Source organism: Pelosinus sp. IPA-1, assembly GCF_030269905.1.
Taxonomy (GTDB): Bacteria; Bacillota; Negativicutes; order DSM-13327; family DSM-13327; genus Pelosinus.
On sequence record NZ_BSVC01000011.1, the window covers coordinates 115,344 to 159,046 of the forward strand.

The window sequence follows — 43,703 nt, forward strand, 5'->3', positions numbered from 1 at the left end:
TTGTTGATTTTCTCGTACCCAATTATATTAAAGAAGGCAAGAGCCAATTAATTATTGCGATTGGTTGTACTGGTGGCTTGCATCGCTCTGTATTTGTGGCAAGAAAAATTTATGAGGGCTTACGAAATAAAGGTTACAAGGTAAACCTAGATCATAGGGATATTGTTAAGAATAATATTATTCCTACTGCTATAGAAGCTCCTCCTGAGTGCTAACACTTTTGAAATGGGTAAGGTACAGGAAACATATGGTTTGATAAAAAGTAGAGGTGTAATGTATGCACTTTTTAAAATGGATGTACCCAGGCATTAAGGTAAAACGCTGGCTGCTATTATTTTCTTTAGGTGTTTTGGTTGCCAGTATGGGGCTTGCTATTGTGCTGAATTATAAATATGCAGGTAATTTGGAAGAAACCATTTTTAGAATGGTGTATCTAACAACTGGAAAGTATTACTATACAGTAACCACTGTAGTAGGAATTTTTATCATTGCTGGTGGTCTCATTGTTATGACACTAGCTACTCGGCAGATTATTGCTTCTGTGATTAGCGTATTGATCCCGGACGGTTCTGATCGACTAATTGAATTGATTTTTCAAAAACGCAAACTCAATCGCGGACCTGCTGTTACTGTTATTGGCGGAGGGACTGGATTATCGGTATTATTACGCGGGATTAAAGGCGTGACCAGCAATATTACAGCCATTGTAACCGTAGCTGATGATGGTGGGTCTTCTGGAAGGATTCGTCAGGATTTAGATATGATTCCCCCAGGAGATTTACGTAACTGTTTAGTAGCCTTAGCGGATACAGAGCCTTTAATGGAAAAGTTATTTCAGCATCGATTTGGTGGTGCTGGAGGATTAGCAGGCCATAATTTTGGTAATTTATTCATTGCGGCCATGACAGAAGTGCTTGGAGATGTGGAGCAAGCCTTAAAAGAGTCTAGTAAAGTTTTGGCAGTTCGAGGTAAGGTATTGCCAGCATCCACCCAGAAGGTAAGGCTCTGGGCCAAAATGGTAGATGGCAGCGTTGTAGAAGGGGAGTCTCAAATTCCTCTTGCTAATAAAAGAATTGAGAGTGTGTATCTACAGCCAGAAGAAACCATGCCTGTAGAAAGTTCTCTAGAGGCCATACGGGATGCAGATGCTATTATTTTAGGGCCTGGCAGTCTATATACTAGTATACTTCCTAATCTTTTAGTAAGAGGTATTGCCGATACCTTACGTAAAAGCCAAGCTGTAAAAATATATATATGTAATGTTATGACCCAGCCAGGGGAGACAGATGGATATAGTGCTTCAGAGCATGTGAAAGCAATATTGGATCATGTGGGCCCTGGAGTGATTGATTATGTTGTCATTAACGGACAAAATGTAGCCGTTGAGTTACAGGAAAAGTATGCGGATCAAGGGGCATATCCTGTAGAACCTGATCTAAAAGTAATTGAGGCGATGGGGATTAAAGCTGTCGTGGCAGACGTCATTAGCGAAACAAATTGGGTACGCCATGATCCTCTTAAGTTATCCCGGACGATTGTGTCGATGATTTATAAACTAAAAGCCAATTCGGAACGTATGAGATTATTGGATTATTATTTAATAGCCGAAAGCATAAAAGACTTAAAGAAAACGGAACGCTGAATTTTGCGGCGAATAGCAAGGCGGCTTGACTGGAGTGAATGAAATATGTCTTCTTATTCTGCTGAAGTGAGAAATGAATTGGCTCGTATTGTGGGAGAGCAGGAATGTTGCAATGTAGCAGAACTAGCTTCCCTTATTCGTATGGGTGGTACCATGTTAATTGGTGGGAATAGTAGTCTGGGCATTAATTTTACTACCGAAAATGCGGCTGTAGCGCGTAAAGCCCTAACTTTAATTAAGAGTGGCTTTCATTTAAAAACAGAAGTAGTTGTCACCCGTGGCCGTCGCTTGAAAAAAAATAATTCTTATTTAATTAAAGTAGTGCCATCCCCAGTAGTAACAGAATTACTGTCTGTACTTGGGATTATGCGTGGCGATAATTTGAATGTAAAAAGTGATAGTGGTATTTTACGCAAGGCCTGCTGTCGCCGGGCCTATTTACGTGGTTCCTTTTTGGGTGGCGGTTCAGTGAACAAACCGGAAGGGGACTATCATCTAGAGTTGGTTACAGGAAATTTAGATTTTGCTAAAACTTTGGTAAGGTTAATGAAATATTTTTCTCTGCCTGTTCGTATGACAGAACGAAAGAATGATTATATTGTTTATTTAAAAGATGGTGATGCCATAACCAGCTTTTTACGGATTATTGGCGCGCATAATGCACTTATGACCTTTGAAAATGTGCGTGTGGTAAAAGAAATGCGCAATCAGGTGAATCGCCTAGTGAACTGTGAAACGGCCAATTTGCAAAAGACCGTGAATGCGGCGGTTAGACAGGTAAAGTGCATTCAATTAATTGCTCTACGGATTGGCCTAAATAAACTCCCCCATTCTTTAAGAGAGGTTGCAGATTTAAGGTTAGCTCATCCAGAAGCCACTTTGCAGGAATTGGTAGATGCTATGGATGGCCGAGTCGGAAGATCAGGCATGAATCACCGATTGCGCAAAATAGAGCAGATTGCGATGGAGTTGGAACATGAATAAATATATGGCACTAGGTGCCCTTTTCATTGTAGTTGTCTTTAGTTGGATTGTTTGGCCAACAGCTGGGGTGCCTATTTTGGCTTATCATCAGGTAAGTGAAGAGGATGATATCTATAGCGTAACAGCGAGTCAGTTTGAGGATCAAATGAAATATTTGCAGGAAAATGGTTATCATGCTATTTCCTTAGAGGACTTATTTAAATCTTATCAAGGACAAGGTAATTTGCCGGAGAAACCAGTGGTGATTACCTTTGATGATGGTTATGAAGATAATTATCTTACGGCTTTGCCTATTATGGAAAAGTACGGTATGAGGGCTACCGTTTTTGTTGTACCTAGCTTAGTGGGAACAACAGAGTATTTGTCATGGCAGCAAGTAAGTGCATTAGAGGAGAGACATACGGAGATCGGGTCCCACACAATGTCTCATATTGCATTAAATGAAATTAGTCCAGAGGAGCAACGCCACGAAATAGAAGATTCAAAAACAGTTTTAGAGCAACATATTGGTAAGCCTGTTGTCTTTTTTGCCTATCCTTACGGGCAATTTACGGGAACTACGGAGCAAATTCTGCGGGAGGCAGGATACCAAGGAGCTTGTTCAGGGGTTGCTGGACTGAATCGAAGCAGTACAGATGTATTTGCCTTGAAACGGGTTAATGTGCCTCATCCAAAGTACGGCTTATGGGAATTTCGTTTGCGTCTATTCAGGGCTCATCTCTATAGTAAGCTAGGGCTATAACAAAAAAATAAGCTTAAACCATATCAACTTATGGTTTAAGCTTATTTTTTTTACGTATTGTGGAATACTATTTTCATTCGAGTCAACCACAAGCAAAAAAGAGGTGAGGCGTATTATGGCTGAAAAAGATGTTGCCCTACAAGGGGAAGCTCATAAACAAGGTAAGTTATTTTTAAAAGCAATGAAAGCTTGTAGCTCTATAAAGGTAGGCATGGTGCTGTTATTACTATTAATTGGGGCATCCATGGCTGGTACAATCATTTCGGTAAAAGGCTACGATGTGTATCATAGTCTAGTTTTTAGGATATTACTACTCTTAGTATGTAGTGCCATTTTTCTCCGCAGTGTGTGGCAGTTTTCTATCCTTTACTCTTCAAAGTATAGGACAAGGCTTTCTTCTTGGGGAAGTTTGCTTGTACATGTAGCAATTCTACTCATTGTAATGGGGGCATTATATGGTAATCAATATGGTTTTAGTGAGGAAATTAATCTGCCTGTAGGTAGTAGTTATGAGATTAACAATAGTAAGTACGGGATTGATGAACCTTTTTCCTTGCAGCTCCAAAAATTTGAAACGAGATATAATCCAGATCACTCTGTGTCTGACTGGGTGAGTTATATTATTATTCTAGGTGAGGGGGAAGAAGCAGCGGCACAGGAGATAAAAGTCAATCATCCCTATACGTATCATGGAGTTAGTGTCTATCAATCATCTTTTGGTATGGCCATGAAAACTCAGTATTTGAGTAATGAGGGGAATGTGCTCCAGGAGGCTAGTTTAGAAGAAGGTAACGCAATGGTGCTTGAGGAACAGCCTGGTGTGATGATTCGATTTATGCGGTATATACCTAGCCCTACTCCTCAGGTTTTATACATCGTATATAAAGATGGGCGGGAATATGATTGGGGGGCATTGCCTCTAGGTAGCAGTAAGTCCATTGGCAATGCTATAGGTATGGTAAGTTTCAAAGAAGCCCAGCCCTTTTCTGGTTTACTGATAAAACGAGATCCAGGGATTTCCTTTGTGTGGACGGGGTTTGTCTTATTGGCTTTTGGCTTTTTTTTAAGCTTATATAAAAAAGATAATACGGTTTTTGAACCACAAAGGCACAATACCACTAACGTGGTACATAAAGGAGAAAAAATAATTTAACCGCAGAGTGCGCTGAGAGGATTTTTATAACCTTAGCTTTTCTCTGTGTCCTCTGTGTCTCTGCGGTTAAAAAATATCAGTGTTTTTTATAGTAGTAGAAAAAATAGTAAGGAAGAGTGAAAATAGTTGGGAAACTGGGAAAAAGAGTTTTTTAGTATTGCTTTTATTAGTTATTTTGTAGCCAGTTGTTTGTATATTGGACATTTAATTTGGTTGAAAGAAAAATTGGGGAGCTGGGCAAGAATTTTCACTATTCTTGGGTTTCTTGTTAATACATTAGCCATGGCAGCTCGCACCATAAATGCTGGGCACATTCCTTTTGCTAATATGTACGAGTTTGGCATGGCTTTTGTTTGGGGGATTACCCTACTCTATATTTACATAGAGTATCGTCATAAAAATTATTCCCTGGGGGCCTTTATATTGCCAGTGGCTTTTGTGCTTACGGGCATATTTTCTAATTTTTATCAAGAAGCCCATCCTCTGATGCCTGCTCTCAAAAGCAATTGGCTACTAGTACATGTCATAACAGCTGTTATTGCCTATGGAGCATTGGCTATTTCTTTTGCCTTAGCTCTCATGTATTTATGGAAGCAGCGTATTGAGGAAACGGGAGAGCAGGGCCCCATTATGAGTAAGTTACCGCCTTTAGTTACATTAAGTGCTTTGGTGAATCAATGTATTGATTTGGCGGTGCCTTTTTTAACTCTGCTCATAATAACAGGTGCTGTTTGGGCAGAATATGCTTGGGGATCATATTGGCGATGGGATCCTAAAGAAACCTGGTCTTTAATTACCTGGTTAATCTATGCAATTTATCTTCACGGACGTGTTTCTTTAGGTTGGCGAGGAAAAAAGGCCATGAATTGGGCAGTTGTTGGCTTTATCACCGTTCTATTTACCTTTATCGGTGTAAATGTGTTATTGCCAGGTTTACATAGTTATGCGTTGCTTTAGAATACGGACAACATCGTGCTGTAAGTCTTTACTGGAAGGTATTGAAAGGGGTGGGATGATTGGATCTAGGAGAGTTGTTATCCCGTAGTTCGCTGAAATTAATTTTGCTAGGCATTATTGTCGCTGTAGTGGGAATGTTGTTATCCGGGGCTAGTTTTGTCTATTCTAGCGGTCCCGATTTTTGTGGAAGCTGCCATTCTATGGAGCATGTATATTACACATGGCAGGCATCCAATCATAAACAATTTACCTGTAGTGATTGTCATGTTCCTCATGATAATATTGTAGAAACCATGTACGTTAAGGGGGAAAATGGTATGCGGGACGTATACCATGAATTTTTACGAGATTACCCTGATACTCTATATTTCACATCAAAGGGTAAAGAAATTGCGAATGGAAACTGCTTGCGTTGTCATGCCTCCGTTGTGGAAAACACTCACTTAGCACAGGGGAAACTAAATTGCATCACGTGTCATAGGGGTGTTGCTCACGGGCAAAAAATGGTTCCAGGAGGGGTTAGAGTTGAGTAGAGCACAGAGATTTTTAGCAGTATTTTTAGGTATGATGGTGCTTTTTTTTGGTTTTGTAGTAGTGCGCGTTTGGGCTTTAAAACCATCTTCTACAATTAAATTATCTCCCATAGCCGCTGGGGAGTATGATCCGGCAGTATGGGGCAAAGCATATCCTCTTGAATATGCAAGTTATCAAAAGAATCTAGAACAAGCACCATCACCAACAGGGTATGGGGGCAGCGTAAAAGTGCAGAAAGCTGATATGCAACCTGAAATATATGTTAATTTTAAGGGCAATCCTTTTAGTAAAGATTATACTGAAGAGCGAGGACATCTATACTCCTTGGATGATCTTAGAGAATCTAAGCGTATTGGGCCTACAAGCAAAGGTGCCTGTATTACTTGCAAAACCCCCTATATAGAAGAGTTCTACAAGCAATCGGGTTGGGGCTTTGCTAACCAGCCGCTTTCGGGGCTCATAGAACAGTCCAAGCATCCTGTAAGCTGCGCTAATTGTCACGATCCAGAGACAATGAACCTTAGGGTGATAAATCCTGCCTTTATTGAAGCGATGGGGCGAAAAGGAGTGGATGTAACAAAAGCCAGCCGGGAAGAAATGCGTAGCTATGTCTGTGGACAGTGTCATGCAGAATACTATTTTGAACCTGAAACAACAAGAGTTGTGTTTCCTTGGGATAAAGGTGTAACACCGCAAGAGATGTATCAGTATTATGAAACGAAACCCAATGGATTTGCCCAAGACTTCATTCACCCTGATTCCAAAACTCCAGTGCTCAAAGCGCAGCACCCTGATTTTGAAGAATGGCAGAATGGTGTACATGGTAAATTCGGCGTGTCTTGTGCTGACTGTCATATGCCCTATATTCGTGAGAATGGGAAAAAGTATAGTTCCCATTGGATGACAAGTCCTTTAAAAAACTTAGATGCTTCCTGTATGCCTTGTCATAAAGAGGGCACGGATCAACTCTACAATCAAGTGAAGGCAGAGCAGGATAATGTTTGGCAATTGCAACATACAGCGGGCATGAACGTGGCAAAGGCTCATGAAACTATAACAAAAGCTGGGAATAACCCGAATGCCAATCAAGCAGAACTTGGTAATGCTCGGGAATTATTGCGTCGGGCTCAGTGGTACTGGGATTATGTCGCTGCTGCAAATAGTATGGGCTTTCATAATTCAGTGCAGGAATTACACACTCTAGGCCAGTCTATTGATCTATCTCACCAAGCTATTGATGCGGCAAATCGAGCAATTGGTAATCAATTGTAAAATACAGATAAGACCCTTTGGCTATAGTTGTTTACAAATAACTGCCAAATGGGTCTTATTTTGTCATTTTACATACTATACAGGTGTTGGTATAATGATGCTATGTCCAAAAAGGGGGTAGCATAATGAATTGGTTTAAAACTGGCGTATTAGCGCTTATCATGCCTGTAATGTTACATAGTACAGCACTGGCATCTACTGTATATTCTACGGTGAAATTGGATGGTTTGAAATTACCAGAGTGGTCAACAACTGTATCGCCTTATGGCGGCAAACTATTATTATCAGATAGCCCAGAGACGGTGCCTGATGATGGAATTATGTATCAGGATACTGTAGACGGTGATATTCGCTTATTTTTTCACCACGTAAACGGCACTCAAGTAAACAAAAAAATTATTGTTTTATTAGAAAATGCTGATGAGGTGTACCCGGCTCATGTTACTGTAACAAAGTTTGGATTAGGTGGACCAAGTTTGGATTATCTAGAGGTTGGTAAAAAGGTACAAAAAGATTATTTGCAGGATGAGAACTTATATCTGTTAGAGGTTCCTGAAAAGGGCTCCAGAAGTTTAATTTCCTTTCTTGATACAAGTATTGTAGAGCCTAATATGCTTGTAAACGGCATGTACGATTTCAAAACAGATCGTCCTATTACTGTAAAAGTAATGATGATGCCTGTGGACGCGGATATTCAGGAGTTTGCGAGAGCAGCAAAAGTATTGCCAGCGGATCAGTATCGATTACGTGGAACATTTGAAGGCAAAGATCGTTTAGTTGTAGGAAAAGAAGTCTACGATAGCAAGCAAAGTGGGGCAGTTGCTCTTACCTTAGCAGATAATCACATTGACCCTTATGTCACAGGGATTGATGCTACAGATGGTACATCTACCTTAAATTATGGCAATTACGGTATTGTATATAAGGTATTCTTGCCCTCCATGTCAGGCGGAAAAGCATCTTATTACTTAAATCCACGGGGTGGAGAATATGCAGGGTGGTTGGGTTTAGAATATCGACATCAAGATGAACACTCCATACCGACACCTGCTGATGTTATGTCTTTTGGTTCTAAAAAAATCAGTGAGAGTGCTTTTCTTGGTACCTATGAAACAGGAAAAGCAGTATGGTTAACCTTCAGCCCACCAGGCGCTTCCAATCTACCTATAAAATTAATTATTGCTCCAGCAAAATAAAGACTAGAGTCAAGGACGGTTCGAAGCCACTGAAAAAATCGAATATCCAGTATGATCCCGGTAATAGCCGTCCAGCTAAAGAGCCGGAAATGATGGCTAAACTATTGATATTGCAGTATCTATATAATTTATCTGATGTAAAAAATAATTGAAGAAGTCTCATTGAACTTAGCATATATGTGGTTTATTGGCATTAATCCTGATGAAGAGTTGACGGATGCAAGTTTACTTGCCAAATTTAGAACACAAAGACTTAAAGGTACTAGTATTGATGATATTATTCAGGAAGTAGTTCATCAATGTATAGAAAAGGGTATTATTAAAAGCAATGGGCTTAGCATAGATGCTACTCATACAACGGCTAATACAATTAAGAAAGTACCGGAACGAATCATGAAACATTTGGCGAAAAAATATTTAAAAGTTTAGAAAAAGAGTACGGAGAAATACCTTTAAGTGCTTCAGTATACAAAATTGATGATACTAAGTTTAGTTATAATAAAGATAGCGACCAATGGTTTTGCGAAATGGGGTACTATACAGTAGTCAAGAAATGCCGGCAGCAAAAAAACAAGGCCAGTATGTTAACATATACATTTGATAAAGAAAATTGTATAGGCTGTCCCAATAGAGCCCAGTGTATCAACGGAAATTCTAAGACAAAGCGGTTATCTATCGGAATCCATGCTGGTGAATATTATGAATACAGTCAGCAACAGAATGGAATTCGAAAAGTATAAAAAACGTGCTAGCCATGAATGGAAGAATGGCGAAATGAAGCGCTTTCATGGATTAGACCGTGCCCGGGGGCACGGTCTAAAAAGTATGAGCACTCAAGCTAAACTAACTGCTTTGGCGGTTAATTTAAAAAGGATAGCAGCTCTGCTATTCTTATATCTTACTTATTTAAAACAAATTCTTTGTAGAATGGAGGCTTTATCGAGAATTTTCATAAAGTAAGCTGATTATACCGCTTAAAGATAAGGCTTTTTCAGTGGTTTCGAACCGTCCCTTGACTCTTATTTTATCGCTATAAGAAGTAACGCATCAGTGCCGTTATTAAAAGTAAAACTAATAGAAATAGAAATGATGACCGATGAACTATTATTAAATAAATGGCTTCATAATGTATTTTTGCACTCTCGACATAAAGGAAACTCAGAGGAATCGTTATTTAAAATTGCATTGTGTAACTTTACTGTTTGTTGGCCAGTCCAAATCCGATCAATACCGTCCGTTGAATGCCCCAACTTCAGAACGCCATCTATATCGTAGCAGCATGGAGTAATGTCTCCATTCCATAGAACATTTAATTTTCCCAAAGGTTCTTTACAGAAGAATACTTCTTCATTTACACTATTCTGCATGCTTTTCATAAGCTCCATTTTACCTTCACTATTAAAAAACACCGGTTCACGATTACGTGTTAAGGAAATATAAAGAATACGGTCTGCAAATTGGGCCATCGGTTTCAAAAAAACTTCAGCTTTATTATACGCATCCTCAGAATGATCAGCAACAATAGTGGAAATAAAAATATTAATGTCTTTCGATAAGCCCAAGCTTTCACGAGCACAATATAAATTCTTTACATTGTTTAGAATCATCTGGTATGAAGAGCCTCGTCGCACTTTTTCATAAGAAGATTCACTCATTCCGTCAATGCTAATTCCAATAACATTGGGTTTTGCTTTCAAGAGATTTTCACAGATAAATTCGTCATTGAGAAGCAAACCGTTTGTTTGAAGTACAATGGTACAACCTTCCTTTTTTACGATTTCAATCATTTCCGAAAAAGAATCATGAAGTAAAGGTTCTCCCATAAAAAAGAACTTTATGGCGCCTCTTCGAATCGCGTTAATCGTTCCTCCAAAGACCAGGTGCTCTAACGGCAATGTTAAATATTTACTACTCCATCCATTAAAAATATTACGAAACAAATCAATATCCATAAATCCCATCGTGCGTTTCATCTTTTCCCTTGGACACATTGTACATCTCATATTACAGATATTGGTCGGTTCAATTTGTAGCATGTTAGGTGAACGGGGTACAAAACAAGCCCCTTCTGCCGTATCAACCCGGTGCCATTGATTCATCACTATTTCAGCAGCCGTCGACAATACCTGATCGCCTGTTTGTGCAGCATAGTCCCTAATTTTTGTAGCTGCATCCAAATGCTTATTTTCCCAAAACAACAAAACATTATTAAAAAAGCCTTCCAATAATTCTAATTGCATTTGAATTTTGGAAACAAAAAATTCTCCATTGGAATCTAAAGTCAATTTTTCAATTTGATTTAATATGATTTTAAGATTTGAAATTCCCGCAAGTGGATTGCCTTGTGCAATGTAAGCCATAGCCAAAGAATAGTGAATATGTACGTATTGAAGATGAGAAGGCACATTTAAATAATTTTCTGAAATGGCAGAGATTATACCAGTATAGTCTCTATTAGCATTTCGCACTGATAAGTCTTGATACCAACGTTCATTATTCAATATTCCCCCTCCCCAATTAGTTGATCAGTCGAATTTACAACAGGTTGCCCTTTCGAAGCAAAAACTACAGAAATAATATTTAACACTATGAAACAGGTAATAACAATTAGGCTTTTTTCCAATTTATAAACCTCCTAATTTAATATTGGTAATTTTACTAATTACATAATACACCTTTTTCCTATCAATTTCCTCCCTTGAAAGATATAGAACTACAAATACCTCAGGCATGAGTCAAGGGATGGTCACTGAAAAAGTCGAATATCCAGTATAAATCCCGGTAATTTGGTATAATTATAGTAGATTATACTAATAATTATGGGGGAAATAAAATGCTTAAGAAGCTTTACCCCAAACGAAAGATTCGTTATAACAGAGTTCTATGGAGATAAAGCCTATTTTCGCAAGCCAATACTTGATCTGTTAAAAGAAGATAAAGTGGAGACAATTATACCTATAAGTGCTTCAGTATACAAAATTGATGATACTAAGTTTAGTTATAATAAAGAGAGCGACCAATTTTCAGTGGTTTCGAAGGATCCTTGACTCTTCTTTTCTTTTAAGATATTCTAGAAGAAAAAGGGAAAACATGGATAATTATGCCAAGTAGGACGTTAACCCTAGCTTAGTAGGATAAAGAAAAAAAGCAAGGAGAGGTTAGTGAATGAATTTTCTTGAAGAAATGAAGCAAAAAGCAAGGGCCAGTAAAAAGAGAATTGTTCTACCGGAAGGGACTGACCTGCGAGTTTTGACGGCAGCTAGTGCGGCAGCGAAAGAAGGACTTGCTGAGCTTATACTAGTTGGTAATAAAATAGACATTTTAAAAGCTGCTGGGGAAATTGACTTATCCCAAGTTTTAATTGTTGATGTTGCTACAGCAGAAAAGAAAGAAGAGTATATTGAAAGCTTTTATGAATTAAGAAAAGCAAAAGGGATTACAAAAGACCAAGCACGTGAGCTAATGAAAGATCCAGTGTATTTTGGCAACATGATGATAAAACAAAATGATGCTGATGGGCTGGTTTCTGGAGCCATTCACTCAACAGCAGATACCTTAAGACCTGCGCTGCAAATTATTAAGACAGCACCGGGGACTAGTTTGGTATCATCCTTTTTTATTATGGTGATTCCTGATTGCAAATATGGACAAGACGGCGTATTTTTATTCTCTGATTGTGGCTTAAACGAAAATCCAAATGCAGATCAACTTTCAGAGATTGCAATTTCTTCGGCTCACACGATGAAAGGTTTACTGGGTATTACTCCAATTGTCGCCATGCTTTCTTATTCCACTTACGGAAGTGCGAATAGTGAGCTTACGCAAAAAGTAGTACAAGCAACTGCTTTGGCAAAACAAAAGGCACCGGATTTGCTGATTGACGGAGAAATGCAAGTAGATGCAGCTTTGGTGGCAAGAACTGCTAAACTGAAAGCTCCTAATAGTGCGGTAGCAGGGCAAGCAAATGTGCTGATATTTCCAGATTTAAATGCAGGAAATATTGGCTATAAGCTTACGGAACGGCTAGCGAAAGCGCAAGCTTACGGCCCGATTACTCAGGGGTTAGCAAAGCCAATTAATGATTTATCAAGAGGGTGCAAAGCGGAAGATATTATTGGCGTCATTGCGATGACGGCAGTTCAAGCGCAAGCAAAGCATTCATAAGAGATAGGCAAAAAGCTGAGTCAAGGAAAGGACCTTGACTCAGCTTTTTTTTTTTTTTTGCGTATTCAGCTTTAGATGTGAAAAAGTATTCCGTATTGTGGAAAAATCATTAAATTCAGAAAACTTAGCAGGGTTTTTAATCCTAAAGGGCGTATGTATATCATATGATAGAATTAAAGTCCATATGGTGGATTGGAAGGGGGCATTTCTAAACGGGTAGTCAGTTGTTGTAGGTTAGGTGGAAATAGTAAGTAAATGTAAGGATTAAAGTATATCTTGTCATTAACCAAAGAAGAACCAATGTTAAAAGAGCTTTTGCGTGCTCAAATATAGGGGGAATAATGATGAAAAAGTCAAAGATGCTAATGCTTACCATAGCTGCCGTTTTTCTAATAGGAACGATTCTTACGGGATGCGGTGGCCAAAAAACATCCACTCAGCAACCAGCAGCTGGACCCAAGTACAAATTAAAATTAGCTACTCAGTTGCCAGAAAGTCACCCTATTGCGGCAGCTGCCATTTTATACGCTAAAAAGGTTAAGGAAAAGAGTAATGGAGAAATTGAAATTACTGTATTTAATAACGGAGCACTAGGCCAAGAACGTGATTTAGTTGAAGGAATGAAAATAGGGACAGTTGATATGGCAAATGTCAATAGTGCTCTTATGACAAGCTTTGCCCCTCGATGGCAGGTGTTTAGCCTACCATATCTTTTTCAATCAGAAGAACATATGTATAAGGTTGTGAATGGCCCCATCGGACAACAGCTTTTTAAAGAAATTGAACCAAGTGGTCTGAAAGGTTTAGCTTACCAGTGGAGTGGTTTTCGCAGCATAACAACTAAAAAGGGGCCAGTAAATGTTCCAGAAGATTTAAAAGGGCTAAAGATTCGTACTATGCCTGCTAAGACAATGGTTGATGGCATTAATGCTATGGGCGGTATTGCTACGCCGATGGATCAAGGTGCTGTATATAATGCATTACAATCTGGAATACTTGATGGTTGGGAAAATAATCCCGCCACTGTACTGTCTTTTAAAATGAATGAAGTATGTCCTTATTTTTCCTATACAAATCATTTTGCCGCTCCTAATATTTTGCTAATAAGCCAAAAGAGCTGGGCAAAACTTTCGCCTGAAGCACAAAAGGTATTAATGGAAGTTTCCGCAGAATCGCAAAAAGACGAGAGTGAAATATTCAAGAAAACGGAGAAAGACGTTGTTGAAAAACTAAAAGCCGCTGGGATGAAGTTTAATGATGTGAACACAGAGCCTTTCTTTGAAAGAGCTAAGCCCCTTTGGAAGTCATTAGAGGAAGTAGTAGGTAAAGATACATTTGATGAGATAGAGAAATTGCGTAGCAAATAATAGGTAAGGTTATTATAGTGGTTGGATTTATCCAGCCACTATAATAACAGTCATGGAGGAAAAAACTATGATTAAATTTTTACGTTTCATCAGTGATCGAGTCAATAGCTTTGCGAAGGGCTTATTACTTGCTGCAGCCTGTACCATGGTAACAGCGGTGTTTATGCAAATTATCTTTCGCTATGTATTAAAAATGCCTTTATCTTGGTCCGAGGAATTAGCGCGTTATGCATTTATGTGGACGACTTTTCTCGGAGCATCCGTTGCATTACGGTACAATTCGCTTCCCAATATCACTATGTGTGTAAAGCTGCTGCCGATAAAAATGAGGCCCTACTTATTTTTAGTGACACGTGGTATATCTGCACTTTTTTGTTATCATTTCCTTGTTGAGGGTACTCGACTTGCGATAGCAGTCATTCCTGATAAAACGCCAGCTCTGGATTTTACCATATCCTGGGCTTATGCTGCATTGCCAGTTGGTGGTCTATTTATGCTGATTCACACATTGTACTTAGTAGCTGAAGAGTCCCAGGAAAAATTCGGAAATTCGGTACTAGGTATAGGTATTATGTTGGCAGTCGCTGCAGGTTTTTCTTTGATAACTAGTCAACCATTTGAACAAATTAACTTGCTATTGATTGTCTTACTATTACTGTTCTTTGGGATGAGTGTGCCGATCTTTGTTTCTTTAGCGATGGTAACGGTAGTAGCCTTTACTACTACGGGGGATATTCCTCTGACGATTGTCCCTCAGCGTATGTTTGTTGGCTTAGATTCTTTTACATTGATGGCAGTTCCCTTTTTTATGTTAGCTGGTGCAATTATGCATGAAGGTGGCATTGCCCTCCGGTTAATAAACTTTGCGAGTTCTTTGGTGGGGTGGATTCGCGGCGGTTTGATTCCAGCCAACGTACTTGCCAGTGTTATCTTTGCCGATATGTCTGGTTCGGCGGCATCTGATACTGCCGCTATTGGTAATGTTATGATGCCAGGTATGATTAAGCGAGGTTATGATAAAAACTTTGTTACCGCGTTGCAGGCTGCAGCTGGATCATTAGGTGTACAATTCCCACCAAGTTCCGGTATGTTGTTATATGCTTTTGTCGCCAATGTTTCTATTACTCATTTATTTATGGCTTCCTTTATCCCTGGCTTTCTAGTAGCTCTATCATTTATCATAACTGGTCTAATCATAGCCCGTAGACATAACTATCCTGCTGAGAAGTGGGTAGGATTTAAAAATCTAGGCAAAGCATTTATTCATTCAATATGGGCTTTATTTACGCCTATTTTAATTTTAGGAGGCATATTAGGGGGCTTATTTACTGCCACAGAAGCGGGTGCTGTTACGGTAGTATATGCGTTACTTGTCAGTACTGTTTTTTATAAGGAATTGCCACTGAGTAAAATCCCAGAAGTCGTGACAACTGGTGCTGTTAATACGGCACGAGTTATGTCTATCGCTTCAGCTGGAATGCTGTTAGCTTGGTATTTGGCATCTCAGCAAATACCTCAAGAAATCGCTGGCATGCTATTTAGTATTACCAATGAGCCTTTCTGGATTTTAGTAATCGTTAATATCTTCCTGATTTTAATTCATACGGTACTAGAAACAGGAACGTGCATTTTAGTGGTCGTCCCGATCCTCTTACCAGCAATGTTAGCTGCAGGGGTTGATCCGATTCATTTTGGTATTATTGTAGCGATCAATTCGGCTTTAGGTATGATTTTACCGCCAATTGGCATTTGCTTATTTGTTTCAACAGCAATTACTAATATTAGTCTCGAGGCTGTTACCAAAGCGGTATGGCCATTCGCATTGGCTAACTTAATCGTTTTGTCTGTAGTCACAGCTTGTCCTTGGATTGTTCAAATATTGCCTGGTATGATGGGAATGCTAAAATGAACGAACTAGTTTGGTTAGCTCTTAATTCAGAAAAGGAAACTATCGCAATAAACGATGGTTTCCTTTTTGTGATATCAGAATTTATAAGTTTCTAGTTAAAAAGATTGAACCACAAAGACACAATGCCGCTATCGCGGCACACAAAAAAGATGGGAAGGAAATAGATAGAACCCCTTTGTGTCTTTGTGGTTCAAAAAGGACGCGTAGTATTTTTCTTATTATGATAGAAAGTATACATTTTTGATATTGATAGTATGTAGCGCTTTGTAGAAAAAACGATAAAACACGAAGGTCGCGAAGAGGCACAAAGAACACGAAGGGTTATCTACTTCGTGTCCTTCATATTCTTCATGTCTTCGTGCTTAAAATGCTTTTATCAATATGCACAAGGCGTGTTAACGTTTTTCTTACTTTTCGAATAAGATACTATTTTACGATTGAACACAATTTCTAATACCTATTGCTTAGTGTTAGAAAAACGTATAAAATAGGTTAAGCAAGAATAAAAATAAGGGCAAGGAGGGATTATCATGGCAAAGCATATTATTACTGTTAATAAAGCTTCTCTACAAGAAACTGTACATACTGGTGGCTGTGGAGAGTGCCAAACTTCCTGCCAATCGGCCTGCAAGACATCATGCACCGTTGGCAATCAGGTCTGCCAGAAGTAGACCGTAAAGACAGCCCTCTGTCCAGTTGGCAGAGGGCTTGATTTTAAGAATGAATGAACCACAAAGGCACAATGTCGCTAGCGTGACACACAAAGGGAAAAATGAAGTTTCTTTGTGTCCTCTGTGTCTTTGTGGTTTAAATTTTTTAGTAGTTTAGTACAAATAAATTAGTTTAAAGGTGAAAAAATGAATATACATAAGTTTTATTTAAATGGTTTATATATTATATTGGATATTAATAGTGGGGCTGTCCACGTTGTAGATAAAATGGTTTATGATATGATGGACGTGTTTGATGGTAGTAATGATGAGGCTGTAATGGCCGCATTTTCTAGTCAATATGCTGCCGATGATCTGGCAGATGTATTAGTAGAACTTCATGAACTAATGAATGATAATAAGTTATTTTCAAAAATGCCAGAAGTACCTTTGCACTTTAGTCAAAAACCTTTGGTTAAGTCTGTGTGTTTGCATGTGGCTCATGATTGTAATTTACGCTGTAATTATTGTTTCGCAGGAACAGGAGACTTCGGGCATACCCGGGGCTTAATGAGTAAAGAAGTAGCAGAACGTGCCGTGGAATTTATTATTGAAAATAGTGGGCCACGAATTAATAGCGAAATTGACTTTTTTGGTGGCGAACCGTTGATGAATATGGATACTGTACGTCATGCTGTAACCTATATTCGCCGTCGTGAATTAGAAACTGGTAAAAAGTTTAAACTAACTTTGACGACCAATGGCGTACTTTTAAATGATGAAATTAATCAATATCTGAATGAAAATAATATTAGTTTGGTGCTTAGTTTAGATGGAAGACGTGAAGTGCACGACAAAATGCGTCCTTGTGTCAATGGTGCGGGTAGTTACGATATGATTTTAAAAAATGTAACAAAAACCATTGATTCTCGTAATGGACAAAACTATTATTTGCGCGGTACTTTTACGGCACATAATTTAGATTTTGCTGCGGATGTTTTAGATATTGCAGACAAAGGATTTACTCAATTGTCTGTGGAGCCAGTTGTTGCAGAGGATTGTGATTATGCTTTAACGGAAGAACACCTTCCAAAATTATTTGCAGAATATGAAACATTGGCAAAAGCTTATTTAGAGCGCAAACGTAAGGGACAAGGGTTTGAATTCTTTCACTTTAATTTAGATCTTAATAATGGACCATGTGTGGCCAAACGTTTAAGTGGCTGCGGTGCTGGTCACGAGTATTATGCTGTTACTCCAGAAGGAGACTTATATCCTTGTCATCAATTCGTTGGGCGGGAAGAATTCTTATTAGGTGATGTTTTTGAAGGTGTGAAGAATACCCAATTACCAGAAAAATTCCGTCAGAGTCATGTATTAAATAAGGCAGAATGCCGTGATTGTTGGGCACGTTTTTATTGTAGCGGTGGCTGTCATGCTAATGCAGATTTATTTAACAAGGACATTAACATTCCTTATAAAATTGGCTGTGAACTACAGAAAAAACGCTTAGAGTGTGCTCTGATGATTCAGTCCTTACTAACATTGGAGAACGGAAAATAGTAGAGGAGACAATACTATGCAGCGTCTTACCATTCATATACACGGTATTGTACAAGGGGTGGGTTTCCGCCCCTTTGTTTATAATCTAGCGCAGCGCTATCATTTGGTTGGTTGGGTGCTGAATAACTCTGAAGGTGTGGAGATTGAAATAGAAGGGACCTCCATGGAGGTCTCTCTTTTTTTGCAAGAACTAAAAAAAACGGCTCCTCCTTTAGCAGTAATGGATGAAATACTTGTTACTCCCTGTAGTCTTAAGGGCGGAGATGATTTTACCATTCGGTATAGTCTTGGGCAGGACACAAGAACAGCTTGGGTATCTGCTGATATAGGAACTTGTGCTGATTGTCAAAGGGAAATTAAGGATCCTAAAGATAGACGATATGGTTACGCTTTTACTAATTGTACCAATTGTGGTCCCCGTTACAGTATTATTAAAGATGTTCCTTATGACAGAGACACTACCACGATGAAGGATTTCTCCATGTGTCCTATTTGCCAAGCTGAGTATGAGGATCCTACCAATCGTCGATTTCATGCCCAGCCCAATGCTTGTCCAGAATGCGGCCCTCATTATCAACTTCTTACAAAGTCAGGGGGAAGTTTATCCTCTAATGTATTTACGGAAACCAAAAGGTTGATTGCATTAGGTCATATCATAGCAGTAAAAGGGATTGGCGGTTATCACTTAGCTTGTGATGCCCGTCAAGAGCAAGCCGTAAATAGTTTACGTCAGCGTAAACTTCGAGAGGCTAAGCCCTTTGCAGTAATGTGCGGTAGTATCGAAACCGTGAAAAAATTGTGTGAAGTATCAGCTGAAGAAGAAGCCTTGTTAGTGGATGCTTCAAGGCCGATTGTGTTACTAACGAAAAAACCGGATTATGATTTAGCAGAAAGTATTGGGGTAGGCACTAGTTTTCTAGGTGTAATGTTGCCCTATACTCCTCTTCATTACCTGCTACTTGCAGAAGACGATGTCTGGGTAATGACGAGCGGTAACGTAAGTGATGAGCCTATTGCTTATGAGGAGCAGGATGCATTAAAAAAACTGGGAAATATTGCAGATTATTTTTTAGTGCATAATCGGGAAATATTTCAGCCTAGTGATGACTCTGTAGCTCGGATTGTAGATGATAAGCGACAAATCTTGCGACGAAGTCGAGGTTTTGCCCCGAAACCGCTAAAAATTTCCCGGGAAATGTCGTCTATTTTAGCAGTTGGTGGCGAAGTGAAAAATACCTTTTGTCTAACTCGAGGGCCTTTTGTCTTTATGAGTTGTCATATGGGGGATTTGGAAAATTTAGCGACATATCAGGCTTATCTTGCTGCAATGGAGCATTATCAAAAGTTATTTGCCATTCATCCTACAGTGGTGGCCTATGACTTGCATCCTGAATATATCGCCACGAAATATGCATTATCTCTTGATATCCCTAAGGTCGGGGTGCAGCATCATCACGCTCATATTGCTTCTGTACTGGCGGAATATGGGCTCGAAGAGCAGGTAATTGGTGTTGCTTTTGATGGGACTGGTTATGGAGCGGATGGGAACTTATGGGGGGGAGAATTCTTCCTAGCGGATTGCCGAGATTTTGTCCGTGTGGGTCACTGTAAGTATTTACCTTTGCCTGGAGGTGCAAAAGCCATAAAACAACCATGGCGCATGGCGGCTTGGGTGTTATATAATTTATATGGCAATGAATTTGTTAACTTTTCTTTAGATGTGACTCGTAGTTTGCCTGCAGGATGGCAGTTGCTGATGGATGCGACTTATAAAGGAATTAATGCTCCGATTACATCGAGTGCTGGCAGGTTATTTGATATTGCATCTGGAATATTAGGGCTTTGTAGTGAAATACATTATGAAGGGCAAGCCGCGATTGTACTAGAGCATGCAGGGCAAGGAGAGTTTGGGGAAATATTACCATATTGTATTTCAGGGGAAAGTCCTTATGTTTTGGATTTTATGCCAACTTTTGCCGCTCTAACGGAGGCTCTTAGGCAAGGTGGTAAAGTACCTTTTTTAGCCGCTTGTTTTCATGTCACGATTGCCGATGCCATCGTAACAATGGTTAAGCGAATTGGACAAGATACGGGGATAAAAAAAGTAGCTTTAAGTGGTGGTGTATGGCAAAATATAACGATGCTACAAAAAGTATTCGGAATGTTACAACAAGATGGTTTTACTGTATATAGTAACCAACAGGTTCCGCCGAATGATGGAGGACTTGCCTTGGGGCAAGCTGTTGTCGCTGGGGCCCGTATAAGGGAGAGGTGATTTTATGTGTTTAGCAGTACCAGGGAAAGTATTAGAACGGCAAGATATGTTGGCAACAATTGAAGTTGGTGGTGTGACGAGAAAAGTAAGTCTGATGCTTTTACCTGAAGCTCAGGTTGGAGATTTTGTTTTGATTCATGCTGGATTCGCTGTGCAGAGGATTGATGAGGAAGAGGCGGAAAAGACACTTGCATTATTCAAGGAGTTGGAAGAATATGCTGCAAATGAATAATGAAGAAATAAGGAAGGCAGCGGATTTTTTTACTCAAGAAATCGCAAAATTGGCAGGTAATAGATCAGTTCGTTTAATGGAAGTATGCGGTACTCATACTGTCGCTATTTTTAAGGCTGGTATTCGCCAACTTTTACCTGAAAATGTTGAATTAGTCAGCGGTCCTGGATGTCCTGTGTGTGTAACGCCCAATAATTATTTAGATACAGCCATTGCTTACAGTCGAAAATCTGATGTTATGATTGCTACTTTTGGGGATATGCTAAAAGTACCTGGATCTTCTTCTACATTAGCGGCTGAAAAGGCGCAAGGAGCAGATATTCGTATTGTATATTCCTCTTTAGAGGGATTGGAACTTGCTAAAAGGTATCCAAATAAAAAAGTGATTTTTTTAGCAGTAGGTTTTGAAACTACTGCTCCTACTGCAGCGGCAGCAGTCTTGATGGCAGAGGTAGAAAAGATTACTAATTTTTATCTATTATCTTCTCATAAATTGGTGCCGCCTGCACTTAGGGCTTTATTGTCGTCGGGAGATAGTAAAGTAGATGGGTTTTTATTGCCAGGTCATGTTAGTGCTATGATTGGATTGGCGCCCTATGAGTTTTTAAGCAAGGAATATAACACGCCGGCTGTTGTGGCTGGTTTTGAACCATTGGATATTTTACAGTCGGTATATATGTTACTGCGGCAGCTAGACTGTGGTGTAGCTAAAGTGGAAAATCAGTATCGTCGTATTGTGCCAAAGGAGGGTAATCCAGCAGCTTGTGAGGTACTATCAACAGTATACCAAGCAGCAGATGCTCAGTGGCGTGGTATTGGTCATCTAAAAAAATCTGGACTGGCCATGCAAGAAAAGTATCAAAAATTTGATGCCTTGTTAAATATTCCAGTTGCAGTGGAGGAGACCAAAGAGGCTAAGGGATGCCAGTGTGGAAATGTATTGCGAGGTCTAGTGCTCCCCGCAGCTTGTCCTTTATTTGGCAAAACCTGCAAGCCCGAGCATCCTATTGGATCCTGTATGGTATCCATCGAAGGTACTTGCGCAGCATGGTATAAGTACGGAGCCGGGAGGTGGCAGGTATGAAAAAAGACTATATTCAGCTAGCCCATGGTAGTGGTGGTAAACTTAGCCATGATCTGGTGAAAAAGGTTATGTGGCCTGCTTTTGCCAATGAAATATTAGGACAAATGGATGATGGCGCTCAATTGAATATGAATGGCTGTCGTTTAGCCTTTTCTACAGACTCCTATGTTGTGAAACCATTATTTTTTTCTGGTGGTGATATTGGCAAGTTGGCGGTATGTGGTACAGTGAATGATGTGGCTATGAATGGTGCAATTCCTTTATATCTAAGTGCTGGATTTATACTAGAAGAGGGTTTCCCCATGGAAAGTTTAGAGCGGATTGTTGCCTCGATGCAAAGAGCGGCAGCTGAGGCAGGAGTAAAGATTGTAACAGGGGATACAAAGGTTGTAGAAAAAGGCGCTGTCGATGGTATTTATATAAATACTTCGGGTATTGGAAGGATAATCGATGGGACTAATGTTTCGGGCAGCAATGCAAAAGTAGGTCAGGACATTATTTTAAGTGGTTATTTAGGAGATCATGCCTTGGCAGTAATGAGTGAACGTCATGGCTTACAATTTCCGCAAAGTGTAGTGAGTGATTGTGCACCTTTGAATGGTTTGGTAAAAAGCATACTCACTGCAGCTCCTAATATTGCTGTATTACGGGATCCGACACGAGGTGGACTAGCGACTACTCTGAATGAGATTGCTCTTCAATCCCAAGTAGGTATTATGCTAGAGGAGAGTAGTATTCCAATATCGCCAGCGGTACAAGCTGCCTGTGATATTTTAGGATTTGATCCTCTATATCTAGCGAATGAAGGAAAAATGATAGTCTTTGTGGAACATGAATGCACAAGGCAAGTACTAGATATCATACAACAACATGTTTATGGACGTGAGGCTCGAGTAATCGGTAAAGTTGTTAAAGAGCCTAACGGACAGGTGGGACTTCGTACCAATATTGGTGGAGTAAGGTTATTAGATATGCTGGTAGGCGATCAATTGCCTCGCATATGTTAAATCGTTATAGGAGGTGATTCCTATCAACCTGGGTTATGGTCTTAAATTAGAGTTAAACCAAAAACTGATGATGACACCTGAGTTACGTCAAGCAATCGCAATTTTGCAACTTTCTGCTTTAGAACTTTCTGAGATGATAGAACAAGAAGTGCTGGAGAATCCTGTGTTAGAAATAGCGGAAAAGCAAAGCGATGAGCCGGAAGCAGAGATGGATGAGCCCCGAAGGGAAAAGGAACAATTGGATGATTATCTAAATTGGGACGATTATTTTAACCAAGGGATGGACAAGAAGTCCGAATATATGGTAGCAGATGAAAAAACTACCGTAGAAAAATTTGTCAATAGTAATGTTTCCTTGCATGAACATTTGGAATTTCAATTGCATTTAGCAGTGAGAGATGAGGCAACCAAAATAGTAGGAAACTATTTAATTGGTTGTATTGATGAAAATGGTTATTTATGTGGTACTTTATCAGAGGCTGCTAGTAATTTAGGTGTAAAGGAAGAAATAGTTCTTGAAGTACTAGAACTCATTCAGACATTTGATCCTCTAGGTGTAGGAGCTCGTGATTTACAAGAGTGCTTACTAATTCAGTATCAACAAAAAGGAATCTATGACCACTTAGTAGCTGATATTATTTCCAATCATCTACCTGATGTGGCCGCGGGTCGCTATAAAGCAATTGCGGAAAAATTAGCATGTAAGCCTCAAGACGTGCAACAGGCTGTTGATGTGATCCGTACCTTAGATCCAAAACCGGGAAGGGCATTTGGTGGTGAACAGTGCAGCTATATTATTGCTGATATGTCCGTAGAACGTGTTAATGGAAAATATGTTATTACGGTAAATGATACCAGTATTCCTCAATTAACCATCAATCCTTATTATCGACGTGTAGCTATGGGAGCTGATAGTGAGTCCAAAAAATTCATTGAAGGCCGCCTAAATTCTGCCGTTTGGCTTATTAAGAGTATTGAACAGCGTCGTCGTACTTTATACAATGTTATGGAAGCGATTATTGAGTTGCAACAGGACTTTTTTGATAAGGGGCCGAAGTTTTTGCGGCCTTTAGTGATGAAGAAAGTAGCTGAGAAGATAGAAGTTCATGAATCTACGGTCAGCCGGGCCATTGCCAATAAATATGTTGACACGCCTCATGGTCTTGTTAGTTTGCGCAGCTTTTTTTCAACAGCAGTGCATAATAGTGAGGGTGGTCAAGATGTTTCAGCAACTAAGGTAAAACAAAAAATTAAAGAGTTAATTGTTGCTGAAGATTCATCTGATCCCTATAGTGATCAGACCTTGTCGGAGATTCTCTGTCAACATGGTATGAAAATATCTAGACGTACTGTGGCAATATATCGGGAGGAGCAAGGCATCGCTTCTTCCGCAAAACGCAAACGATACTGAAAATGGAGACGTAACTGTAAAAGTTACGTCTTTTTTTTCACATAGGCTGCATTTCTTCAGAGATTAGGATAAGAGTAGTAGCTATATCAGCAAAAAGCTTAAAGATAGGAACTTTTAGCTAAAAAAATGGCGAACTGACTGTGGTTGGAAAGAAAGATATCCTTATTCTTATTTCGTTACTTGTCAACACATGTAAGATTTACTATGATATTGTCAATGATTTTGTGTATGAAAAAAAGAATGTATGCTATACTTTATAATAGAGAAAAGAGAGAAAAATATGGTTTGGTACCTTTGCTGCAGGGAGGGTATGGAGTATGTTAGTTGAATGGGAGATGGCTATTCGCTTATTGTTATCAAGTATTCTGGGGGGATTTATTGGTTATGAACGGGAATCACATCATAAGGCGGCAGGTCTTAGGACTCATATTTTAGTATCTATTGGTTCTTGTCTTATCATGATATTATCCATTAAGATCTATTCGTCAGTGCAAGGTCTCACTAACGCTGATCCGGCTCGTTTAGCGGCTCAAGTAGTCAGCGGTATTGGTTTTCTTGGGGCAGGCAGTATTATGAAAGAGGGATCAACAGTTAAAGGGCTGACAACTGCAGCAAGTTTATGGGTAGTATCTGGTGTAGGCTTAGCTGTCGGAAGTGGTTATTATATGGGTGCGTTTATGACGACAGGTTTTGTATTTCTGACGTTGACCATTTTGTCCAGGATAGAGAAGAAGGATCATAAATTTTTGGTAGAGTTGTCTCTTACGACAACGGATAAGCCGGGACAAGTTGGGAAGATTGGCTCTGTACTTGGCCTATATGGAATCCAAATAAGAGATGTAAAAATAAAGGAGCAAGAACAAGACCGACTACAAATGGTTTTTATGGTCTATGTACCTAGACAGGTACAAGGTAATGATGTGACTCTTGCGATCCTTGATATTCCTGGCATTACTTGTGTAAATTTTAATTCTTAATATACACTTAATTAAGAGTAATGGAATACGATAGTATAACAATAAGGCTGAAAACTAATCAAGTGACACCACGAAGCTACGAACCGGCATTGTATTAGTTAACAAATCGGATTGCGGTGGGCATTGCTAAAGGTTATTACATACATGATAATGGCAGAGGAATCCTTAGACTTCGCAGAATTATTATAAGAATCTGAGAATTGGCGTAGTTTTTACTAAGTAAAAATAAAATTGAGGTGGAATAAATGGCATCTTTAGACGTGCTTAAATTTTTAGCCAACGGACCTGTAATTCCGTCGGCCCGATCTCTGGAAGATTTTAAAGTAGCTTTAACCCATACGGTTTCTCCTAGCGTAGTGTTACTTTTTGGTGATATTAATACTCTTCCAGTCTTAATAGCCCAGGCCAATGAGCATAAAAAGCGTATTGTGCTGCATTTAGATTTATTCGATGGTGTTGGTAAGGATAAAGCAGGTATTAAATTCTTAGCTAGGTTGGGTATTCATGCCATTATTACAACAAAATCCCATTTGTGCCGATTTGCTCGAGAGGAAGGTATGATCGTCGTACAGCGATTATTTTTAATGGATTCAGATTCTTTACGTACAGGTCTTAATTTAGTACGTAATTTTAAGCCCGATGCGATTGAAATATTACCAGGATCCGTACCTGCAAGTGTGGTAGAAGAGTTAGTGAGAGAAACAGGCTTACCAATTTTGGCAGGGGGGTTAATACGTACAAAAGAAGATGTAGATCATGCTATTGAACGGGGCATCTCGGCAGTTAGTACCAGCCGTCGTGATCTGTGGGATGATATTATGATAACCAATAATTAAGAATCTTGGGACTAAAAAAGATAAAAGTCTCATAGTGCAAATAAATCTAAATTGTTCTAGCCTTTATAATTAAAACTGTAAGCTTTAATAAAATCCTCTTGATATAAAAAGAAGTATGATTCAGCATATTTCGCTTATATCAAGAGGATTTTATTACTCGGTAAAATAATTAAACTCCAACACTTGAAATCCAAGGAATTGAGAGTGTATGCTCGAATTCCTTTATTTTACACCCGGAATAAAGAGGAGTCTTTAAAATTAAATAATAAAATTTTCAGTTTATTTAGAGGAATATTAGTTTATATAGAGAAGTAATTTATTATAGAAAAAAAGAATCCTGTATATAGAAAAATTGCATTTGATGTTAGAAAATTATAAAAAACTTACTAAGCATAGGCAATACTAATGTAATTTTTGCGTAATATTTAAATAAATAGCTTTGGACTAGAGATTAAAGAGAAGTCCGTTTATTCCTCGGAATATATGCAGGAGGTGTAAATGGGAGTCTCTTCTTATTTATAATTTAGTATGAAACATTTACTAAAGGAATAAGGGAATTGAGGTGGGTAAGTAGTGAATTTAGACGTTCTTGAATATCTGGCAAATGGTCCTGTCATTCCGGCTGCTCGGTCCATGGAAGATTTTAAAGTTGCGCTAAGTCATACGGTTTCTCCGAGCATAGTGTTACTTTTTGGTGATATTAATATTCTCCCATCCTTAATAACCCAGGCAAAGAAGTATAAAAAGCATATTGTACTGCATTTGGATTTATTTAATGGTATTGCAAAGGATAAAGCAGGTATTAAATATTTGGCACGCGTAGGTATTCATGCTATCATTACAACGAAACCTCACTTGTGCAAGTTTGCCCGAGAAGAAGGTATGATCGTTGTACAGAGATTATTTCTAATGGACTCTGCTTCGCTATGTACGGGGCTCCATTTAGTGAATAATTTTAAGCCCGATGCAATAGAAATATTGCCTGGTTCCGTACCTGCAAGTGTGGTGCAAGAACTAGTGCAACAAACAGGTTTACCCATTTTAGCAGGTGGCTTAATTCGTACAAAAGAAGATGTAGACCATGCTATTGAACGGGGCGTCTCGGCAGTCAGCACCAGTCGCCGCGATTTGTGGGATGATATTATGATAACGAAAATTTGATTCATGCAATAGATGAAGTATTTTAGCGTAAATTAAACTACTAAAAGTGCGCCAGCTGGCGCACTTTTTATAGCTAGGTATATTGACTAGAAAAACAGTCTTAGGATATGATTAAATTTACTTTGGTGTTGTAAAGATAAATGCTTCCACCCACAAAATCTTAAATATCTGGGGTGTCGCCAACATTTCCGATAAAACCCACGCTAAGGATAATTTCAGATTTAGTCCTTTTCAATAGTGTATCCACCGTCTACTGGAATTGATGCTCCTGTAACATATTTTGCTTGATCCGAAATTAGAAAAAGTACTGCTTGTGCTATTTCTTCTGGCATTGCAAATCTTCCAAGCGGGATTAACTTTTGACGTAATTTTTCGCCGCTTTCATCAGTAATATGTCTTTTAAAAGATCAGTAAGAGTCCTTCCTGGTTCAATTGTATTGACAGTTGCTAAATCAACGGCCATTGCTTTAATTAACATACGAGCACCTGCCTTGGCAGTAGCGTATGCAGCCATGTTTTTTCCGACAAGGCTAGCCCTCATGCATCCAATATTTACGATACTACCAATTGTATTATTTTGGACCATCCATTTTGCCACTGCCTGTCCCCAAAGAAATACTCCTTTTAGATTAACACCAATTGTTTTATCCCATTGCTGTTCAGTCATATTTTAAAAATCAATTTTTTCCATTATACCTACATTAGAAATTAATGCATCAAGATGGCCTAATTTTTGAACACACTCGATTAAAGCCTTCTCTATATCTTCTTTGATGGTAACGTCTCCACAAAAATAATCAGCATTGTCGGTAGACAATTCTTCACGGATAACCCGTAGTAGCTCTTTTTCATCTTTATCAAATAAAAAAAACATAGTATCCGTTATGAGCTAAGGCCAAAGCAATGCCATTTCCTATTCCTGAAGCAGCTCCCGCAACTATAGCTACACGTTTTTCAATATTGCACATAATAAACATCACTCCCACAAAAGTTTTAATATTACGGTCTTCATTAATAAACAAACAGAATCCTTTAATTTTAAAAGTTATAAATAAGATCCCAAAACGGTCGTTTTTAGTGATGAAGCAAGACAATGTCGTTGCCGACCCCAAGATATGCCTATGAATTCGACTTGTATTTCCGCAGGAAAAAATAAACAATTCTAGAATGTTTAGGATGAAGCAACAGCAAATAACTGACTGGACGCATATCAATCGTTAGATGCTTAATCTAGGCATCGATATGAATACCCATGGATGAGGAAAAAGCCCTAAAGTGTCAATTTCTTGAACTGCGAGTTTTAGATTTTCTTTCTAAGAGGTAATCTTCTTTTACACGTTTGAAGAAGCGTTCCACAGTGGTTAGGCATTTAAAACGAAGTTTAAAAGAATCTGTGCTGCGAGGAATTCGAGTAAAAAAGCGTAGATTATCATTTTCTCTAGTGTAGAAAACCCAGTCATAAAGAGAATCTGAGCAAGGCGTGTCACAAGATACCTGCTAGGATTTACATGTTCTGGGGCAGCGCCACTTGTGGCGTTGACGGTCTTTATCGAAGCCATGATGTGTCCGGCATGACAAACGGGAATGCCGTCTTTGGTAAAGGAAATAGTACCTTGGCATGAGAAATTGCCTTGGTTTCTAGAATTTAAATCGATTAAGGCAGTCATGTCATAATATGGTGCAATAACAGATAGATGGCGTAGGCATCATGAGCAGAGTCTGCATTCTCTTAAAGTAAATTCAGGGTATTGCTGTAAAAAGTCATGAAAAGAGTAAACAAAACACAGACTGCCATGTCGGTAAGCTTTAAAAAAGTTGAGATAAATAGGCAAGTCATAAGGACTGTCGGCAGCGGTGAAGGCGTATAAAGTACGTCCAAAATAATATTCTTCGCGGTAACTGTCCCGGCCCCAGGAGGCATCAGGATCACTAAACTTTCTTTGGCAGCTACATTTATATACTCCGTTTTTCCTGCAATCGCAAGTTAACTTGCCGTAACGGCTTGCACCTGTGCGGGCTGAGCCACCGTCCCCGGCGACCGAAAGAGCATTGATATTTCCCAGGAGGCCATGGTTATTAGAGGGGAATACAAAACATTCTTTTAAAATTTTTTGGAAGATATCATGAGGACGAGAGTGAAAATCAGGAGGGTTAGTAAGGCAACGGCCAATTAAACGATTGACAGTGCCTGGTCTTTTTAAAGGAGACTTATCCCCTTCTTTCTTGCCTTTCTTAGGTTTACGCCGGGTTGAGCTTGCTGGAAAGAGGCGCCGAAGAAGCCAGCCAAAGACGCTGGATAAAATCATAAAAGGTGCCGACACCAGGAATTTCATTAGGCAAAAAAACGCTGAGGATGGAAAAAATAGGCGTGGAGCGCATTGTATTAACCCAAGTATCGATAGAGCGTTCATGTAACAGTTCCATAAGCAGCAAAGAGCGAAACATATCTACCGGGTCACGAGCTGGAGTACCTTTTGTTGGGGAATAGCGGTAGCCGACTATTTTAGCAACTTTGAACAAATCGGCATACCAAACGCTAGCTAAGGCTTGAAATTCTTGATGGGAACGAGTAGCTTTTAACAAAAGGATCATCGCCATTAGCGAGATAGACAAAATAAATACTTTCTTCGCGATTATAGAAGTGATTTGAAAAAGTCAAGTATTATTTTAAAATACCAGCATTGGCTGGGGGAAAAACGAAAAATGACCAAGGCAGGAAGCCTTGATCAATATATGGACTCGGGTTCCCGAGAGAGTACTTAAAATAATAAAGAGGAATTGTGTGAGAATGATGAAAAGTATCGGCGTGGTAACCTATGTTCGCAATTCACCCGTGGCGATTTTTTTAAAAGACAATTTGGAAACCGTTCTCGCTAATTATGTTGATGTGAAAATCTATTCTTTGGATGAATTGAAGCCGGGAAAAATGATTGATGACGATATCGTTTTAGTAATGATTAAAAGTCAGGCGCTGCAAGTAAAAAAACATATTTCTGATGCTCGGCGAATTGTTGTTGCCCAAAGGACTACTAGGGAGAGTGAAATTTACAAGGTTTTTTCCATTCCAGCCGATACTAGAGTGTTGGTAGTTAATGATAATTCAGAAACAACATTGGAAGCTATTACTCTCTTTTATCAATTAGGAATTAACCATTTGAATCTTGTTCCTTATAAAGAAGGCGAGGATTACAGTGATATTAAAATTGCTATAACTCCTGGTGAGAGCTGGCGTGTTCCAAAGTATATCGGCACTGTCCTTGACATAGGCCAGCGCTATATTGATATATCTACATTTATCGAAATAATTAATAAGTTAGAAATAACGGAAGATGAAGTTAGAAGACGATTTTTAAAGTATTCTGAAAGTATTGTATCTTTGGATACGGGTATAAGAAGGCAATATAAAGAGCTGGTTACCAAAAATACTGAGTTGAGAGCAGTGATCAATTTGTCCCCGGAGGGCATTCTGTTGTTAAACAACGAGAAAATGGTCAGTCTCTACAACAAAAGTTTGGAAAAAATGTTCGATATTCATAAGGATATTACTTGTGTCAACTTGAATGATTTATTCACGTCGGACATTATTAATGTTCTTAATCAGGATGTTATTAGGGATGAAATTGTAGAATATAAAGGTCGAACCTTGATTGTTAACAAACATAATCTTGAATATTTTGGAGAACTGGCCGGAATCTATTTTATATTCCAAGAAGTTACTTATATAAAACAATTAGAGCAAACTTTAACGAAAAAGTTGCGAGCTAAAGGTCTTTTGACCAGATACAATTTTACAGATATCCATACGAAATCACCTGAAATGATACAATGTATTGATTTTGCACGAAAAGCTGCTTGCTCTGATCTAACAATCCTAATTACAGGTGAAAGCGGTACAGGGAAAGAACTTTTAGCCCAATCTATTCATAATGCATCTCATCGTACAAAGCAGCCATTTATGGCTTTTAACTGTGCCGCAGTTCCTGAAAGTATTATGGAAAGTGAACTTTTCGGCTATGAAGGCGGTACATTTACAGGAGCATTGAAAGAAGGTAAAGCCGGATTATTCGAACAGGCTAATAATGGTACGATTTTCTTAGATGAAATTGGTGATATGCCCTATTCAATGCAGGCTAAGTTATTAAGGGTTTTACAGGAACAGCAAGTCATGCGCATTGGTTCCCAGCGTGTAACTACTATAAATATACGGGTTATTGCGGCCACAAACAATGATCTTCGTAAAAAAATACGCTCCGGTCATTTTCGGGCAGATCTTTATTACCGTCTAAACGTGTTACCAATTATGGTTCCGCCTCTTAGAGAGCGAAAGGAAGATATTTTATATCTTTTAAATTATTTTTTGAGACAAAAACATAGGGAGGATCTTTCCGTTCTACCGGAAACCTGTGATATCTTAATGCAATATGGGTGGACGGGAAATATTCGAGAATTAAACAATGTTGCTGCATATATTTCTTTTATGACAGACAATATAGTGAGGCCGGACCATCTTCCATGCTATATTTTTGATATTCAGGAAGATTTTGAGCGGGACTTCAACGTCTTGGCAATTAGGGGAGATTTGGAAAACTGTCAGGCAGTATTGAAAGTTATTGCCGATTTCGATTCTTTAGATATGGGAGCTGGGCGCAAAAGTATTGAAGACTTCCTTAATAACACAGGTGTACATTTGTCGCAAGGGGAAATTCGACGTGTACTGAACGTTTTAAATGGATGTGAACTTATAACATCTGGCATTGGACGAAAAGGCAGTGAAATTACGTTAAAAGGGAAATATTTTTTAAAATGGTTAAAAAACAGGAACAACCAACCAGTTTAAATACCTATTTAATCCCCAATATTTAGATTTCTGAAAGTTTAATTTATGAACAACGTTACATGATAAATGACTATATGCGTTAAAAAACGTAAGCTATTGCACTTAAGTGCTAGCTTGCGCTTTTTTTATTTTTAGAATTTTGTCATTTGGCATTAAAATTGCAATTACTTATTAAGACAAATATTGCATTTACAACTTATCACTATAAAGCAAAAGGGGGAGTTTCATGAATTTTAAACAAGATAATACGGTAGAAGAACAAAAGATCTTTGGAATTTTGAACCAAGAATTAGTGGTTGCGCTTGGTTGCACTGAACCAATAGCAATTGCCTATGCGGCGGCCTTAGCTAAGCGATTTGTTAAGGATGGGGACATTCTTTCTGTACAAGTAGCGATGAGTGGCAATATCATTAAAAATGCCATGTCTGTTACTATACCCGGCACATCTATCTGCGGTATAAATGCGGCTACAGCTTTGGGCATTGTGGCTGGTAATCCAGATAAAAAGCTAGAAGTGTTATCTGGTATAACTCAAAATCACGTAAAACAAGCACAAGACATGATAGCATCAGGAATTATTGCTACTTCTGTGGCCAATACTTCCAAGAAACTGTATATTGAAGCTGTGGTTCACTCGAAAAAATCATATGCGAAGGTTGTTATTGCTGATCATCATACGGGTGTTGTATTAATTGAAGTTGATGGTCAGGCTGTTTATAAAGAAGACCATAAGGATAATGCTTGTGATGAGCTTAATACAGACAGTCCTTTTTTGAATTTGGATAGGGTTTGGCAGTTTACTATGGAAGTCGATACAAAAAAATTAGATATAGTAAAAGAAAGTATCAAATTGAATAAGCGAGTAGCCTTGGAGGGATTGGCGAATGTGTATGGACTTCAAGTGGGAAGAAGCATTCGTGATGGTATTGCCAAAGGAATATTGACAGACGATTTCGCAACTTGGGCGATGGCACTGACTGCTGCTGGTTCCGATGCTAGGATGGCAGGCTGTTCACTACCCGTGATGAGTAATTCAGGAAGCGGAAATCAAGGATTGTGCGCCACATTACCCGTGGTGGCCGTCGGAGAAAAAATAGAGATTGATGACGAAAAAATGATACGGGCAGTGGCGCTAAGTCACTTAATAACCATCTATATTAAATCTAAATTTGGTCGTTTATCTGCGTTATGCGGCGCGACTATTGCCGGAACCGGTGCCAGTTGCGGTATTACCTATCTATTGGGAGGCGATTTAACCCAAGTGAAATATGCTGTACAAAATATGTTAGGTAATGTAACTGGCATGTTGTGTGATGGTGCCAAGGCAGGTTGTGCCATGAAAGTGTCAACTTGCGTCAATGCGGCAATTCAATCGGCTATTATGGCCAGGGCACAACGATCGATTCAATCTACAGATGGGATTATTGAAGCCGATGTTGATCAATCGATTGAGAATCTTTGTCAGTTGGGAAATCAAGGGACTTTGGAAGCCGATAAGATTATTCTGGAAATTATGTTAAACAAAAAAGTTGGGTAATCTGGCTTTAATTACCGTTTAATGACTTAACCATTTTGTAATTCCATTTGGATTTTCTTATCAATAATGTGAGATTTTGTCTATTTATATTTATAAGATACTGTCACTATAAAGGACGGCAGTAGTGATGTAACCTTGAAGGGAGAGATTATTATCAATAGACCAATTATTGGAATTTTAACTAACTTGCTTATCACTGAGGGTAGTGTATTTCCGGGAATGGAAAGGACCTACGTAAACTATGATTATGTTCAGGCAATTATGATGGTAGGAGCCGTACCGATATTATTACCAGTGATCAGTGATGAACAATGTATTAGGAAGCAAATTGAACTTGTGGATGGTCTATTACTATCTGGCGGGTGTGATATCAATCCGCTTCGTTATAATGAAGAACCTTGCAAAGAACTAGAGTTTATTTTCCCTGAGGTAGATGAACATCAACTAGCCGCCGCGCGGATAGCTACTGGCCTAGGTAAGCCTATGCTTGGAATATGTAGGGGAACGCAAGTTCTGAATGTGGCATTTGGTGGAACCTTGTATCAGGATGTACTTCAAGTGCCCACATCTATTAAGCATACTCAGAAAACACAAAGGTATGTTCCTGGACATACAGTGAACATAGTTCAAGATACTATCCTGTCTAGAATTTTTAATAAAAAGGTGATTTTGACCAATAGTTTTCATCACCAGGCCGTTAAGGATATTGCGTCAGGATTTATAGTCAATGCTAGGGCAGAAGATGGAGTAATAGAAGGAATCGAGAGACCAGGCGATATATTTACTGTTGGCATCCAATGGCATCCGGAAATGATGGCTGGAAAATATCCAGAAATGCTGAATATTTTTAAACAGTTTATCGCAGCAGCGGAAGCTACGGTGCGATGATTATAAGAGAGAAAATGAATTAGGTGAGGGGGACTTAATCAATGTTATATACATACCAACCCAAAGGCGTTTGTTCAACTGAAATAACCTTTGAGATTGCGGACGGTGTTGTAAAAAATGTAAAGTTTACTGGAGGCTGTCGCGGTAATCTTACAGCTATATCCAGACTTTTGGAGGGATTGCCCGCTCAAGAGGTGATTTTAAAGATGAAGGGTATTACTTGTCGGCCAAGCGGAGCTTCTTGCGCTGACCAATTGTCATGTGCTTTAGAAAAAGCAATGAATTCTTGACGCTCTTCGGTATGAGATAAAAGGAGTAAACGCTGAGTGACGAATGAAGATAAAAAAATTTGGATTGAGGTGATTTCAAAATTAAAGGGCATTACCTGCTGACCCAGTGGAGATTCTTGTGCCGATCAGTTGTAAGCCGATGTCGAAGAATTAAATTTTGGGAGGTAAATCATGGACATAGCAGAGCAGAACAATGAAATACGTAAACATCCAAAGGGATTTTATGTAATTGCATTTATTGAAATATGGGAAAGATTTGGTTATGGTGGATTACACACAGTATTGGCTTTATTTCTTACTAAAAATTTAGGAATGACCGATGCCCAAAGTTTTTCGGTTTATGGTACTTTTGTAGCATTGGTGTTTGCTTTTATGTCTGTTGGTGGTTATATCGGAGATAAGGTTTTAGGAACACAACGTACTATAATATTAGGTGCTGTAACCCTTATGGTGGGCTATTTTATTATGGGACTTGCTAACTCCGATATAACACTTATCTATGCTGCTTTGGCTATTGTAGCTGTTGGTAATGGGTTATTCAAGGCTAATCCTTCAAGTTTATTATCGAAACTATATTCAAAGGATGATCCAAGAATAGATGGCGCATTTACAATCTATTACATGGCTATAAATCTTGGATTTCTCATTTCCATGATTGCTATTCCTTACTTAGGAGCAAGATATGGAGCAACTTTTGGTTTTTATGTCTGTGGCGGTGGCGTATTTTTTGCAATCGCTTCATTTCTGGCTTCTCGAAAATTAGTTAAAGGTTTTGATTCTCCAGTTGGGTTGGAACCAATAAAGTACAAAAACCTATTAATGGTGGCAGTAGGAATTATAATAACTGTTACTGTTTCAACGTTTATGCTGCAAAATATTAAAGTGGTACGTTTTTTGCTATTATTGGTTGGAATAACGGTAGTAGGAATTTTTTTTAGGGTAATATTTAAAAGCAGTGGTACTGAACGGAATCAATTGATTGCCGCTTTTATTTTGATACTTGAAGCAATCGTATTTTATACACTTTCACAGCAAATGCCGATGTCATTAAATTTCTTTGCAATTAGAAACGTAGAGCATGCGATATTAGGGATTCCCGTAGGTAATCCACAAAGCTTCCAGGCTTTAAATCCATTTTTCATCATGTTGCTCAGTCCAATTTTAGCTTGGATGTATACTTATTTTGGGAAACAAGGACGAGATCTTTCTATTGCTACTAAATTTGCAGTAGGCATGGTTTGTTGTTCATTTAGTTTTTTAATCCTGTCTTTTGGAGCTAAATTCGCAAATGCGCAAGGTATTGTTTCGGCAAATTGGCTTGTAGCAAATTATTTTTTCAGTAGTTTGGGTGAATTGTTAATCAGCGGATTAGGACTTGCAATGGTAGCTAAATTAGTGTCTCAAAGAATAGTTGGATTTGTTATGGGATCATGGTTTCTAAGTATTTCAGCGGCTGGTATTATTGGTGGTTGGGTAGCTTCATTGACTGCTGCACCAAAAGGTATCACTGATCCACTACAAACATTGCCGGTTTATTCAAATGTGTTTCTTGAAATTGGGGCAGTTGCGGGAATAATTGCTCTTCTTATGCTAATTACTGCGCCTAAAATTAAGCACTTAATTGAAAAAGAAGAGGTAGTAGTAGGGGATTCTGTCGCAGAAGATAGTCAAGGTGCTTAGTAAGTTTTTATACACTAATATAGTAGTCTCTCGGAAACAATCCGATGAGGACGGCGGAAGATGAGCAGAAGAAGCCAGCCAAAGACGCTGGATAAAATCATAAAAGGTGCCGACACCAGGAATTTCATTAGGTAAAAAGCCGCTGAGGATGGGAAAAATAGGCGTGGGGCGCATTGTATTTCAGCAACTTTGAACAAATTGGCATATCAAACGCTAGCTAAGGCATTGTGATTTAATAAAACTGTATCCGAGAGACCAGGTTTCAAGTAATGAAGTTGTAATTGTTCTTTAACAAAGGTTTGAAATTCTTGATGGGAACGAGTAGCTTTTAACAAAAGAATCACCGTTAGCAAGATAGACAAAATAAATGCCTTATTCGCGATTATGGAAGTGATTTGAAAAAGTCAAGTATTATTTAAAAATACCAGCATTGGCTGGTGGAAAAACAAAATTGACCAAGGCAGGAAGCCTTGATCAATATATGGTCTCGGGTCCGAGAGAGTACATATAAATTGAGGGGGAAAATTAATGAAAAAGAAAACGAGTGCTATTTTGTCTGTTGCTTTTGCTTTCTCAGTATTTGGTACAAGCTTTGCTGCAGATGCTACGTTTCAAGATGTACCAGCAACGCAATGGTCTTATGATGCAATATCATATTTAGGTCAAGCAGGAATAATTGATGGTTATAACGACCAAACTTTCCGTAGCAATCAAACCGTGACTCGTAACGAAATGGCGGAGATAGTTTACAAAGCTATGAGAAATGAATCAAAAGCGAATATTGCCCAAAAAGCTCTCATTGATAAATTAGCTTCTGAATATGCTTTGGAAATGAATAAAATCAATAGCATGGATAATCGACTTGGAAAGGTTGAAAAAAAATTAGCTGATATTAACATTTCCGGAAGCTTATTGGAACAGTACAAGGTCAAATCAGTTCCCCAACCGGATAGTAATTACAAAGACTACTCTAAGCAACAGTGGCAAATAAGACTGAACTTAAGCGCGAAGGTTGATAACAATACCACTTTAAATGTTCGCCTTGCTAATCCTGCACCAACTAAAGAGATTTTTGAAGATGTAACGGCTAAGTTCGGCGGCGTTAATAGTGATAATAATTTGAAGGCTGATCGGTTCTTTGCTACTACTAGGGTTGGCGCTACGGAAGTTACTATCGGACGTCAAGCGCTTGCAATTGATCCGGAAGATGCTATTGTTGATAGCGGATTTTTTAGTTATGATGGTGCTAAGCTGGATTGGAATTGGAAAGGCATAAATTTTGATATAAAACAAGGACGTTTTGCTGAAGGTGTAATAGGTTATACTTTTGGCAGTGGAATAACTACAAATGCTGCAGATTTTAACAATGTTGAAATCTCTTCCGTTTTGGTTGGCTCTAAGAGCGGCAAATTAAAATGGGATACAGGTTGGGCTAAATTTAAAAACTGGCAGCTTAGTAAAAACCTTATGAACTATTATTTTGGACATGCAGGTTATCAATTTAATAATGTATTTTCGATGGCGGCTGAGTATGGCAAAAATACGGAGGCAGCAACTGATGGTGCATATTGGTTCATCAAAGGAGTATATGGTGCTCAGTCCTTGAATGCAGCAAATAAACAGAATTTTACAGTTCAGTATCTTCATGCCTCCCAGAACTCACTTAATGGCTGTTATACAGGATTTGATGATCAGGCTCACGTTGATGCAAATGATGGAACAAATGGCCATGGGTGGAACGTTCTTGATTTTGCGTATAGATATGCTTTCAGCAATAATATGGTGGGTAAACTTGAATATGGAAAAATTATTGATCAACAAAACTCAAAGGAAGATTACCGCTTCTATAAGTTTCAATTGATCTATAAAATATAATTTATAAAAATTGGGGGTGAAAACTTTGAAAAAAATTATTGTTAGCGATCAAGCACCAAAAGCGATAGGACCATATTCGCAGGCAGTTTATGTAGATAAGTTACTTTTCGTATCAGGACAATTACCTATTGAGCCTGCCAACGGGACTATGCCAGATGATATTAAGGCACAAACTAAGCAGTCTTTGAAGAATATAAAGGCAATTCTTGAAACTGCTGGGTTAAGTATGGATAATGTAATTAAAACGACAGTTTATTTAAAAGATTTAGGAGAATTCGCGGAGGTCAACGACATGTATGCAACATTTTTCAAGAAAAACCCTCCAGCTCGTGTGTGTGTTGAGATTTCTCGTTTGCCTAAAGACGCTTTGGTTGAAATTGACGCTATAGCCTACAACGGGAGCAAAAGCGCAAAATAGATTGTTTGTTTTATACATAAAAAAAATCAATTAAAATGGGGATCAATTAATGATGGAAAGTTTAGAGAAGAGTGCGGAAATTGCAATTCGTCAATGTATGGGGGTAAAATCGGGGGAAAGTGTCCTGGTAGTTGCAGATAAAAAACTTCGTAATATTGGCCTAGCACTTTGGGAAAAAGCAGTTGATGTCGGTGTAGAAGCGATATATATGGAAATGACGGCTCGCAAAGAGAATGGTGAAGAACCGCCTGATGTTGTTGCTGCAGCCATGCTTGCTGCAGATGTGGTTTTAGGAGTCACTTCTCGTTCTTTTACTCATACTGTTGCTCGTAAACAGGCCAGTAAAAATGGTGCGAGAATAGCTACATTACCAGGTATAACAGAAAAAATGCTGCAACGCACACTGAATGCTGATTATATGGCTATAGCTAGAATGAGCAAAAAATTGGCTAAAGTTCTTACAGATGGTAAGCTTGTTCATATATTTACACCTGAGGGCACGAATATTAGTATATCTATTGAGGAACGCTCGGGTTATGCAGATACAGGGCTGCTTCATAGTCGAGGAGATTTTGGTAACTTACCGGCAGGGGAAGCTTATATTGCTCCTAAAGAAGGAACCGCTGATGGTGTAATTGTAGTTGATGGTAGTATGGGGAGTATCGGTATCTTACAAAAGCCTATCAAATTAACAGTAGAAAATGGTTATGTAACTAAAATTGAGGGTGAGCAGGACGCGAAAAAACTTAAGTTGATTTTAGAAAAATATGGCAAAGAGGCAAGGAATATTGCCGAATTAGGTATTGGTACTAATCCACAGGCTTCGTTGTCTGGACGTGTTTTAGAGGATGAAAAAGTCATGGGGACTGTTCATTTGGCTATTGGTGGTAATATTGGATTTGGTGGGTTAGTCCAGGTGCCGATTCATTTGGATGGAATTCTTTTAAATCCAACGCTTACTATTGATGAAAAGGTTATAATCAAGGATGGTAAATGCTTAATTTTTTAAAAATATGGAAAACTATTCAAAGGGAGCAAACAACTATTATTGTTAATTGATTGGAATGATAAATAGCAAAAGTGTAAGTTCCGAATATTATTTTATATATGGGACTTACACTTTTTATCTTCTATATTGTGAACCGTATTGTCTTTTGCGGACAACCAGAATGGTTGGTATTGGCATCCTTCCACCAGTCCACTCGTTAATCCGAAATTTGTTATTATCAGTTTCCTATCAGCGATTCTTGTTTATTATGGTTATAAATATTTGATAAAGTTTAATGACATTATTCAAATATGTAATGCCATTGGTTTAGGCGCTACGTTCCATCGGAAAAGACGAAGAAGTATTTAAGTCATCGACGGATCCTTGTCGGGAATATTCTGACTGCTCTAATAGGGATATTACCCCTTTCTGTTCGTGTTCTGCCGTTCCACTTTTCATTGGTTTTATGGAAGCGGGTGCTCCCCTCGGTATAACATTTTCATTTTTAGTGTCGTCACCTATGATAAATAAGCTTGGTTTGATATGCCGCTAGGCATGTTTGGCTGGAAGGTTGCCCTGTTATATGTGATTAGCGGCGTTGTTATTGCTAATATCAGTGGTTATGCTATTAGTAACTTGAAGCTTGAACATTTGGTCGAAGATTACGTGTATCAAATCAAAAGCGGGGACGTGGAATTGCACGAGCCCACCTTTAGTGAAAGGTGTCGGGAGGCAAGAAAATTTACGGCTGACTTTAAAAAAAGAACTGCGCTATACATTACTATAGCGATGGTCGTGGGTGGGTTTATTCATGGGTATGTACCGAGCGATTTTCTAACAACCTATGCGGGTCGAAATAACCCGCTGGCAGTACCCTTAGTAGTATTGATTGGTGTGCCGATGTATAACAGCGTAGCAGGTATGGTGCCGATCGTATACGCTTTAATGGAAAAGGGGCTGCCGTTAGGACGCGATTGTTTAAAGTAGTCTCTCGGAAACAATTCGATGAGGACTGCGGAAGATGAACATAATTAACGCTGCGCCGTTGGAATTAACCTACGTTTATAGTAATGCTCATCTGCGCCTGCTTGCGACATGAGGAAGGAGTAAAAATAAGCATGGGAAAATGAAATGCCCCCAAAAAGTTAGACAAAAAGGGGCTGTCTCAAAAATGAGGCAGCCCTAAAAATATACTCTATAATGCAAAAGCTGGGTTCCGAAAAAACCAGCTTTTAGTGTAAAATTTAACTACCATGAAAAACTTAACACATAAAGATTATACCTTAGAAAGGGCAAGCTATCAATTGATGTTGCCCTTACATATTGAAATTTTAATTCCCAAAGATGATTCTGTGAGACTGCTAAGCCAAATTGCAGAGGAGTTAGATTATAGAGATCTATATAGGGCGTATTCCCTTAAAGGGAGAAATTCTGCAGTTTCACCAAAAACACTTTTTAAAATCATAGCCTACGGATATATGAACTGTATCTATACAAGCCGGAAATTAGAGAGGGCCTGTCAGAGAGATATCAATTTCATGTGGCTTTTAGAGAAAGCCAAAGCCCCCGACCATAACACCCTAGCTCGCTTTCGCAGCGAAAGAATGAGCTTTGTTGCGGAAAAGATTTTTATGATTTAGTGAAACTATTAAAAGCTCACAAAGAAATTAGTAGTAAGAATCTTTTCGTGGATGGAATAAAAATTGAGGCCAATGCCAATAAATACAGCTTTGTCTGATTAAACATCACGAAAAATTAAACCTAAAAATAGGAGAGGCCATTAATGAAATTATCCAAGTATTCCAGCTTAATTTTTGTCCTGAAACGCCGCTAAAAGAGATCTTGGAATGCCTCAATAAAAAGAAAGAACAAAAACAGATTGTCTTTGTATATGGTATCGGAAAACGAAAAAGCATTTTGCAAAAATCCATATAAACACTGGAAGAATTGTCTGCCCGCCAAATCAAATATCAAAACTACGGAGAAAATTTTCAAGGGCGCAATAGTTTTTCTGAAACCGATCAGGATGCCACCTTTATGCAGATGAAAGAAGACCACATGAAAAATGCGCAACTAAAACCCGGTTACAATGTGCAAATCGAGGTGGAAGCGGAATATATTGTTGGTATGGATATTTCTCAAGAACGTTCCGATTCGCTAACGCTAATCTTATGACTCCGAAGGCTCCCTCAACTTGAATTGACTGGTTCACGCGAAGCAATATACCCTTATCGCAAATTTTGCTAATGGCAATTGCTTATAATATCAATAAATTGCATAACGAAATTCAAAGTGATCGTCTATTGAAAAGGACTGAATCTGAAATTATCCTTAGCGTGGGTTTTGTCGGAAATGTGGCGACACCACTATCTGTGTTTTTAAGTATTAGATCACTATAATAGCATGAATGTCCTTACCTACGTCTAGCATCACCTTTGATCGTTGTGCTATCAACAGTCACATCTACTGGCATAGGCGCAAAGTGACTGTTTGCCAGTGAGAAGTCGACTACTGAAAACATGTGAAGGGAATTTCAATTTCCTGAAGAATATGCTCGTTGATGTCCTGCACTGCATGAAAATCAATATCAAAATGGTGTGTCTGTCGGCAATATATTTTTCGAGTTCTTCAATTAAGCCTATGTCACCTGTCGTATCGGTAGCACATCATATTTAAATTCTTAAATGTGTAAAAAGCCAGATCCCTATAGCCTTTAAGGCTGTGGGGATCTGTTCAGTTACGTATCTTAAAAAATTTGATAGGGAACTATTGAACGCAGATCGGCTTGTAAGTGAAAATACTGACACGTCATGTGGATTTCCCTTATATTCAAAGTGAAAATTAACTGAGATAATGATAATAGAATATATAAATTGTTTTTAATCCTTAATTCTGGTAATAATTAAGAAAATATGGATCTAAAAGGGACATCCTGTCACTTAATCTCATGTAAGGTGGTTCAAGGGAGGATTTGTGATTTGGGATTGAGCAAAGCAAGTGCCATAATTTTAGCAGGGGGAAAAAGTACTAGAATGGGTCAGGATAAAGCTTCTCTCCCATGGGGTGAAAGCGACATCTTACAGTATCTTACTGCAACTTTGCAAGGAATCTGTCAGGAAGTTATTGTGGTAAGTAATCGACCTCGTCAAATGATAGCTTCTGCAAGAGTTGTTGCTGATATCATTCCCAACCAAGGACCATTAAGTGGGATTCATGCTGGGCTTTCTCATGCTAGGTATCCTCAAGCGTTTGTTATCGGGTGTGATATGCCATTTGTCATTCCTGGGCTTGTGAAAATGCTACTTGATAAAATCAAGAATTGGGATGTAGTAGTACCAATTTATAGCCAGAAGCAACAACCGCTATTTGCTTCTTACAGCAAGACATGTATCCCGGCAATTGAGACATTGCTGAGTGAAGGAGATCGTCGTGTGATCTCACTTTTTACTAGAGTTCAATGCCATTTTTTGCACGAGGCTGAATGGTCTTCTACTGCCGTTTTGCCAGGAAAGTTATTTTACAATCTTAATACCTATGAAGAGTACCAAGAAGCGAGGAAATATAATGAGAGCCGGTGACAAGATGATACCAGTACCAGTTGTTTCTTTTGTGGGCTATGCCAATAATGGTAAAACAACATTTGTTATAAAAGTAATTAGTGAAATGAAACGACGGGGGTATAAAGTAGGAATTATAAAGCATGACGTGCATGGTTTTGAAATAGATTATCCGGAAAAAGACACTTGGCGACATGCACAAGCCGGTGCTGATATCGTTTGTATATCAGCAGCAAATAAGGTTGCGTATATTCGGCGTGTTTCTGAAGAAAGAGCACTTGATTTGCTTATACAGGATATGAGTGATATGGATATTGTTTTTACAGAGGGATTTAAAAAGGAAAATAAACCGCAAATTGAAGTGTATCGTCAGCAATCGGGAAAAGAAGCACTAGGAAAGAGAGAGAACCTGCTGGCTGTAGTTTCTGACTTGCAGTTATATGATGAGATTCCCTTTTTTGGATTTGAAGATGAAGTCAGGCTATGTGATTTTTTAGTACAGCATTTTCGAATAAAG

40 protein-coding genes and 4 pseudogenes (1 of these 44 only partly in view) are annotated in these 43,703 nt (G+C 38.7%); 39 read left to right on the forward strand and 5 right to left on the reverse strand.

The genetic code is table 11. The features are described from left to right. From rapZ to QSJ81_RS25825, 11 genes and pseudogenes are all read left to right on the forward strand, one after another. Nucleotides 1–215, forward strand: the 3' end of a protein-coding gene (gene rapZ, locus QSJ81_RS22780) for an RNase adapter RapZ (protein ID WP_285719641.1). 691 nt of this gene lie to the left of the window's left edge; only the last 215 of its 906 coding nucleotides appear in the window; the start codon falls outside the window, past its left edge; its stop codon occupies nucleotides 213–215. Between the two features lie 62 nt (nucleotides 216–277). Next, nucleotides 278–1,642, forward strand: a complete 1,365-nt coding sequence (gene mgfK, locus QSJ81_RS22785; RefSeq protein WP_285719642.1) for a gluconeogenesis morphogenetic factor MgfK — start codon at nucleotides 278–280, stop codon at nucleotides 1,640–1,642. Nucleotides 1,643–1,687: 45 nt separating this feature from the next. Next, nucleotides 1,688–2,626, forward strand: coding sequence for a DNA-binding protein WhiA (gene whiA / locus QSJ81_RS22790; RefSeq protein ID WP_038673726.1), 939 nt, complete (start codon nucleotides 1,688–1,690; stop codon nucleotides 2,624–2,626). Continuing rightward, nucleotides 2,619–3,368: a polysaccharide deacetylase family protein gene (locus QSJ81_RS22795; RefSeq protein WP_285719643.1), complete on the forward strand. Its 750-nt coding sequence runs from the start codon at nucleotides 2,619–2,621 to the stop codon at nucleotides 3,366–3,368. The genes whiA and QSJ81_RS22795 overlap by 8 nt, the downstream gene beginning before the upstream one ends. A gap of 115 nt (nucleotides 3,369–3,483) precedes the next feature. After that, nucleotides 3,484–4,521 (forward strand): cytochrome c biogenesis ResB family protein, encoded by a 1,038-nt coding sequence (locus QSJ81_RS22800; RefSeq protein ID WP_285719644.1) that lies wholly within the window; start codon nucleotides 3,484–3,486, stop codon nucleotides 4,519–4,521. A gap of 126 nt (nucleotides 4,522–4,647) precedes the next feature. Beyond that, nucleotides 4,648–5,478, forward strand: a complete 831-nt coding sequence (gene ccsB / locus QSJ81_RS22805) for a c-type cytochrome biogenesis protein CcsB (RefSeq protein WP_285719645.1) — start codon at nucleotides 4,648–4,650, stop codon at nucleotides 5,476–5,478. 59 nt (nucleotides 5,479–5,537) lie between these two features. Then, nucleotides 5,538–6,011, forward strand: coding sequence for a cytochrome c3 family protein (locus tag QSJ81_RS22810; RefSeq protein WP_285719646.1), 474 nt, complete (start codon nucleotides 5,538–5,540; stop codon nucleotides 6,009–6,011). Next, nucleotides 6,004–7,284: an ammonia-forming cytochrome c nitrite reductase subunit c552 gene (locus QSJ81_RS22815; protein ID WP_285719647.1), complete on the forward strand. Its 1,281-nt coding sequence runs from the start codon at nucleotides 6,004–6,006 to the stop codon at nucleotides 7,282–7,284. Before QSJ81_RS22810 ends, QSJ81_RS22815 begins: the two co-directional genes overlap by 8 nt. A gap of 125 nt (nucleotides 7,285–7,409) precedes the next feature. After that, nucleotides 7,410–8,480 (forward strand): copper amine oxidase, encoded by a 1,071-nt coding sequence (locus QSJ81_RS22820; protein ID WP_285719648.1) that lies wholly within the window; start codon nucleotides 7,410–7,412, stop codon nucleotides 8,478–8,480. A 68-nt stretch (nucleotides 8,481–8,548) separates the two neighbouring features. Next, nucleotides 8,549–8,903: pseudogene (locus QSJ81_RS25820) on the forward strand (transposase); the annotation flags it as partial. Between the two features lie 269 nt (nucleotides 8,904–9,172). Then, nucleotides 9,173–9,368 (forward strand): annotated as a pseudogene (locus QSJ81_RS25825) (transposase); the annotation flags it as partial. Nucleotides 9,369–9,601: 233 nt separating this feature from the next. Here QSJ81_RS25825 and QSJ81_RS22830 read toward each other — a convergent pair. After that, entirely contained in the window at nucleotides 9,602–10,981 is a 1,380-nt protein-coding gene (locus QSJ81_RS22830) for a radical SAM/SPASM domain-containing protein (protein ID WP_285719649.1), read from the reverse strand. Then, a complete protein-coding gene (locus QSJ81_RS22835; protein ID WP_285719650.1) occupies nucleotides 10,978–11,103 on the reverse strand; it encodes a hypothetical protein in 126 nt (41 codons plus the stop codon). Before QSJ81_RS22835 ends, QSJ81_RS22830 begins: the two co-directional genes overlap by 4 nt. Before the next feature lie 250 nt (nucleotides 11,104–11,353). Between QSJ81_RS22835 and QSJ81_RS25830 the strand changes: the two are divergent. The 14 genes and pseudogenes from QSJ81_RS25830 to QSJ81_RS22900 form a co-directional block, all read left to right on the forward strand. Next, nucleotides 11,354–11,512 (forward strand): annotated as a pseudogene (locus QSJ81_RS25830) (IS5/IS1182 family transposase); the annotation flags it as partial. Nucleotides 11,513–11,645: 133 nt separating this feature from the next. Then, the gene (pta, locus tag QSJ81_RS22840) at nucleotides 11,646–12,644 is read left to right on the forward strand and encodes a phosphate acetyltransferase (RefSeq protein ID WP_285719651.1); all 999 of its coding nucleotides are present in this window, start codon (nucleotides 11,646–11,648) and stop codon (nucleotides 12,642–12,644) included. Between the two features lie 341 nt (nucleotides 12,645–12,985). Continuing rightward, nucleotides 12,986–14,011, forward strand: a complete 1,026-nt coding sequence (locus tag QSJ81_RS22845; protein WP_285719652.1) for a TRAP transporter substrate-binding protein — start codon at nucleotides 12,986–12,988, stop codon at nucleotides 14,009–14,011. 67 nt (nucleotides 14,012–14,078) lie between these two features. After that, nucleotides 14,079–15,920 (forward strand): TRAP transporter large permease, encoded by a 1,842-nt coding sequence (locus tag QSJ81_RS22850; protein ID WP_285719653.1) that lies wholly within the window; start codon nucleotides 14,079–14,081, stop codon nucleotides 15,918–15,920. Between the two features lie 530 nt (nucleotides 15,921–16,450). Then, a complete protein-coding gene (scfA, locus tag QSJ81_RS22855) occupies nucleotides 16,451–16,591 on the forward strand; it encodes a six-cysteine ranthipeptide SCIFF (RefSeq protein ID WP_017531201.1) in 141 nt (46 codons plus the stop codon). A 186-nt stretch (nucleotides 16,592–16,777) separates the two neighbouring features. After that, nucleotides 16,778–18,133, forward strand: coding sequence for a thioether cross-link-forming SCIFF peptide maturase (scfB, locus tag QSJ81_RS22860; RefSeq protein WP_285719654.1), 1,356 nt, complete (start codon nucleotides 16,778–16,780; stop codon nucleotides 18,131–18,133). Between the two features lie 16 nt (nucleotides 18,134–18,149). Further along, nucleotides 18,150–20,408, forward strand: coding sequence for a carbamoyltransferase HypF (gene hypF / locus QSJ81_RS22865; protein WP_285719655.1), 2,259 nt, complete (start codon nucleotides 18,150–18,152; stop codon nucleotides 20,406–20,408). 4 nt (nucleotides 20,409–20,412) lie between these two features. Next, complete coding sequence (locus tag QSJ81_RS22870) at nucleotides 20,413–20,640, forward strand: HypC/HybG/HupF family hydrogenase formation chaperone (protein ID WP_285719656.1); 228 nt, start codon at nucleotides 20,413–20,415, stop codon at nucleotides 20,638–20,640. After that, nucleotides 20,624–21,724, forward strand: a complete 1,101-nt coding sequence (hypD, locus tag QSJ81_RS22875) for a hydrogenase formation protein HypD (protein WP_285719657.1) — start codon at nucleotides 20,624–20,626, stop codon at nucleotides 21,722–21,724. Before QSJ81_RS22870 ends, hypD begins: the two co-directional genes overlap by 17 nt. Further along, nucleotides 21,721–22,731: a hydrogenase expression/formation protein HypE gene (hypE, locus tag QSJ81_RS22880; protein WP_285719658.1), complete on the forward strand. Its 1,011-nt coding sequence runs from the start codon at nucleotides 21,721–21,723 to the stop codon at nucleotides 22,729–22,731. Before hypD ends, hypE begins: the two co-directional genes overlap by 4 nt. 13 nt (nucleotides 22,732–22,744) lie before the next feature. Then, complete coding sequence (gene rpoN, locus QSJ81_RS22885) at nucleotides 22,745–24,142, forward strand: RNA polymerase factor sigma-54 (RefSeq protein WP_285719659.1); 1,398 nt, start codon at nucleotides 22,745–22,747, stop codon at nucleotides 24,140–24,142. A gap of 317 nt (nucleotides 24,143–24,459) precedes the next feature. Continuing rightward, nucleotides 24,460–25,119, forward strand: coding sequence for an MgtC/SapB family protein (locus QSJ81_RS22890; protein WP_285719660.1), 660 nt, complete (start codon nucleotides 24,460–24,462; stop codon nucleotides 25,117–25,119). A gap of 245 nt (nucleotides 25,120–25,364) precedes the next feature. Next, entirely contained in the window at nucleotides 25,365–25,955 is a 591-nt protein-coding gene (locus QSJ81_RS22895; protein ID WP_038673697.1) for a glycerol-3-phosphate responsive antiterminator, read from the forward strand. Nucleotides 25,956–26,528: 573 nt separating this feature from the next. Further along, on the forward strand, nucleotides 26,529–27,116 hold the full coding sequence (locus QSJ81_RS22900) for a glycerol-3-phosphate responsive antiterminator (RefSeq protein ID WP_285719661.1): 588 nt from the start codon (nucleotides 26,529–26,531) through the stop codon (nucleotides 27,114–27,116). A gap of 221 nt (nucleotides 27,117–27,337) precedes the next feature. On the opposite strand, the pseudogene QSJ81_RS22910 reads toward QSJ81_RS22900, so the two are convergent. From QSJ81_RS22910 to QSJ81_RS22920, 3 genes and pseudogenes are all read right to left on the reverse strand, one after another. Further along, nucleotides 27,338–27,990, reverse strand: a pseudogene (locus QSJ81_RS22910) (SDR family NAD(P)-dependent oxidoreductase). Between the two features lie 832 nt (nucleotides 27,991–28,822). After that, entirely contained in the window at nucleotides 28,823–29,422 is a 600-nt protein-coding gene (locus QSJ81_RS22915) for a hypothetical protein (protein ID WP_285719663.1), read from the reverse strand. After that, nucleotides 29,355–29,699 carry a hypothetical protein gene (locus QSJ81_RS22920; RefSeq protein WP_285719664.1) on the reverse strand — a complete coding sequence of 115 codons (345 nt, stop codon included), beginning with the start codon at nucleotides 29,697–29,699 and terminating at the stop codon, nucleotides 29,355–29,357. The genes QSJ81_RS22915 and QSJ81_RS22920 overlap by 68 nt, the downstream gene beginning before the upstream one ends. A gap of 205 nt (nucleotides 29,700–29,904) precedes the next feature. Between QSJ81_RS22920 and QSJ81_RS22925 the strand changes: the two genes are divergently transcribed. From QSJ81_RS22925 to mobB, 14 genes are all read left to right on the forward strand, one after another. After that, on the forward strand, nucleotides 29,905–31,953 hold the full coding sequence (locus QSJ81_RS22925; protein ID WP_285719679.1) for a sigma-54 interaction domain-containing protein: 2,049 nt from the start codon (nucleotides 29,905–29,907) through the stop codon (nucleotides 31,951–31,953). Nucleotides 31,954–32,179: 226 nt separating this feature from the next. Continuing rightward, nucleotides 32,180–33,490 carry an L-cysteine desulfidase family protein gene (locus QSJ81_RS22930; RefSeq protein ID WP_285719665.1) on the forward strand — a complete coding sequence of 437 codons (1,311 nt, stop codon included), beginning with the start codon at nucleotides 32,180–32,182 and terminating at the stop codon, nucleotides 33,488–33,490. Nucleotides 33,491–33,625: 135 nt separating this feature from the next. Then, on the forward strand, nucleotides 33,626–34,378 hold the full coding sequence (locus tag QSJ81_RS22935) for a gamma-glutamyl-gamma-aminobutyrate hydrolase family protein (RefSeq protein WP_285719666.1): 753 nt from the start codon (nucleotides 33,626–33,628) through the stop codon (nucleotides 34,376–34,378). 41 nt (nucleotides 34,379–34,419) lie between these two features. After that, entirely contained in the window at nucleotides 34,420–34,668 is a 249-nt protein-coding gene (locus tag QSJ81_RS22940; protein WP_285719667.1) for a TIGR03905 family TSCPD domain-containing protein, read from the forward strand. 171 nt (nucleotides 34,669–34,839) lie between these two features. Next, a complete protein-coding gene (locus QSJ81_RS22945; RefSeq protein WP_285719668.1) occupies nucleotides 34,840–36,348 on the forward strand; it encodes an oligopeptide:H+ symporter in 1,509 nt (502 codons plus the stop codon). A gap of 528 nt (nucleotides 36,349–36,876) precedes the next feature. Continuing rightward, on the forward strand, nucleotides 36,877–38,223 hold the full coding sequence (locus QSJ81_RS22950) for an S-layer homology domain-containing protein (protein ID WP_285719669.1): 1,347 nt from the start codon (nucleotides 36,877–36,879) through the stop codon (nucleotides 38,221–38,223). 16 nt (nucleotides 38,224–38,239) lie between these two features. Next, nucleotides 38,240–38,641, forward strand: a complete 402-nt coding sequence (locus QSJ81_RS22955) for a RidA family protein (protein ID WP_502929678.1) — start codon at nucleotides 38,240–38,242, stop codon at nucleotides 38,639–38,641. 49 nt (nucleotides 38,642–38,690) lie between these two features. Further along, nucleotides 38,691–39,650 carry an aminopeptidase gene (locus tag QSJ81_RS22960; RefSeq protein WP_285719671.1) on the forward strand — a complete coding sequence of 320 codons (960 nt, stop codon included), beginning with the start codon at nucleotides 38,691–38,693 and terminating at the stop codon, nucleotides 39,648–39,650. 445 nt (nucleotides 39,651–40,095) lie between these two features. Beyond that, a complete protein-coding gene (locus QSJ81_RS25770) occupies nucleotides 40,096–40,182 on the forward strand; it encodes a hypothetical protein (RefSeq protein ID WP_352230928.1) in 87 nt (28 codons plus the stop codon). Beyond that, nucleotides 40,173–40,616: a permease gene (locus QSJ81_RS22965; protein WP_285719672.1), complete on the forward strand. Its 444-nt coding sequence runs from the start codon at nucleotides 40,173–40,175 to the stop codon at nucleotides 40,614–40,616. Before QSJ81_RS25770 ends, QSJ81_RS22965 begins: the two co-directional genes overlap by 10 nt. A gap of 320 nt (nucleotides 40,617–40,936) precedes the next feature. Then, nucleotides 40,937–41,269, forward strand: a complete 333-nt coding sequence (locus QSJ81_RS25775; RefSeq protein ID WP_352230929.1) for a transposase — start codon at nucleotides 40,937–40,939, stop codon at nucleotides 41,267–41,269. Between the two features lie 307 nt (nucleotides 41,270–41,576). Beyond that, nucleotides 41,577–41,804, forward strand: coding sequence for a hypothetical protein (locus QSJ81_RS22970; protein ID WP_502929680.1), 228 nt, complete (start codon nucleotides 41,577–41,579; stop codon nucleotides 41,802–41,804). Between the two features lie 803 nt (nucleotides 41,805–42,607). Continuing rightward, nucleotides 42,608–43,207 (forward strand): molybdenum cofactor guanylyltransferase, encoded by a 600-nt coding sequence (locus QSJ81_RS22975; RefSeq protein WP_285719673.1) that lies wholly within the window; start codon nucleotides 42,608–42,610, stop codon nucleotides 43,205–43,207. Continuing rightward, a partial coding sequence (gene mobB / locus QSJ81_RS22980; protein ID WP_285719674.1) for a molybdopterin-guanine dinucleotide biosynthesis protein B occupies nucleotides 43,194–43,703 on the forward strand: 510 nt, incomplete at its 3' end. The genes QSJ81_RS22975 and mobB, both read left to right, overlap by 14 nt.

What these genes read in the sequence shown, in the direction of transcription:
- QSJ81_RS22895 (WP_038673697.1), top strand. Translation starts at nt 25,365, where the DNA reads ATGGCATCTTTAGACGTGCTTAAATTTTTAGCCAACGGACCTGTAATT.
- QSJ81_RS25775 (WP_352230929.1), top strand. Translation starts at nt 40,937, where the DNA reads ATGTTGCCCTTACATATTGAAATTTTAATTCCCAAAGATGATTCTGTG.
- scfA (WP_017531201.1), top strand. Translation starts at nt 16,451, where the DNA reads ATGGCAAAGCATATTATTACTGTTAATAAAGCTTCTCTACAAGAAACT.
- QSJ81_RS25770 (WP_352230928.1), top strand. Translation starts at nt 40,096, where the DNA reads ATGGAAGCGGGTGCTCCCCTCGGTATAACATTTTCATTTTTAGTGTCG.
- QSJ81_RS22850 (WP_285719653.1), top strand. Translation starts at nt 14,079, where the DNA reads ATGATTAAATTTTTACGTTTCATCAGTGATCGAGTCAATAGCTTTGCG.
- QSJ81_RS22940 (WP_285719667.1), top strand. Translation starts at nt 34,420, where the DNA reads ATGTTATATACATACCAACCCAAAGGCGTTTGTTCAACTGAAATAACC.
- QSJ81_RS22950 (WP_285719669.1), top strand. Translation starts at nt 36,877, where the DNA reads ATGAAAAAGAAAACGAGTGCTATTTTGTCTGTTGCTTTTGCTTTCTCA.
- QSJ81_RS22960 (WP_285719671.1), top strand. Translation starts at nt 38,691, where the DNA reads ATGATGGAAAGTTTAGAGAAGAGTGCGGAAATTGCAATTCGTCAATGT.
- QSJ81_RS22890 (WP_285719660.1), top strand. Translation starts at nt 24,460, where the DNA reads ATGTTAGTTGAATGGGAGATGGCTATTCGCTTATTGTTATCAAGTATT.
- whiA (WP_038673726.1), top strand. Translation starts at nt 1,688, where the DNA reads ATGTCTTCTTATTCTGCTGAAGTGAGAAATGAATTGGCTCGTATTGTG.
- pta (WP_285719651.1), top strand. Translation starts at nt 11,646, where the DNA reads ATGAATTTTCTTGAAGAAATGAAGCAAAAAGCAAGGGCCAGTAAAAAG.
- hypF (WP_285719655.1), top strand. Translation starts at nt 18,150, where the DNA reads ATGCAGCGTCTTACCATTCATATACACGGTATTGTACAAGGGGTGGGT.
- QSJ81_RS22965 (WP_285719672.1), top strand. Translation starts at nt 40,173, where the DNA reads ATGCCGCTAGGCATGTTTGGCTGGAAGGTTGCCCTGTTATATGTGATT.
- hypD (WP_285719657.1), top strand. Translation starts at nt 20,624, where the DNA reads ATGCTGCAAATGAATAATGAAGAAATAAGGAAGGCAGCGGATTTTTTT.
- QSJ81_RS22795 (WP_285719643.1), top strand. Translation starts at nt 2,619, where the DNA reads ATGAATAAATATATGGCACTAGGTGCCCTTTTCATTGTAGTTGTCTTT.
- QSJ81_RS22930 (WP_285719665.1), top strand. Translation starts at nt 32,180, where the DNA reads ATGAATTTTAAACAAGATAATACGGTAGAAGAACAAAAGATCTTTGGA.
- QSJ81_RS22800 (WP_285719644.1), top strand. Translation starts at nt 3,484, where the DNA reads ATGGCTGAAAAAGATGTTGCCCTACAAGGGGAAGCTCATAAACAAGGT.
- mgfK (WP_285719642.1), top strand. Translation starts at nt 278, where the DNA reads ATGCACTTTTTAAAATGGATGTACCCAGGCATTAAGGTAAAACGCTGG.
- QSJ81_RS22870 (WP_285719656.1), top strand. Translation starts at nt 20,413, where the DNA reads ATGTGTTTAGCAGTACCAGGGAAAGTATTAGAACGGCAAGATATGTTG.
- QSJ81_RS22915 (WP_285719663.1), bottom strand. Translation starts at nt 29,422, where the DNA reads ATGATTTTATCCAGCGTCTTTGGCTGGCTTCTTCGGCGCCTCTTTCCA.
- scfB (WP_285719654.1), top strand. Translation starts at nt 16,778, where the DNA reads ATGAATATACATAAGTTTTATTTAAATGGTTTATATATTATATTGGAT.
- QSJ81_RS22925 (WP_285719679.1), top strand. Translation starts at nt 29,905, where the DNA reads ATGATGAAAAGTATCGGCGTGGTAACCTATGTTCGCAATTCACCCGTG.
- QSJ81_RS22845 (WP_285719652.1), top strand. Translation starts at nt 12,986, where the DNA reads ATGATGAAAAAGTCAAAGATGCTAATGCTTACCATAGCTGCCGTTTTT.
- hypE (WP_285719658.1), top strand. Translation starts at nt 21,721, where the DNA reads ATGAAAAAAGACTATATTCAGCTAGCCCATGGTAGTGGTGGTAAACTT.
- QSJ81_RS22820 (WP_285719648.1), top strand. Translation starts at nt 7,410, where the DNA reads ATGAATTGGTTTAAAACTGGCGTATTAGCGCTTATCATGCCTGTAATG.
- QSJ81_RS22945 (WP_285719668.1), top strand. Translation starts at nt 34,840, where the DNA reads ATGGACATAGCAGAGCAGAACAATGAAATACGTAAACATCCAAAGGGA.